The organism is Paenibacillus sp. LPE1-1-1.1 (assembly GCF_040676435.1).
Classification (GTDB): Bacteria; Bacillota; Bacilli; order Paenibacillales; family Paenibacillaceae; genus Pristimantibacillus.
Genome location: NZ_JBEGHY010000047.1, coordinates 115,343 through 173,013 on the forward strand (window position 1 = coordinate 115,343; position 57,671 = coordinate 173,013).

General features: G+C 51.3%; 47 protein-coding genes (2 of these 47 running past the window's edge). 38 read left to right on the forward strand and 9 right to left on the reverse strand.

The window, feature by feature from the left end:
* The 4 genes from MRBLPE1_RS32460 to MRBLPE1_RS32475 all read left to right on the forward strand — a co-directional run.
* Positions 1–4,707, forward strand: partial view of a glycoside hydrolase family 66 protein gene (locus tag MRBLPE1_RS32460; RefSeq protein ID WP_364154501.1) — the 3' portion only. The gene continues 1,806 nt to the left of window position 1, outside the view; the window shows 4,707 of its 6,513 coding nt (coding positions 1,807–6,513); its start codon lies beyond the left edge, outside the window; the stop codon is at positions 4,705–4,707.
* Between the two features lie 131 nt (positions 4,708–4,838).
* Positions 4,839–6,608: a cache domain-containing sensor histidine kinase gene (locus MRBLPE1_RS32465; RefSeq protein ID WP_364154504.1), complete on the forward strand. Its 1,770-nt coding sequence runs from the start codon at positions 4,839–4,841 to the stop codon at positions 6,606–6,608.
* 48 nt (positions 6,609–6,656) lie between these two features.
* Positions 6,657–8,204: a response regulator transcription factor gene (locus tag MRBLPE1_RS32470; protein WP_364154507.1), complete on the forward strand. Its 1,548-nt coding sequence runs from the start codon at positions 6,657–6,659 to the stop codon at positions 8,202–8,204.
* 21 nt (positions 8,205–8,225) lie between these two features.
* Positions 8,226–9,479: an extracellular solute-binding protein gene (locus MRBLPE1_RS32475; RefSeq protein ID WP_364154509.1), complete on the forward strand. Its 1,254-nt coding sequence runs from the start codon at positions 8,226–8,228 to the stop codon at positions 9,477–9,479.
* 69 nt (positions 9,480–9,548) lie between these two features.
* Here MRBLPE1_RS32475 and MRBLPE1_RS32480 read toward each other — a convergent pair whose 3' ends face one another.
* Complete coding sequence (locus MRBLPE1_RS32480) at positions 9,549–10,562, reverse strand: zinc-dependent alcohol dehydrogenase family protein (protein ID WP_364154512.1); 1,014 nt, start codon at positions 10,560–10,562, stop codon at positions 9,549–9,551.
* 113 nt (positions 10,563–10,675) lie between these two features.
* Here MRBLPE1_RS32480 and MRBLPE1_RS32485 point away from each other — a divergent pair, with 113 nt between their 5' ends.
* A complete protein-coding gene (locus MRBLPE1_RS32485; RefSeq protein ID WP_364154514.1) occupies positions 10,676–11,068 on the forward strand; it encodes a winged helix-turn-helix transcriptional regulator in 393 nt (130 codons plus the stop codon).
* 75 nt (positions 11,069–11,143) lie between these two features.
* Here the strand turns inward: MRBLPE1_RS32485 and MRBLPE1_RS32490 are convergent, their stop codons facing one another.
* Positions 11,144–14,488, reverse strand: a complete 3,345-nt coding sequence (locus MRBLPE1_RS32490; RefSeq protein ID WP_364154517.1) for a DEAD/DEAH box helicase — start codon at positions 14,486–14,488, stop codon at positions 11,144–11,146.
* A 471-nt stretch (positions 14,489–14,959) separates the two neighbouring features.
* Here MRBLPE1_RS32490 and MRBLPE1_RS32495 point away from each other — a divergent pair, with 471 nt between their 5' ends.
* The 8 genes from MRBLPE1_RS32495 to MRBLPE1_RS32530 all read left to right on the forward strand — a co-directional run bounded on the left by MRBLPE1_RS32495 (position 14,960) and on the right by MRBLPE1_RS32530 (position 23,412).
* On the forward strand, positions 14,960–16,927 hold the full coding sequence (locus MRBLPE1_RS32495) for a PrsW family glutamic-type intramembrane protease (protein WP_364154519.1): 1,968 nt from the start codon (positions 14,960–14,962) through the stop codon (positions 16,925–16,927).
* A gap of 1 nt (position 16,928) precedes the next feature.
* Positions 16,929–17,258, forward strand: coding sequence for a hypothetical protein (locus MRBLPE1_RS32500; protein ID WP_364154522.1), 330 nt, complete (start codon positions 16,929–16,931; stop codon positions 17,256–17,258).
* 120 nt (positions 17,259–17,378) lie between these two features.
* The gene (locus tag MRBLPE1_RS32505) at positions 17,379–18,356 is read left to right on the forward strand and encodes an aldo/keto reductase (RefSeq protein ID WP_364154524.1); all 978 of its coding nucleotides are present in this window, start codon (positions 17,379–17,381) and stop codon (positions 18,354–18,356) included.
* Between the two features lie 58 nt (positions 18,357–18,414).
* Entirely contained in the window at positions 18,415–19,158 is a 744-nt protein-coding gene (gene map, locus MRBLPE1_RS32510) for a type I methionyl aminopeptidase (RefSeq protein WP_364154526.1), read from the forward strand.
* Between the two features lie 124 nt (positions 19,159–19,282).
* On the forward strand, positions 19,283–20,869 hold the full coding sequence (locus tag MRBLPE1_RS32515; RefSeq protein WP_364154528.1) for a spore germination protein: 1,587 nt from the start codon (positions 19,283–19,285) through the stop codon (positions 20,867–20,869).
* Positions 20,870–20,875: 6 nt separating this feature from the next.
* A complete protein-coding gene (locus MRBLPE1_RS32520) occupies positions 20,876–22,033 on the forward strand; it encodes a Ger(x)C family spore germination protein (RefSeq protein ID WP_364154531.1) in 1,158 nt (385 codons plus the stop codon).
* A gap of 20 nt (positions 22,034–22,053) precedes the next feature.
* Positions 22,054–22,296 carry a hypothetical protein gene (locus MRBLPE1_RS32525; protein WP_364154533.1) on the forward strand — a complete coding sequence of 81 codons (243 nt, stop codon included), beginning with the start codon at positions 22,054–22,056 and terminating at the stop codon, positions 22,294–22,296.
* 24 nt (positions 22,297–22,320) lie between these two features.
* Positions 22,321–23,412, forward strand: a complete 1,092-nt coding sequence (locus MRBLPE1_RS32530) for a GerAB/ArcD/ProY family transporter (protein ID WP_364154623.1) — start codon at positions 22,321–22,323, stop codon at positions 23,410–23,412.
* 24 nt (positions 23,413–23,436) lie between these two features.
* On the opposite strand, the gene thpR is transcribed toward MRBLPE1_RS32530, so the two are convergent.
* Together thpR and MRBLPE1_RS32540 are read right to left on the reverse strand one after the other, a co-directional pair.
* Complete coding sequence (thpR, locus tag MRBLPE1_RS32535; RefSeq protein WP_364154536.1) at positions 23,437–24,006, reverse strand: RNA 2',3'-cyclic phosphodiesterase; 570 nt, start codon at positions 24,004–24,006, stop codon at positions 23,437–23,439.
* Between the two features lie 87 nt (positions 24,007–24,093).
* Entirely contained in the window at positions 24,094–25,878 is a 1,785-nt protein-coding gene (locus MRBLPE1_RS32540) for an ABC transporter substrate-binding protein (protein WP_364154538.1), read from the reverse strand.
* A 124-nt stretch (positions 25,879–26,002) separates the two neighbouring features.
* Between MRBLPE1_RS32540 and MRBLPE1_RS32545 the strand changes: the two genes are divergently transcribed.
* Both MRBLPE1_RS32545 and MRBLPE1_RS32550 read left to right on the forward strand, forming a co-directional pair.
* Entirely contained in the window at positions 26,003–27,550 is a 1,548-nt protein-coding gene (locus tag MRBLPE1_RS32545) for a DUF4153 domain-containing protein (protein WP_364154540.1), read from the forward strand.
* Positions 27,551–27,662: 112 nt separating this feature from the next.
* Positions 27,663–28,520 (forward strand): metallophosphoesterase, encoded by an 858-nt coding sequence (locus MRBLPE1_RS32550; protein ID WP_364154543.1) that lies wholly within the window; start codon positions 27,663–27,665, stop codon positions 28,518–28,520.
* 12 nt (positions 28,521–28,532) lie between these two features.
* On the opposite strand, the gene MRBLPE1_RS32555 is transcribed toward MRBLPE1_RS32550, so the two are convergent.
* Positions 28,533–29,273, reverse strand: a complete 741-nt coding sequence (locus MRBLPE1_RS32555; RefSeq protein ID WP_364154546.1) for an SDR family NAD(P)-dependent oxidoreductase — start codon at positions 29,271–29,273, stop codon at positions 28,533–28,535.
* A 121-nt stretch (positions 29,274–29,394) separates the two neighbouring features.
* On the opposite strand from MRBLPE1_RS32555, the gene MRBLPE1_RS32560 reads away from it, so the two are divergent.
* From MRBLPE1_RS32560 to MRBLPE1_RS32590, 7 genes are all read left to right on the forward strand, one after another.
* Positions 29,395–30,306, forward strand: a complete 912-nt coding sequence (locus MRBLPE1_RS32560) for a LysR family transcriptional regulator (protein WP_364154548.1) — start codon at positions 29,395–29,397, stop codon at positions 30,304–30,306.
* 64 nt (positions 30,307–30,370) lie between these two features.
* Positions 30,371–30,727, forward strand: coding sequence for a GIY-YIG nuclease family protein (locus MRBLPE1_RS32565; protein ID WP_364154626.1), 357 nt, complete (start codon positions 30,371–30,373; stop codon positions 30,725–30,727).
* Between the two features lie 169 nt (positions 30,728–30,896).
* The gene (locus MRBLPE1_RS32570) at positions 30,897–31,310 is read left to right on the forward strand and encodes a GNAT family N-acetyltransferase (RefSeq protein WP_414698953.1); all 414 of its coding nucleotides are present in this window, start codon (positions 30,897–30,899) and stop codon (positions 31,308–31,310) included.
* A 261-nt stretch (positions 31,311–31,571) separates the two neighbouring features.
* Positions 31,572–35,246, forward strand: a complete 3,675-nt coding sequence (locus MRBLPE1_RS32575) for a response regulator (RefSeq protein WP_364154551.1) — start codon at positions 31,572–31,574, stop codon at positions 35,244–35,246.
* A 1-nt stretch (position 35,247) separates the two neighbouring features.
* A complete protein-coding gene (locus MRBLPE1_RS32580) occupies positions 35,248–36,081 on the forward strand; it encodes a CheR family methyltransferase (protein WP_364154553.1) in 834 nt (277 codons plus the stop codon).
* A 21-nt stretch (positions 36,082–36,102) separates the two neighbouring features.
* Entirely contained in the window at positions 36,103–38,190 is a 2,088-nt protein-coding gene (locus MRBLPE1_RS32585) for a response regulator (RefSeq protein WP_364154556.1), read from the forward strand.
* Between the two features lie 192 nt (positions 38,191–38,382).
* Positions 38,383–39,561 (forward strand): metallophosphoesterase family protein, encoded by a 1,179-nt coding sequence (locus MRBLPE1_RS32590; RefSeq protein ID WP_364154559.1) that lies wholly within the window; start codon positions 38,383–38,385, stop codon positions 39,559–39,561.
* 148 nt (positions 39,562–39,709) lie between these two features.
* Here the strand turns inward: MRBLPE1_RS32590 and MRBLPE1_RS32595 are convergent, their stop codons facing one another.
* Entirely contained in the window at positions 39,710–40,174 is a 465-nt protein-coding gene (locus tag MRBLPE1_RS32595) for a GyrI-like domain-containing protein (RefSeq protein WP_364154561.1), read from the reverse strand.
* Between the two features lie 221 nt (positions 40,175–40,395).
* On the opposite strand from MRBLPE1_RS32595, the gene MRBLPE1_RS32600 reads away from it, so the two are divergent.
* The 9 genes from MRBLPE1_RS32600 (at position 40,396) to MRBLPE1_RS32640 (ending at position 49,887) form a co-directional block, all read left to right on the forward strand.
* A complete protein-coding gene (locus tag MRBLPE1_RS32600; protein ID WP_364154563.1) occupies positions 40,396–41,568 on the forward strand; it encodes an epoxide hydrolase family protein in 1,173 nt (390 codons plus the stop codon).
* Positions 41,569–41,659: 91 nt separating this feature from the next.
* Positions 41,660–42,583, forward strand: a complete 924-nt coding sequence (locus MRBLPE1_RS32605; RefSeq protein ID WP_364154565.1) for a helix-turn-helix transcriptional regulator — start codon at positions 41,660–41,662, stop codon at positions 42,581–42,583.
* Positions 42,584–42,836: 253 nt separating this feature from the next.
* Positions 42,837–43,991 (forward strand): type III polyketide synthase, encoded by a 1,155-nt coding sequence (locus tag MRBLPE1_RS32610; RefSeq protein ID WP_364154568.1) that lies wholly within the window; start codon positions 42,837–42,839, stop codon positions 43,989–43,991.
* Entirely contained in the window at positions 43,984–44,691 is a 708-nt protein-coding gene (locus tag MRBLPE1_RS32615) for a methyltransferase domain-containing protein (protein ID WP_364154571.1), read from the forward strand. The genes MRBLPE1_RS32610 and MRBLPE1_RS32615 overlap by 8 nt, the downstream gene beginning before the upstream one ends.
* A 28-nt stretch (positions 44,692–44,719) precedes the next feature.
* Positions 44,720–45,865, forward strand: coding sequence for an NAD(P)/FAD-dependent oxidoreductase (locus tag MRBLPE1_RS32620; RefSeq protein ID WP_364154573.1), 1,146 nt, complete (start codon positions 44,720–44,722; stop codon positions 45,863–45,865).
* A gap of 34 nt (positions 45,866–45,899) precedes the next feature.
* Positions 45,900–48,047: an MMPL family transporter gene (locus MRBLPE1_RS32625; RefSeq protein ID WP_364154576.1), complete on the forward strand. Its 2,148-nt coding sequence runs from the start codon at positions 45,900–45,902 to the stop codon at positions 48,045–48,047.
* Between the two features lie 81 nt (positions 48,048–48,128).
* A complete protein-coding gene (locus MRBLPE1_RS32630) occupies positions 48,129–48,605 on the forward strand; it encodes a DUF4362 domain-containing protein (protein WP_364154578.1) in 477 nt (158 codons plus the stop codon).
* Between the two features lie 49 nt (positions 48,606–48,654).
* On the forward strand, positions 48,655–49,353 hold the full coding sequence (locus MRBLPE1_RS32635) for an HAD family hydrolase (protein ID WP_364154581.1): 699 nt from the start codon (positions 48,655–48,657) through the stop codon (positions 49,351–49,353).
* A gap of 12 nt (positions 49,354–49,365) precedes the next feature.
* Positions 49,366–49,887, forward strand: a complete 522-nt coding sequence (locus MRBLPE1_RS32640) for a GNAT family N-acetyltransferase (RefSeq protein ID WP_364154583.1) — start codon at positions 49,366–49,368, stop codon at positions 49,885–49,887.
* Positions 49,888–50,065: 178 nt separating this feature from the next.
* Here the strand turns inward: MRBLPE1_RS32640 and MRBLPE1_RS32645 are convergent, their stop codons facing one another.
* Positions 50,066–51,115 (reverse strand): ParB/RepB/Spo0J family partition protein, encoded by a 1,050-nt coding sequence (locus MRBLPE1_RS32645; RefSeq protein WP_364154586.1) that lies wholly within the window; start codon positions 51,113–51,115, stop codon positions 50,066–50,068.
* A gap of 189 nt (positions 51,116–51,304) precedes the next feature.
* Between MRBLPE1_RS32645 and MRBLPE1_RS32650 the strand changes: the two genes are divergently transcribed.
* From MRBLPE1_RS32650 to MRBLPE1_RS32660, 3 genes are all read left to right on the forward strand, one after another.
* Positions 51,305–51,985 carry a hypothetical protein gene (locus MRBLPE1_RS32650; protein ID WP_364154589.1) on the forward strand — a complete coding sequence of 227 codons (681 nt, stop codon included), beginning with the start codon at positions 51,305–51,307 and terminating at the stop codon, positions 51,983–51,985.
* A 621-nt stretch (positions 51,986–52,606) separates the two neighbouring features.
* Positions 52,607–53,431: an aminoglycoside N(3)-acetyltransferase gene (locus MRBLPE1_RS32655; RefSeq protein ID WP_364154591.1), complete on the forward strand. Its 825-nt coding sequence runs from the start codon at positions 52,607–52,609 to the stop codon at positions 53,429–53,431.
* Positions 53,424–53,924: a GNAT family N-acetyltransferase gene (locus MRBLPE1_RS32660; protein WP_364154594.1), complete on the forward strand. Its 501-nt coding sequence runs from the start codon at positions 53,424–53,426 to the stop codon at positions 53,922–53,924. Before MRBLPE1_RS32655 ends, MRBLPE1_RS32660 begins: the two co-directional genes overlap by 8 nt.
* A 67-nt stretch (positions 53,925–53,991) precedes the next feature.
* On the opposite strand, the gene MRBLPE1_RS32665 is transcribed toward MRBLPE1_RS32660, so the two are convergent.
* Complete coding sequence (locus MRBLPE1_RS32665; protein WP_364154596.1) at positions 53,992–54,660, reverse strand: AlkZ-related protein; 669 nt, start codon at positions 54,658–54,660, stop codon at positions 53,992–53,994.
* Positions 54,661–54,830: 170 nt separating this feature from the next.
* Here MRBLPE1_RS32665 and MRBLPE1_RS32670 point away from each other — a divergent pair, with 170 nt between their 5' ends.
* The 4 genes from MRBLPE1_RS32670 to MRBLPE1_RS32685 all read left to right on the forward strand — a co-directional run bounded on the left by MRBLPE1_RS32670 (position 54,831) and on the right by MRBLPE1_RS32685 (position 57,452).
* On the forward strand, positions 54,831–55,160 hold the full coding sequence (locus MRBLPE1_RS32670) for a hypothetical protein (RefSeq protein ID WP_364154599.1): 330 nt from the start codon (positions 54,831–54,833) through the stop codon (positions 55,158–55,160).
* Positions 55,161–55,278: 118 nt separating this feature from the next.
* The gene (locus tag MRBLPE1_RS32675) at positions 55,279–56,184 is read left to right on the forward strand and encodes a copper amine oxidase N-terminal domain-containing protein (protein ID WP_364154601.1); all 906 of its coding nucleotides are present in this window, start codon (positions 55,279–55,281) and stop codon (positions 56,182–56,184) included.
* Between the two features lie 26 nt (positions 56,185–56,210).
* Positions 56,211–56,666, forward strand: coding sequence for a GNAT family N-acetyltransferase (locus MRBLPE1_RS32680; protein ID WP_364154604.1), 456 nt, complete (start codon positions 56,211–56,213; stop codon positions 56,664–56,666).
* Positions 56,667–56,702: 36 nt separating this feature from the next.
* Complete coding sequence (locus MRBLPE1_RS32685; protein WP_364154607.1) at positions 56,703–57,452, forward strand: spermidine synthase; 750 nt, start codon at positions 56,703–56,705, stop codon at positions 57,450–57,452.
* A 25-nt stretch (positions 57,453–57,477) separates the two neighbouring features.
* Here the strand turns inward: MRBLPE1_RS32685 and MRBLPE1_RS32690 are convergent, their stop codons facing one another.
* Positions 57,478–57,671: the 3' portion of an AraC family transcriptional regulator gene (locus tag MRBLPE1_RS32690; RefSeq protein WP_364154609.1), read on the reverse strand. 697 nt of this gene lie beyond the right edge of the window; only the last 194 of its 891 coding nucleotides appear in the window; the start codon falls outside the window, past its right edge; it ends in the stop codon at positions 57,478–57,480.

The window sequence follows — 57,671 nt, forward strand, 5'->3', positions numbered from 1 at the left end:
TACGGCCATGTCTATTTCTTTGAAACCGAAGGGGATTATGTCACGTTCCATGTGAAGGCCGAAGAAAGCGGAACCTATCCGGTACAATTCGGCTACAGCGCCGGTACAGCCGATATCACAAGGGACTTAATCGTTAACGGAGCTCTTGTTCGTGAAGACGCTGCTTTTGCAAAAACAGGAAATTGGGATTCATTCAAGAGCAGCGGCGCCTTTGAGGTTCCTCTTCAAGCAGGAGACAATACGGTCACGCTCAAGCTAAATGGCGAGACGGATACGGGAATGAAGCTTGATTATTTGCAGGCAGGTGGCAGACGCTATGAAGCCGAGAAGGCGGAATTTGGCTGGAAGCCGGCAAAAGCCCCACAGATAGAAAGGCATGAGGGCAAGACTGCCAGCGCTTATGCAACCCATATTAAAAATGCGCAGGATGCGGTGGAGTTCGAGGTGAATGCGGCTGAAACGGGCACCCAAACGATTGCGTTCCAATATGCGAGCGACAATTCACCTGAAGCAGAGCTTTACGTTAATGATGTGCTGCAGCCTGACCTAGCGTTCCCGGACACGAATGGCTGGGGAGGCGACGGCAAATGGGCATGGCGCACCGTCTCCATTCCGGTGAATGCAGGAACGAATACCGTTCGGCTTGCGCTTGCCTCTAGCGGGCAATTTATGAATTTGGACGGGATCCTGACGGGCAGCGAAATGGTTCTGATGGATGATGCAGCGAAGGTTGAGCTCTCCGGCGGGATCACCGCAGGCGGCGCAGGCAATACCGTCAAAACAGATAACCATAACGGCGCAGCGGACAAATCCGTGAAAGTAACGGTGAACGCGCCGGCTGCAGGCGATTATATGCTGGGCTTATGGTACCGTTCCGGCACGGACCATACGAGCGCGAACATTACAGTCGGACAGACGGCATACCCGCTGGCGCTTTCGAATAACAGCTGGTTTAACAATGACTGGTGGGGCCTAGCCGAGACTGGGGTCCATTTGGATGCGGGAGAGAATACGGTCACCGTTAAGCTCGATAACGAATCCACGTATATCAATTTGCACGCGGTATCTTACGGCATGAAGCTGGAAGCGGAGGGCGCCGAAACAAGAACGAACGGCGTCGCCAAGGGGGCGCAGTGGCTCGATGATTTCGGCCAAGCCGGAGACAGCCTCTCTTGGAGCAGCAGCCAAACGGGCGGCCAAGAGGTACCGGTCACCTTTACGTACCGTGCGGATGAGGAGTTATTCTACGCGCTCAAGGTAAACGGCGTTGCGCATCCCGTCGTATTCGAAGCCACATCGGGAGAGTGGCAGCCGTATACGCTGACCGTACCGGTTTCGGCCGGCGAGAACGAGTTCAAGCTGCTCCCGCTTAGCAATCAAGACCATTCGATTCAGTTGGACCGCGTGAAAGTAGGAGCAGACGAGCGGGAAGCAGAGCACGGCTCGGTTCAGAAAGCAGGCTTAGCTAGCGTGGTTACCGATAACGAGGAAGTCGGCTACTTGGGCAGCTTTAAACAAAAAGGCGATTTTTTAAAGCTGACGCTCGGCGCGGTCGGAACAAGCAAGTCCTACGATCTGAAGGTGTACTATCGCAATCCGGGTGAGGCGACAGCCCGAAGCCTTTATGTAAACGGGAAGAAAGCAGGCGCCTTTACGTTTAGTAACACGGGCGAGGAATGGTCGTTTATTACGGTACCTGCCTATTTATTGAGCAGTCAGTCCGCAAACACGCTGCTCTTGAAAATGGAGCAGGAGACGGAGCCGGCAGGCATTGCAATCGACCGGGTCGAGCTGGACGGCGTGGCCTATGAAGCGGAGGCGGCGGAGCTGGGCTGGGAGCCCGTCGTAGCGAAGACAGGCGGAGTAACCTATTCATTAGGCAAAACCGATGACCACGGCAAGGCCGGGCAAACCGTTATTTTCGACGTAAACCTGGAGCAAGCGGCCGAGGAGCTGATTTTCAAGTATAGATCAGGCAATAATCCGGCCTTCGATATCCTTGTCGACGGTGAAGAGGTCGCGAGTGATGTTATATTTGGCGCTACGCCCGGGGGCTGGGACGGCGGCATGGCTGATAAGGTAATCGCGGCTCCGCTGTCGGCTGGCGAGCATACCGTAGCGCTCGTCGTTGCTTCGGAGGGCCAATATATTAATTTGGACAGTCTCGTCGCCGGAGGCGCGGAGTATGAGGCAGAGGCCGCCGAGTTTGCTCCGGCAGCCCATGGCATAAAGACAACGACCGGAACGGTATCCGGCTTTGGCGATGAGAATGACTTCCTGACCTTTGATTTAAACTTGAAGGAAGCAAAGGAGCTGGCGCTTGAAATCAGCTATAAGAATGCAGCCGCTTCAAAGCAGTCTGCAATCAGGGCTTTGTATATCAATGATGTGAAGCAAACGGAACTTAGCTTCGGTTATACCGGCGATACATGGACAACGCTTGCGGTACCCGCGGTTAGCTTGGCGGAAGGCATGAACAAAATCAAGCTGGTGCTGGAGGGCAAAGACGACGAGGGGATCGAGCTGGATTACCTGCTTGCCGGCGGCAGAAGGCTGGATGCGGAGAAAGCGGATTCGACGCCTGCTCTCGTTATTTATAAGGATTTGCTGCTGAACTTCGGCCACACGGGCGACGAAGCGGCATTCCCGATCGAGGTGGAGCAAGCCGGCGAGACCTCACTGATTTTTACGTATTCGAATGAGGGCCCCACGGCGACTAAGACGTTATATATTGACGATGCGCCCGTTCTTGACGAGAAGGGCAGGCCGGTTCAAATTCATTTTACGCCGACGTCCAACCGGGATACGTTCAACGAGGATGTGTACTATATCGTTCCGTATCTGAGCGAGGGCAAGCATACCGTCACGCTTAAGCATGAAACGGCGGATAAAGGCACGATCATCATGCGCAGCCTGACTTTAGGTTTTTTCAATGAACCGTCGGTTCGGTTGATGGACGCGGCGCTTGCCGCGATGGGCGCGACGCATATTGAGCTTGGTACGGCGGAATCCCTAGAGGAAGGCCCGAACATGCTGGCGCATGAATATTACCCGAATCGCAGCAAGAAGATGAAGGCTTCGCTGAAAGAGTCGATGAAGGAATATTACAAATTTATCACGGCCTACGAAAATCTATTGTTCGACAGCAAAGAGGATGTCGGCAAAGAGGTAGCCGTCACGGCAGCAAACGGCTCGGAAATCAAGACGAGCAAGGATGGGACGGCGAACACGCTTATGGCCATCGCCCGCGATAACAGCGGGAACAAGGGCTTTGAGGCGTATGATACGATTCAATTGGTTAACCTGCTTAACAATGACGAGAACTGGCGAAATGCGGCTGCCGAGCCGGAACAGCTCAAGGAGCTCAAGGTTACCTACGGACTGGGGTTAAAGCAATCGGATGTTCCGAATCTTAAGGTGTATTCGGCATCGCCCGACCAGAGCGGCGGGATGTTCGAGGAATTAAGTTATGAATGGAGGGGTACGGATCTTATCATTTCACTGCCGTCCATCACCTATTGGAGTATGATTATTATCGATCAGGAGGGTAACGGCTCAAAGGAGGAGCTTCCGTCCTCCGGCGGCGGCTCGCAGCCTGGCGGTACGAACGAGAGAATTCTAACGGAGGCGGAGCTGACAGCCGAGGGCAAACAGGCGGCGATTACGCTTCAAGCTTTGGAGGATACGCTTCTGCTGCCGGCCGATGCGATTGCGGGAATGGGTAAGCGAACGCTGGAAATTACGAAAGGGACCGCAAAGCTGACTTTCCCGGCAGGTCTGCTGGCGCAAGCGAAGGAGAAGGCTCCGGGAGGCAAAGCGGAATATGTCGTTATTACCTTCAAGGAAGCGGATGATTCGGCGAAGCAGAAAATGACAGATGCGCTCGAGAAGGTGAAGGGGCTCGGGGTTAAAACAGCGGGCAGCGTCTTTGACTTCGGGCTCGGAGCGGTTCATTCGGAGGGAACGGCTTATTTGAAGGAAGATTTTAAGCAGCCTGTTATGCTGGATATCGAGCTCCAGCCAGGCATGGATGCAGAACTCGCAGGCATGTATTACTTTAATGAAGATGCCTCGGAATGGGCCTATATCGGAGGGACCGTTGCTGACGGCGGCCGTTCGATGCATGCCGTATTAACCCATTTCAGCAGCTATGCGCCGCTCGTTTGGAAGCAAGCCTATGAGGATGTGAAAGCCGCGCATTGGGCAAATCAGGCGATCACTGCGCTTACGGCAAAGCATATCGTTGGCGGAAAAGGCAATGGCAGATTCGAACCCTCCGCGGCGATTACCAGAGCGGAATTCGCAGCCTTGTTAACTCGCGCTTATGGCTTGAAGGTCTCCGCCGATGCTGGCTATAAAGATGTGAAAGCCTCGGAATGGCATGCGGAAGCGGTTAGCGCCGTATATGAGAAGGGCTGGATGACCGGCAAAGGAACGGGCATGTTCGCGCCGCAAGCCGCGATCACGCGAGAAGAGCTGGCGGTGATCCTAAACCGCATTTACTCGGAAGAAGACGCAGCGCAGCCCAAAAACGGCGGCAAACCGTTCAAGGATACCGCGCAGACGGCTCCTTGGGCCAAGCAAGCCGTGGAGCATGCCATTGAAAAAGGGTGGATGAACGGCATAGGCGATGGCCGTTTTGCGCCGAAACGGACAGCAAGCCGCGCAGAAACCGTACAGCTGCTCTACCGGCTTTTGAAAGAATAGCGTATATCGGAAGTGATGCAGCGCAGCCGGCCCGGCTGCGCTGCTCCGCTTTCGAATTTATCAGGCATTCTATTTAAACCGGGTTAATTTAGGTAAACTATAAGTATCTCTGTTAGTAAGGTGGACAGCATATGGCGCGTTTCGAGAAATTCACCAACCGTTTTGCCTCAAAAATGATATCGGCCTTTCTATTAATCATCTTAATTCCGACTACTTTATCGGGGTTCTCCTTCTATTTGGAATCTTCTGCGCTCGTGAAAAGGAATGTTAGAGCATCTGCCGTCCAGGTTACGAAACAAACCGCCGATGCGCTGTCCTCCATTTTTAATGCTGGAAGCGACACCTCGGATTTAATATACAGCGACTTGAAGGTACAGAAAGCGGCGATGCAGTACAGCACGAGTCCGCTAAATACGCAATTAGAGATGTCGCAATCGCTCAGCACCCTGCTTAACAACATCGTGTATTCCAGCTCGTTTGTCCGAATTGTTTATATCATTAAGAGCGGGGGCATCGGTTGGGGGAGCGGCACGTTCTCTACGCCAAAGCTTCGCAAGATCGATTTGAACCAGCAAAAATGGGTGGCGGATTCCAAAAAACAAGATGGAGGCCTCGTCTGGCAAGCTCTGCGCAAAGATCCTTTCAGCGGCGGCGGCGAAAATACCGATCTCGTGCTTCCGATCAGCCGGACGCTGAAAGATTTTGAGTCGCTTCAGCAGATTGGCCTGCTCGTCGTTAACTTGAACGGTAAGGCCATTATTAATACCATTAACCAAGTTAAGCTTGGCGAGACCGGCCGCTATATGGTCGTCAATCCGGAAGGGCAAATTATGATCGACGCGGATCTTTCGCAAATCGGACGGGTTGTCGAAGATGCGAAGCTGCATGAGCTCATTGTGCATAACGATGCGGTTGAATTCGAATATTCCAATAAAGGCGTTCATTATTACGGCGTGAAGCAGCTGCTGAGCAATGGATGGGTGCTGGTCGGCACGGTGCCTACGGTTGAAATAACGGGCGTGCTGGACAAGCTTCATACGCGGATCTTGATTACATCGGCCTGCTTTGCTTTAGTAGCGGTGCTCATTGGCCTTCTCATCGCGAATCGGGTCACGAAACCGATCAAGCAATTAACGCTGGAAATGAGGCGGGTGCAGCAGGGGGACTTATCCGTACGCACGGCGTTGACCTCTTCGGATGAAATCGGGCTGATGAGCAGGCATTTCAATAAAATGCTGGATGAAATCGAACAGCTCATGGGACGGGTGGAGCAGGAGCAGAACGAGAAGCTGGAGGCCGAGGTGCGCGCGGTTACGTACCGGATTCATCCGCATTTTCTTTATAATACGCTCAGCACGCTTAGGTGGCTTATTCGCGCAGGCGAAATGGAGCGGGCAGATCAAGGCCTAGGGGCGCTGACACGGCTGCTCCAAGCCAACATGGGCAAGAACGGCCAGATGATCACGCTCGAGGAAGAGCTGGAAATTATCCAGAAATATATCGTGATCTTAGAAATGCGGTACGAGCAAAAATATGTCCTGACGATCGAGGCGCAGCCGGGCACGGACAAGGTAAAAGTTCCGAGAATGCTGCTTCAGCCGCTTGTGGAAAATGCGGTTTTTCATGGCTTTGTGCCGCTTAACCGCGGTGGCGAGATTACGGTAAAAGTGTCGGAACGCCGGAACGAGCTCCATATTTTGCTGCAGGATAACGGGCTGGGAATGACGGACGAGAAGCTGGCGCAATTAAATGCCAAGGACGGGAAGACGGGGAGCGGCATAGGACTCCAGCATGTCCATGATTCCTTGAGGCTTTATTTCGGAGCGGGCTCGGGCATGTCAGTGACAAGCGACAGCGGGGGCGGAACGCAGATTCATATCGTCATTCGGCTTCAAAGCTGAATCCTGTCCAATCAGAAATTGCTGCCTGCATCTTGAGGAGGGAATTACGTGAACGACCATGTATTGATCGTAGACGACGAGCCGATCATCAGAAATGGACTTAAAAACTTTATCGATTGGGAGAAGGTAGGACTCACCTTGGCGGGAGGCTGCGCGAACGGCGCAGAAGCCTTGGAGCTGCTGCGCTCCCGTCCGATTGACATCCTGATCACGGATATTAAAATGCCGGTGATGGACGGTTTGGAGCTTACGCGCCATGCCCTTCAGATTAACCCGCAAATGAAGATCGTACTGATTAGCAGCTACAATGAGTTCGAGTACGTGCGCGAGGGCATGAAGAACGGGGCGGTCGATTATTTGCTCAAACCGTCTCTGGAAGCAGACGAGCTCCTAGCCGTTTTGGCAAGGTGCCAAGAAATGCTGGCGAACAGCCGAAGGCAAGCGCTGCAGAGAAAACAGTATGATCAGCAGTTAACCCTGCTGGAACGCAGGCGCTCCGAGCAGGAGATCATTAGGCTGCTCGCAGCCAGCCGGCCGGAGTTTACCTTCAGCGATATTTTCGGCGGGCAAAATGAAAGGTATCTCTGTGCGTTTATCGTATCGGACGGATTAAACGAGTGGCAGGAGCAGTACGGCGATTTGCACATCAGTATCATGTACGAGGATATGCAGGCGATGTTTTACGAGGAGTTTCAAGAAGGCAGCGCACCGGTCCTATCGCGAGACGGCCTTTTGCTTATCTATCCCTACGTGGAGGGCGGCGAAGCCAAGCTCCAACGCTTCAAGGTTAGAATTGCCGCCGAGCTGTCCATTTCCGTTTCCATAGGCTACTGTATAGAACGGGCGGCGGAGCGGGTTGAAATCGCGCTGAAGCGAAGCCAATCAGCCGGGCAGAGGCGTTTTTTTGATGGCACGGACAAGCTGTTTCCATGGGAGCCGCGTTCAAACGGAGAGGATAGTGAACAGGAATACGAGGGCCAGAATATGCATGCCATGGTCGAATGGATACGCACCGAGGGCAGCGCCAAGAAAGTCATCGATGGCTTCGCCGCGAAATGGTCGAAGGGAAGCATGGCTCCTGAGCAAGTAAAGAGAGAGGCGTACGAGCTGCTCTCAGCGCATGCTTATTTGAACGGAGATTCCAAGACGCTGTCGGATTACCGGGATAACATTTGGCGGTGCGATACCGTCGATCAGCTTGAGAAGGCACTTCGCCATTTCTTGGAGGAGATGGAACATCCGGGCCGACTTCGCTTGCAGGACAAAGGTCACGGCGGACAATTAATTACGAAAGCTATTTCGTACATTAAGCTTCATTTCCGCGAGGATCTGACGCTGCAGGAAGTAGCGGATACGATTCATGTCAGCAAAAGCTACTTATCGAATTTATTCAAAAAACAGTCGGGCCAAAATTTTATCGATTATCTGATCGATTTGAGGCTGCAGGAGGCCAAACGGATGCTGGTCCAAAAGGAATATAAAATATACGAGATTGCGGAAAAATCGGGATTTAACGACGTGAAATATTTTAGCAAGCTGTTTAAGAAAATGACGCAAATGACTCCGGTCGAATACCGGGAGAAGCATCAGCAATAGCGGACGGAAGGAGTGCTGCTTGTGAAAAAGCTGCTGATGATCATCGGGGTGCTTCTCATCGCCTCGGGCTGCGGACAGCAGTCCATTCTAACGAAAGAAAGCAAAGTGGAGAAGATGAGCAATCCTGATGAATACGAGATTGAATTCTGGCATACGTACAGCGACGAGGAGACGCGGATATTGGAAGACAGCCTCATTCCGGCCTTTGAGGAAGCCTATCCCCATATTCATGTTGTCCCTGTCCGGCAAAGCAATAATGCGGAGCTGAAATATACGCTTATTTCCAAGGCCTCGGCGAACAAAGCGCCCGATGTGGTCCGGATGGACATCGTTTGGGTACCGGAGTTTTCCCAGAGCGGGCTCTTGCTTCCGCTAAGCGACTACGATGATTTCGATAAGATCACGCAGACGCTGCAGAGCAATACGGGCTCGGCAGGTTATTATGCGGGTGCGTATTACTCGCTGCCCGTCAATATGAATACGAAGGTCGCTATCTTTAATCGCGCGCTGCTGAAGCGGGCCGGTTTGTCGGAGCCGCCCGGAACCTTTCAAGAGGTCATCGCGCTTGCTAGGAAGAACCGCTTTAAGATTGGAATGGGCGGGCTGGAATCTTGGAAAAGCCTGCCTTATATCTACGCGCTTGGCGGACGCATGACGGATGCGGCGTATACGAGGGCGTCAGGATACCTTGACGGCGAAGGGACCGTCAAAGCGGTAGAGCAGCTGTTGATGCTTTATAAGGAGCATCTGATCGATGGGACCTTGATTAACGGCGGCGCTGATAACTGGGAAGGCGTGAAATCCGGCAATATTTTGGTCACGGATGAGGGGCCTTGGTTTTACAGCGTCTTTCAAGGCAAGGAGCTGGAGAGAGCCATCAGCACAACATGGGCCGTTCCTTTTTCGACGGCCTATGGGCCAGCCTCGATTATGGGCGGAGAACATCTTGTCAGCATGAAGGGCTCCAAGCATCCGCTTCAGGCATGGATCTTCATGAAGTGGATGACCAACAAGGAGTCGCAAGTGGCCATGTCGCAGACGGGCATCATTCCGACGAATTTGGAAGCGAAGGATATCAAGGTTCAGGGCGAATCGTTTATTCATCCTTTTGCGGATGCGCTCGACCATACCTTCCTGCGCCCCCCGGTGAAAAACTACAGCCGAATCGATGCGATCTATGTTTCGTATATGACAAAAATTTTTCAAGAGGAGCTGTCCGTCCAGGAGGGCTTAACGGCAGCAGCCGCGCAGATTGATCACCTGTTGATGCCTTAATTGGGAAAGAAAAACAAGCTGGCTGCAGCAGCCAGCTTGTTTCCTTTTTACTTCCAGGAGCCTGACGCATTAAAGCGAAATACACACCTTTCCGAAATGCGTCCCCTTGGATAAGTAACGCAGCGCATCAACGGATTGTTCAAACGGGAAAACGCGGTCAATGACCGGATGCAGCGCATTTTGCGCAATGGCGCTGTTCATGGACTCGAACATGTCCCGGCTGCCCACATTAATGGCTTGCAGCCGCGCCTTTCGGAGAATGGCAGCTATAATATCGAAGTTCTCAACGCTGGCTCCCGACAAGATGCCAATGATGCTAATTTGTCCGCCTACCCGAAGGGCCTGGAGCGATCGGTTCAGCGTAGCCGCTCCGCCAAGGTCGACAACCAGATCGGCGCCTCGGCCATCGGTAAGCTCAAGCACCGCTTTATCCCATTCCGGCGTCTTTTTGTAATTGATGACCTGATCGGCTCCCAGCGCTTTCGCGCGCTCCAGCTTATCGTCGCTGCTCGATGTTAAAATGACGTTAGCCCCGTGAAGCTTCGCGAATTGGAGGGCGAATAGGGAGACGCCGCCCGTACCTTGCACGAGCACCGTGTCGCCGGATTTGACTTTGCCTTCCTCTACGACGGCATGCCATGCCGTAACTCCGGCACAAGCAAGCGTGGCAGCTTCCTCATCGCTCAAGTGATCAGGCACGTGAACCAGTCCCTGTTCGGGTAAGACGACATATTCAGCGAGAAGCCCATCCAGCGGATTGCCCAGCGTGCTTACCCAACCTTCTTGCGTCGGTTCGCCGGAAATCCAGCTCTGCGTAAAGATGCCGCTCACCCGCTGGCCCAGCTTGAAACGGGTCACGTTTTCCCCTAAACCGACCACTTCGCCAACCCCGTCGGATACGGGGATGAAAGGCAGCTTCAGATGGGGATTATAAAAGCCGTCGATAACTCCCAGGTCACGGGAGTTGAGCGAAACGGCACGCATTTTGATCAGAAGCTCGCCTGTGCCGGGAACCGGGATTTGTTTCTCCAATGGTCTTACATGATCCAATCCGAAGCCGTCTTGTATTGCATATACTTTCATGGTTATCTCTCCTTTTAGTTGGTGTAGACATACATTAATGCATATACTAATATTTAGTAAGTAGGCACTTTATCGTTCGTTATGAACCTTTAGGTGCGTAAGGAGGGAAGAGTATGGCTGAAGGCGTTGAAACGAAGCAAGCCGACATATCGATAACCGAGTGCAGCTACCGGCGTGTGCTTGAGATTATTTCGAGCAAATGGTCTGCGTTAGTCATCTATGCCTTAGAGGACGGCAGCCTGCGGTACGGGGAAGCAAGAAGACGAATCGAAGGCATATCGCAAAAAATGCTGACCCAAACGCTGCGGCAGCTGGAGAGGGACGGCTTGGTCCGGCGCGAAGTTACGCCGTCCGTACCGCCGATCGTGGATTACTCTCTGACTCCGCTTGGCGAATCGCTCACCCGTACGATGAGCCATCTAAAGCTGTGGACAGCCGAATATTTTCCGCTAGTCGAGAAGGCGAGACAGGAATACGACCAAAAGAGCGGCGAGGACGCCATATAGCGCGCAAATAAACAAAGCGGGAATCGCATCGATCCCCGCTTTGTTTATTTTGCTTGCTTTGTACCTTACACCTATTTATTGAATCATAAGAATCTCGCGAATTTCTTGCTCGCTGAGAGAAGACAGCGCCTCCTGGCCGGGCTGAATGACCTCATCGATGAGGTTTTTCTTTTTTTGCTGGAGCTCGTACATTTTATCCTCGACCGTTCCTTGGGTAACGAGCCGGATGACCTGAACGACGTTTTTCTGGCCAATCCGGTGCGCGCGGTCCGCGGCTTGTTGTTCAACGGCGGGGTTCCACCATAAGTCATATAGAATAACCGTATCGGCGCCCGTCAAGTTTAGCCCCGTACCGCCGGCCTTTAAGGAAAGCAGGAAAAGATCGCGTTCGCCTTCATTGAATCGGTTGCAGAGCTCGACGCGCTCGGAGGTCTTCGTTTGTCCGTCCAAGTAGAAATAGCTGATGCCCCGGTAACCGAGCTCGCGGCCGATCAAACCGAGCATTTCGGTAAATTGGGAAAAAATAAGCAGACGTTTGCCTGCGCTTTGGCATTCCTCGATAATCTCGAGGAGCTGCTCGAATTTGGCGGAGCTGCCCTTGTAGTCCTCGACAAAGAGCACGGGATGGCAGCAGAGCTGGCGCAGCCGCGTGATGCCTGCCAAAATTCTTATCCGGTTTTTTTGGAAGCCTTCCTCGTTCAAATGCTTCACCGTTTCCTGCTGCAGCTTCGCCAGGAAGCCGACATACAGCTGCTTCTGCTCCGGCAGCAGCTCGGATGCTTGTACCGACTCGATTTTCTCCGGCAGCTCTTGCAATACGTCGCTTTTCAGCCTGCGCAGCAGGAAGGGGCGGACACGCCTCGCGACAGTCTCACGCGTAAGCTCGTTAAAGGCTTGCCTGCTTGGGAATAACTCGGGAAATACGGCGCCAAAAATCGACCAGAGCTCTTCCAGCGCATTTTCGACGGGCGTACCCGTCAAGGCGAAGCGATAGCCGGCCGCGATAGTCTTGACTGCCTGCGCGGTCTGTGTCGTATGGTTTTTGAAATACTGCGCCTCATCCATAATCAGCGTGTGGAAGTTTTGCTTGGCGTACTGCTTGATATCCCTTCGCAGCAAGGGATAGGAGGTGATGATGACATCTGCCTCCATGCCGCCCGCCAGTACGCCGCTGCGCTCGGCTTTGGTTCCGTCCGCAATCACCGCACGGATCTCGGGTGCGAATTTTTTGAGCTCGTTCAGCCAGTTGTAGACGAGAGACGCGGGAGAAACGATCAAAGCCGGCTGCTCACGGTCCCGGATCTCGGGTAGAACGGAGACGATAAACGCGATCGCCTGCACCGTTTTGCCAAGTCCCATATCGTCAGCGAGAATCCCGCCAAAATGATAATGGGCGAGCGTCTTCATCCATTGATAGCCGTATTTCTGATAGTCGCGAAGCACGGGGGCGAGGCTGTCCGGAACAGCGAAATCCAGATTGTCCGGGTTTCGCATGTTTTCGAGCAGCCGCCGGAATGCTTTGCCGAGCTTGACCGCTTTGCCGTTCTCGTTCGAATCGATGAGATGCAGGCCGCGTACGGCAGGCAGGCGAAATTCCGCGCCTTGAAGATCGCCTTGGCGAAGCCCGACATCATTCAGGAAACGAATAATTTCCTGAAATTCGGCGCCTTCAAGCGGCAATAACGAGCCGTCCGGCAGCCGGTGATATTTGCGCTTGATCTCAAGGGATTTTAAGAGATTGCGGATTTCGGAGTCCGGAATGCCGTCCATGGCGAATTTGAATTCCAGCCAATCGGTGCGCTCATCCACGTTAACCGTCACGGTAGGAGGAGCATGCTTAGTCACAATCCGCACCTTCACGGCGGTGGTAGCGTATACGGTCAGCAGCTTTTCGAGCTGCGGTATAACGTTGTGAAGAAATTCAAATTCGGCATCCTCGTCGTCCGAGAAATAACCAGCCTCTGTCTTCGCGAACGGCACCAGCTCCATCAGCTCCAAGATGAGCCGTTCCTGTTCCCCGTCGCGCATCAGGATCCGGTCGGTGCCGCGGCTCTTGCCGGTGCCCTCAAGCGGGTTAATCACGATATCGCCGTATTGAAATTCCAGCCCCGCAACCAACCGGTCTCGGACCCGATCCAAATAGAGCTTCGCTTTAAGCTGCGTTTGCAAGACGCGGTCGGAGATGGTTTCCGCGATCCGAACGCTGCCCAGCTTCATTAAGCCGGGTATGACCCTCTCCATAAAAGGCTCCATTTGTTCAGGCGCAATATGGATTTTGGGCTTGCGGGCGGTGTCGATCAGCTGCTTGAGCTCCGCAAGGCGCGTGCTGGTTTCCGGCTGCAGCCGAAGCAGGCGGCCTTCCGTGATGACAAGCTCATACTCCTCCATTAAGGTTATCTGCTCGAAGCCCTGTATATTTAATTGATACCCCTCGCCCGCCGCTTGATCGAACGCGAAATGAAGAGGAATCGTCTCGTCGCTTACTGTGATCCCATGGAATGTATGATTGCCGATATGGAGCTGGACCGATGGAGCCGCCATCAGCAAGGGGAGCAGCGAGCCCCAAGAAAACGGAGGAACAAGCAGCATGCGTTCGCCGCTGGCCGGCGTTTCCGCTTGGTAGAACCGGTTTGCGGATTGGCGAACCAGCATTTCATGATGATAGATTTGATAAAGCTGCCGGATCACGGCATCGTCCTCGGGCTTGAAGCTGTGAATGCTAGGATCATACGTAAAATGCTTCGAAAAAACGAACGGCTTCCGCTGCTCCGCCTTCTCCAGAAACTCCCGGATTCGCTGTACGATATACAGCCGTTTAGGACCGATCTTCAGTTCAATGCCAAACATGAATTTCCGATAGCCGAAAGGATGCAGCTTACATGAGATCTCCACTTCAAGAGCCGTGCGCGTGTCGATGAGCGAACGGCTGCCGCTCGAGCGGATCGGCCGGCTTCCGAATAGCCCCAGCATGCTGGCGGCAAGCCGGGTATCGGCTGTCTCAAGCCCTGCCGGTTTAGCAAAGCGCGGTTGCAGATGCGAGGAGCCGGATTCCTCCGCATCCTCGTCATCCTCGCCGGGCCGATCCTCCGGATGCAAGAGGGAGGGATAGACGCGAGCGGGTTTATCGTCTTCCTGCCGATCGTCATGGACTTGGAGAAGCGCAGCAGCCACATGCATGCAATATTTATCGTAGGTGCTGAAAGCAAGACAGGTGCATACCGCCTCGACGTCTCCGTTCCGATCGATTTCAATCGTCACCTCATAGCGTTTATTTCCGTGCACGGCGGCCGAATAGCTGCCCGCCTGCGGATCGGAGCTTGTTATCGTTACCTTTCTATCTCTATGGTAAGCGTCCCCTCGCTCATAGAAGGTGTCGCCGCAAAGCAATTTTATGATTCGCCGGGATAAGTGAGCACTCATATTGCGCAATTCCTTTCCGCAAACGGAAACGTTTGTTCCGATTCATAAGTTAGTCCTATCATATCAGAATTTATGTGCGAGGTCATAATCGAAAGCACATAAGCTGTATGTAACGGCCGGTTTCTCCTGGTTAGGGTCCCGATGACTTTTGGGGCAGTCCCTTTGACATTCATGGTTCGAACCAGATAGGGATAAAGTCCAATTTTTGTTCAATCTATCCATTTTTAAGTGTCTATGACTGCATTTTCGGGTATGATTTGGGAAGTCGGAAAGCTGGTTTAAGGAGGGAACAATACGAATAAGATATGGCAGATTCGAAGCGGGGTCAGGGAATACGCTGAAGCAGCGTACCACTTCCTAAGGGAGATACCCAAGCGTTATCCGTGGCTTAAAACCATTTACGCGATATGGTGCTGGCTCTCGCTGCTGCTGTTCATTGTTGGCCTGTTCCTGTACCGGGATTCGAGAACGATGCTGGTGCAGTATTTGTGGTCGTTTTATGTGATGCTGCAGTTCTGGCTGTTATGCCGGAGTAAGACATTTACCTGGAAGCAGACCGCGATATTCATGCTGCTCGGGATCGTCCTCGTGATCCCGATTACGGCAGGGACGCTTATGGCGGTACACGGCTTGTTTGGCGGACGTACATCGGATACTTGGTCGGTCGCGGTACTCACTCCGATCGCGGAGGAGGTGTGGAAGCTGCTTCCACTTGGGCTGTATCTCCTCTTCTCGCGCCGGGCATCGGCGATGAGCCTGGGCGACTATACGCTGGCGGGAGCGGCCGCAGGAGTCGGCTTCCAGCTCATGGAGGAGCTGGCTCGCAGGTGGCTGAACTCCGGTGTGATCGGGCGGACTTTCGGTTACAGCACGACGATGCTGGGAGGAGAGACGATCCACTGGGATTTTTGGACTTTATTTCCCGGGCGGTTCGAAGAGAGCTTTTTTCCTACCCTCATGACGGTCAGCCATCCCGTGCACACGGCGTTGGTCGCTTTGGGACTGGGGATGGCCGTGCGCGGCCGCAGGAGGCTGACGAACGCTATCTTCGCCCTGCCTGCCCTGCTGCTGTCCTGGTCAATCCTGGACCATGCCGCTTATAACGGACAGAACTCTCTGCCGGACTGGATCATGAAGTTCCACGAATGGACCGGGAGCGGCTATCAGACGAAGAGTATCTTTCTGTGGATGTTAGCCGCAGGGCTCATCTGGGATTATATCGCACTTAACCGGGTAAGGAGCCAGCTCCCGATGATGGGGGGGGAGCGGTTTATCGACCCGCTCACGGAACTGAGGCATATGATGGCAGCTTTTCTGCAGAGGAGGGGGAGGTTCGCAAGCGTAATGGCCTGGTCGAGGGAGCGCCGGGAGATGGGTTTCTCTTTGCTGTACGGCAATGCCGAGGCGGCTTCTGTGCAGGATGATCTGAACGGCCGGATGAATTTGCATTACCGGATGGCAGCTGGACTGATTGCGCTGCTGTTTGGGGCAGGCCTGCTTGCGGGATGCGCGGCTTATTGGCAGTCTTCCGTCCATCCTGCAGACACCGCCTGCTTCTCCTGCATGTTCGACTCGCTCCAAAATTGGTGGGACCGTCTCAGTTTTGGGGAAAAGGGAGCAATCGTGCTTGGGGCGTTCGCACTCTCCCTGTTGTTCGTCGGCTTCTGGCCGGCGCTTGGAATCGCATTGACTGCGGCGAGCATTCCGGGCAGCGGACACGAGATCGCACAGAACATCCGGGATCCCAAGCGGCTGCTCACGCCTGAGAATGCCATCGCGGCGTTACTGGCTCTTGCGCTCAGCCGCGTACCGTTTGGACGTTTAGCCAAGAAAGGCGGAGACCGGCTCAAGGAATGGCTGGAGAAGCTGTTCAAGCGCCGAACCAAGCCTGAACCTGACGTACCCCAAAAACCGGATCCAGTCGGCCCCCGCAAGCCGGATGGGGAGGAGCCCGGCAAGAAACCCGATCCCGAAGAACAGGACCTGCCGAAAAAATCAGACGATTATGTACATTGGAGCCATGCGAAGTATAAAGGCGTAGAGCTTTACGACAGCCGCAATGGCGCACTTGGCGAGTTCGACGGTATCGATATCGAGAACGGTATTTTCTATGAAGCCAAGTCAGCCCAAGGATTGGATCGCATTCATCCCAAAACCGGCAAGCCGCAGCAGACGCCGCAGCAGTTTACGGATAAGCAGCTCTATCAGAAAACAAGGACGCGGATCAACAATCTGATGGAAAAGGCGGTGGGAACGCGGACGACGCCGGATGGCACAGCGGAAATTCCGACTCTGGACGAGATCAAGGGGATCCGCGATTTCGAGTTCCAGTTGGATGGAGACTCGCCGGAGCTGCGTGCCGCGGCAGAGAACAGCCTGAACCGCCTGCGTCAGGAATTCCCGGATTATACATTTAAAATTCGATTTGGAGTGAAGTAAGATGTCGATTAGTGCCATTATCATTGATCCCGAAGATGAATTCGAACGCTCGTTCATGCTGCCGATCGCTACTGAGGATTTCTATATAAAGTATTGGGAACCGGCGGTTGAGGAGCTGGGTCTCCAGTGGGCCGCTTTATTCCAAGGCGGCACGGATGTGGAGAGAGAGGATGTGCCCGAAATTCTGGAAGAGATTTCTAAATTAAAGGACTGGGTGCGCGCCAACATGAGCGGTGACAATCAGGAGCATATGCTGCGCAGGCTGGAGCTGCTGGAGAGCGAGCTGCCGGGCGCATATCGGCGCGGTGGCGCGGTCGTTTATATCGGTTAACGCGGTACAAAGCGGCAGTCTAGGACTTTTTTCTCGTCCAAGGCTGCCGCTTTTATTAAATTCTACTGCTATAATAAGGCTAATAAATATGATCATGATAGAAATAAGGAGCTGAACGCTATGCAATTTCGCAGACTCGGCAATAGCGGTCTCAAAGTGTCCGCACTCGGTTTAGGCACCAATGCTTTCGGTAAACGGGCGGATGATGAGGCTTCGAAGCGGATCATTGACTTCGCGCTGGACAATGGGATTAATTTTATGGATACGGCTAATATTTATGCAGGGACGGAATCGGAAAAAATCATTGGGCAGGCCCTGCAGGGAAAGCGCCAAAACGTCGTATTAGCGACTAAAGCGGGCTTAGTCCGGGGAGCAGGCGCGAACGAGCGGGGCTCATCCCGGTTTCATTTGCAGACGGAGCTTGAAAATAGCCTGAAACGATTAAAAACCGACTATGTCGATCTTTATCAGATCCATACGTTTGATCCGGAAACGCCGCTGGAGGAAACGCTGCGGACGCTGGAGGACATGGTGCGCTCAGGCAAGGTACGTTACATCGGCGCATCGAATTATTATGCATGGGAGCTCATGAAATCGCTTGGCATCAGCGATCGGCTGGGGCTGAACCGGTTCGTATCGACCCAGGTAAGCTACTCTTTGGCGGATCGGACGCCGGAGCAGGAGCTTATCCCGATGTGCCTCGATCAAGGCGTGGGCATCATTCCGTATTTTCCGCTGGCAGGCGGCATTTTGTCGGGGAAATACAGCGCGGCGGATTTAGCGCCGCAGGGCTCGCGAGCGCAGACCGACCCCAATTTTACGAGATTTATCAACAGCCAAACCATTGCGTTAGGTGAGAAAGTAACTAAGCTCGCCAGCCAATTCGATACAACGCCAAGCGTACTGTCGCTTTCCTGGCTGTTCCAGCAGCCGGTCGTATCCTCGGTGATCGTTGGCGCGACAAAGGTGGAGCAGCTCGCAGAAAATCTAAAAAGCGTAACCTTGCAGCTCACCGCCGATACAAAAAAGGAGTTGGACTCGATCAGCAGCCCCTATCGGTATGGAGAACCTTTTGCTTTATACCGGCTGCCCGTTTAAGCACCAATATTTCTATAAGTTTATAAGCTAAATGAAGATACATAGAGGAGACAGGCAAATGACAGTAGGTTCACAGATGGACATAGACGGTCTGAAAGAGATCGGACGAATCGTCGCCTTGACGATGAACGAAATGAAGAGACAAACAAAAGCGGGCATGACGACGAAGGAGCTTGATGAGCTTGGGGGACGTATTCTAGCAAGCCATGGAGCATTTTCCGCACCGCATAAAGCCTTTCAATTCCCCGGGCATACCTGCATCAGCGTTAATGACGAGGTGGCCCACGGCATTCCCGGCAGCCGGGTATTAAAGCCAGGGGATTTAATCAATATCGATGTGTGCGCAGAAAAAGACGGATTCGTGGCCGATACGGGCCATTCCTTTCAAATTGCTCCTTACAGCGTGCCGGTAACCCGGCTGTGCCGTTATACGCACTATACGATGATGAAGGTTATTTCTTCTTTGAAGCACGGCGTGAAAATCAACGAGATCGGTAGGATCATTCAGAGCGAAGCGGAGCGGGGCGGATATAAGGTCATTAATGATTTATGCAGCCATGGCGTAGGCAGATCCGTTCATGAATGGCCGCAAATACCGCCAACGTATAATAAGCATGATAAACGTACGCTGAAGGAGGGCCTGGTTATTACGATTGAGCCGTTTCTCTCCATGGGCGCGGATTACGTTGTCGAGCAGCGTGATGGCTGGACGCTGCGTACGCCGGACAGAAGCTTCGCGGCTCAGCATGAGCATACGATTATAATAACGAAGGATAAGCCGATTATTTTGACGGTGGCTTAGGCACTCGCTTATAAGATGGGCCGAGAGGCAGCAGGAAAGACAAACCTGCTGATTCTTGGCTCTTTTTGTATAGTGCGACGCTAGTGGGGAATAATGGAACCAACTGAAACAAGGTGGTTTCTTCATGACGAACAGTACTTCAGGAGTAACGCAATCCGGTACATCCGGTTCAAGCGGAACAATGGCTTTAAACGGCAATCAGTCCTCTAATACGCCGGAAAAAATCATTTCCGAAAAACTGCAGGATAATCTTGATGATTTACAAAAAATTTTTTCTAATAGCACGGATATTGTGTTCAGGCATTGGAACTACGGTCCTGAGCTGAAATATGCCGCATGTTCGGTATATTATGAATCGCTCGTTCAGGAAGATACCGTTAATTACATGAAAATTTCGCTGCAGGACTTAGCCACGCATGAGATTGGTCCAGGCATGGATGTGACGCCGCAGGATATCCGTTCATTTTTTGAGCATGAAGGCGTATCGTCAAAAAAAGCAGTCGTTATTAACGATTTGCAGCTGGTCGTTGATGAGATCTCGAATGGCCGTCTCCTCATTTTGTTTGATCAATGGGATAAAGCTCTAAGCTTTAAAGCGGAATCCGTAGAGACAAGACAAGTTAATGAGTCCGTGAATGAATCCGTCGTACAGGGTCCAAGGGAAAGTACGGTAGAAAATCTACAGAAGAATCTAGGCTTGCTGCGTCTGCGCTTAAAAACGCCAAAATTCAAATTGGAACGAATTACTTCGGGCGGAGAGACCAAAACGACAGTCGTCTACGGCTATATCGATGATGCCGTCGATGCAGAAGTACTGGCGGAGTTCAAGAAGAGGATAGAGCAAATCAAAGAGCTTGAAATTTTGGAAACCTCCTATATCGAGCAGTTAATCGAGGACTCCACTTATTCGCCTTTTCCGCAGTACCGCTATACGGAGCGGACCGATATGGCCGTTGCCGGACTGCTCGCCGGGAAAATTGTTGTGCTCAGCCAGGGCACGGGAGGCATTTTGTTATGTCCGGGCCTATTTACCGAATTTTTTCAATCCAGCGAGGATTATTACCAGCGTACGCTTATCGCAACCTTGGTGCGCTGGCTTCGCATCGTGGCCTTTCTTATTGCCTTAACCTTGCCGAGCATCTACATTGCGCTTTCGACCTTTCACCCGGAGCTAATTCCTACGGTTTTGCTTTTGGCGGTTCTTAACGCCCGTGAGGGCATACCGCTGCCTGCTTTTTTCGAGGCGCTGCTCATGGAGTTTTTTTTCGAGCTGATGCGGGAAGCTGGCGTGAGGCTGCCTAGGCCGGTAGGCTCCGCCGTTAGCATCGTAGGAGCGCTTGTCATTGGAGATGCAGCGATTAGCGCAGGAATCGCTTCTCCGATTATGGTTATCGTTGTGGCCTTAACAGGCATTGCCTCTTTTTCGATTCCGCAATATAACATTGCGATCGCATTGCGAATATTGAGGTTTCCGCTCATGATCAGCGCGGCTCTTATGGGCGGGTTCGGCATGATGATTTGTTTATTGTTCCTTTTGCTCCATGTTAGCAAGCTGCGCTCGCTTGGGATGCCTTACATGACTCCGCTGGCGCCGTTTCGGTTAAAGGAGATGAGAGATGTTTTTATGAGAGCACCGCTCAAGACGCTGCTGCGTAATCCTCGAAATCATCATAAGCACAAACCGGTGTATAACGGAAAGAATGAGGAATGAGGAATCATGAAAAGAGGAATTTTTTGTCTAGCTATGCTGCTTGGCCTATTCATTATCTCCGGTTGTTGGAGCAAGTTCGAGCTGACAGAACGAGGATTCGTAATGGGTGTCGCTCTAGACCAAGGCGAGGATGGGAAGATTGAATTAACTACGCAAATTTACCGCCCAACCTCGACGCAGACGACGGTAACTTCCGTCTCGACCAGCGCCTCCAGCATTAATATTAAGACCAGGGATGATTCGGTGATGGAAGCGATTCGAGACATTCCCATCCACTTGGGGAGGAAAGCGCAATGGAGCCATCTGCGTGTCATTATTGTGGGAGAGAAGCTGGCCCGGTCCAATAATCTAGGCCATCTTCTGGATCTATTCTATCGGGACCATGAGCCAAGAAGCAGTGTATCCCTCATGATCTCGAAGGGAGCTGCAGGCAGGCTGTTTGAGAAAAAACCGTTAATCGAGCAGACTACCGCGCAGCAGTTTTTAAGAGCGAAAGAATCCTCCTACATCACCTCGGCCAAAACGGTAGATTATAATCTGCTTGATTTGGTGATTCAACTGCGAAGCGCTAACGGAAATGCCATTGTTCCCTTTGTGTATGAGGACAAAAAATTAAAGGACATCTTTTCAGCGGCAGGGCTTGCCCTCTTAAAAGGCGGGAAAATGAAGGTCGTCCTGCCTTCTACCAAGGTGGAAGGGCTGCTTATGCTTCGCAATGCTTACCAATCCGGTGTCATTGAGATCAAATGTCCCGGAAAGAACAGAGAATATGAAACGGCGGAGGTTATCTCGCTTAACGTAAAAACGAAGCCTCGGATGCAAGGGGATCAAATATCAATCAATATCTCGTTGGTTGGAGATGTCGCGATCGGAGAGCTTAAATGCAGCGACATAAACAGCGCCAAAGCTGAAATGGCATTCATCAAGAAAGTGGAGGATCAACTGTCGGAGCAGATTAATAGCACGATGAAATTCCTTCAATCGAATAAGCTGGAAGTAATCGGAATTGCGGATATGATCTATCGCAAGGATCCTCGGAAATGGGAGCAATTGAAAAAGAATTGGGATACGCAATTCGCCGAGCTTCCGTTTACTATTCAGGTGAGATTGAGACTTGTCACAAGCGGAACGATATCCAGTAAACCGGCGGGGGCAGGCGGTTAGGCGGAGAAGGGTGAGTAAGCATGATGGAGCGAATCCTAGTCATATTTGTAGCTTTTGGCGGTATGCTGCTGTATGACTTGCTGACCTTGAAAAAAATCAGCAAAGGAGAGAAAGGCATATATGCCATTGCCTGCTTCCTTTGCTTATATATGGGCATGGACTTCGTTGTAAATAAGGATTGGCCCGATTTTTTCGATTTGATGGTACCTATTTTTGATAATATATCCAAAGCGATAGACGAATACTTAAATGTGAATGCATAACAGCGGATAAGGGAGGAGAAAAGCATCGACAAGCACACGGTAAGCGCATATCAGATGGGCGTGCTGTTTTTCGTTTTTATGACCGGTTCCTCCATTATTAATATACCGGGTCCGCTGATTAGCAAGGCATATAACGGAGCTTGGCTCTCTCTGCTCCTATCCGGGGCTTTAGGTTTTATTATTTTAGCCTGTATCTTATTCTTGCATCGGCGATATCCAACGATGACCTTTGTGGAATATAGCCGCCATTTAATGGGAACACCGCTTACGATCCTCTTTTCCGTTTTTACACTATCCTTTCTATTTCAAATGCAATCGGCCATCGTAACCGACGTTGGCCTGTTTATGGTCAGCTCCATGTTAAGAGAAACGCCAATGTATGCTTTTACTTTCCTCATCTTCGCCATATCGGCTTTAACGGTGCGCGCGGGACTTGAGGTTATAGCGAGAATGTTTACTTTGACGATGATTTTGACAGCCCTAAGTATCCTTGCGGTACTGATCATTGCGATCCCGGATTATAATCCTTCTTTTTTGCTCCCGATCATGCCGAAAGGGATTATGCCCGTGCTGCATGGAGCCTTTTTCTCCTTCGGCTTTCCCTATGTGGAGGTATTCTTGTTCGCCATGCTGCTGCCGTTTGTCAACGAAGGGCCGACCGGAAAGCTGTCGAAGACCATGCTGTTTGTGCTGGGTATTAATATTTTTGTGCTTTGTTTGTCTACCATTTGCGCAATCATGATTTTTGGCAGCTTCGCCGGCGAGAAGCCCTATGTGCTTTTTTCGCTCGCTCGGATCGTCGAATTCCAGGAGATCATACAACGGATAGAGTCGATTATCGGGATGTCTCTGATTTTGGGCTCATTCATGAAAACGACCATTACGCTATATGTGCTTAATTTATATTTGAGTCAGTTGTTTCGGTTTCAAAATAATCAGGCCTTAGTTATGCCGTTAGCGTTAATCGGTTTCTTAATGGGACTGGTGAGCATTGATGGGGCAACGGAGTGGGGACGCATCGTTACGACGATCCATCCCGTGTGGACATTTGCGGCGTTTGTGGTGCCCCTGCTGCTGCTCACGGTTATCGCTTTATTCAAAAAGAAAAGCAGCTAGCAGCAGGGGGAGCGGAGGCCGCCATTAAGGCCTGGCCAGAGGAAAGCTGCCGATGGTCTCGTACATGGGCGATGCATGCATGTGAGTGCGCATAAGCACGAAATGGTCTGCCTCCCATTCGCGCAAGGCGGGAGCGGAAGGCAGACCATCCATATCGCTTCCGCCGGTGAAACCTCTGGCAAGGGTGATATGGGGCTTGTAAGGACGGTCCTCCGGTTCAAAGCCCGCTTTGCGGGTTTCCGCAATAATGCGGCCGTAAAGCGCGGATAAGCCATCGAGCTCTCCGGTTACTGCGCCCCAAAGCACGCGGGGAGCTTTGGGCTGGCCGAAGATGCCTATGCCATTCGAAGCAAGCGACAGCGGCATCGATCGCACTTCCTTTAAAGATGACTGCAGCTCCTCGTGCTGGGCAGCAGTCGTATCGCCAAGAAATTGCAGCGTGATGTGATAATCATGGGGATGCGTCCATTTTCGGAAGGGAAGCCGGTCTTTATGGGCGAGCGTCCAGTCCTCCAGCTCCGCGGCCACTGGCCGCGGAACGGGTATGGCGACGAATAAGCGCATCGTATTTGCTTTTTTTGCAGGGTCCTTCATGGGCAGAGCCTCCGTTCTTTTCTCACAGATTCACAGACAATATAGCTTTAGCACAAAGCAGAATCTTATGCGATCCGCTGCCAATACTTAAGTGAACCATAGGTCACGGAACCGAACCCAGCCCAGCGATTCCAGGGAAATTCCCCGAACGGAAGGGTGGAAAGCGGTTTTTAGATGCTTGCGGTAAAGGAAGATCAAGCTGTTCTTCTCTTTGAGCCGCTCTTCAATATCTTTGAATATGGCTGCCCGAAGCGTGCGGTCGGGCTCGCTCAAAATCGATTGGATGCCGCGCTCCAGCATGTCATCAATCTCTGGCTGCGCATGCTGCTGCATGCTTTTGTACAGGTCGATAAGCCGAAGCTCGCGGTGCTCATCCAGCATAATGGCGAAGAGCAGCAGATCGGCGGACATGCGTGCGGCCCCTTTGAATTGCTCGGCAGGGATGAGGCTGATTTGCAGCGGAATGCCGGACTTCCCGCATACCTGCCGGATCATTTCGGCGTCGGCTGCATACTGCGGAATCGTAGCCAGCACAAGGGTTTCGCCTTGATAACCGGAGCTAGCAAGGCCGTGCTTGATTGCGGTCCAATCCGGCTCGGCTGCTTCCTGCGGCCAATTGTCCAAATCTGGCCAAAAGCTGTTTACGCCTTCAATCACATCCCCTGACAGCAGCTTCAGAAGCTCGGTCCGTTCGATGGCGAAATCAATCGCCGACCGTATGGATGGATTCCCCAGCAGTCCCTCCTTTAGCTCATTTACCGTTATGAACTTGCAGGTCATGCCCGATTGCCGGACCTGCTGCCACCGTTCGGCTGCCATATCGGAGAGTCTCGCATTATGCATAACCTGGAAGGATTGCTGCTCTGCTTGATTCTCTTGCGATGCCTCCTCCGCAAGCGTCCATACCTCGACCCGGTCCAGGAAGGCCCTCCCCTGAAAATAAGCGGTAAAAGCCTCCAGAATCCAAACGCCCTGCTCATTGCCGACAAATCGAAACGGACCGGTGCCTATCGGCTTCGCGCCAAAATATTCGCCTGCCGCAGCGCATGCATCTTGCGGGACGATGGAGGCGCGATTCGTCGTCAAAAAGGCAAGGAACGCTTCGTTAGGCTCGGATAATTGTAGGCGAATCGTGGTGTCATCGGGGGTATCCATCGAAATGATATCGCAGTACACCCAGCTGTAGAGCCCTTGCGGCGCGAGCCGCTTGAGCCGCTCCAGCGAATATTTGACGTCGGAGGAATCCAGCTCCCGCCCGTGATGGAAGAGAACGCCTTTGCGCAAATAAAATGTCCAGCGCGTGCGTGATTCATCGACCTCCCACGCATGCGCAAGCTGCGGCAAAATTTGCTCGCCCTTCGGATCAATGCGGACGAGCCCGTCGAATATCTGATTGACGAGATGGGACTCTCCCGTATAATGGATCGCTGCCGGATCAAGCGAGTAGATCGTCTGCGGGAGCGGAAACCGTAATATATCGGTGCGCCGCTTTCCCTGCACCTCGGAATGAAAGCCGAATTGACCCGAGAGCCAGTCCTGGAATTGATCGCGGAGCTGCGTTGATTCTTCGACCTGCTGAATCAGCTCGAGCGCCGAATGCAGATCCTGCTTTTGCATCATTTCCTGCGCTTCCTGCAGCGCGATCTGCTCCTTGCTTACGAGGAAGGAGAGCGCCGAGCGATTGCCGCGTCCTCGCTTTGGCTCCCAGACCAGCCATTCCTCCTGCTGCATTCGCTTTAGCAGCAGCACCATATTCCGATGTGTGCAATCCAGCAAATTTGCGAGCTCCTGCGTGGTCACTTCAAAGGGGGTATTCTCATGAATAGTCGGGTAAGAGCGCCTAAGCGCCAAGTAATGCCGACGTATTTTCATACAAAAGACTCCTTTTTAAAAATATGAAATTTTCCAATTATAACTTACACTTTTTGTTCTTGTTTTCTAGGTTACAATAAAAGGAGGAAATTAACAAATTAAGTTTGAAAATGGAGTGTGTATCATGAGAGATCCGGCGCCATGGCAAAAAAGGTATGAAAAAATGCTCATCCTTGCCCTTTTGTTCGGTCTGGTCAGCCAGTATTTGTTCGTTGGCGCGTCGGCTGGCATTTCGGTTATGGTGTTTGTCCTTGGGTTTTACGGCTTGTTCTTCTATTCCATAAAAGGGAGAATGGGAGGCTTTGAGAAATGGCAGGGGCAGGCGAGCTCGGGCTGGCTGCTGTTCATTCCTATTTTTCTGCTTACGCTGACCTATGCGATTTATAATAACCAGCTGTTTCGGCAGCTTAATCTATTCGCGTTGTTTGCTCTAATCGTTTCCCAAACGGTGCTCATGACGAGCAGCAGCGTAAAGCCCTGGTACAGGGGTGTTTTCTACACGGAGCTGTTATTTTTAGCCTTGATCAAGCCTTTTGCGTTTATAGGCGTGCCTTTCAGTCTGCTAAACGAGCGCTGGAAAGGAAAAGAGGTCGGAGAACGCGGGACGAGAAGCAAGCTTGGCAGAATATCGCTGGGACTGGCGCTATCGGCGCCAATCCTCATTGTCGTCGTCGCTTTGCTGGCGTCTGCGGATGAGATTTTTCTATCGTGGCTGCTTGAAATCCCAAATGTGATGGGGCGGTTCTCCTTAGGAAACGGGCTTTGGCGGATCATCGTGGCACTGTTTTTCGCTTTTTATGCTTTTTGCTACATATGGGGCCTGCTGTTCAATAAAGCTGTCCCTGCGGCCAATAAGGCTGCCGAGGTTTCGACGCCAGGAACGGTTCAGTCTTACGGACGAATCGAGTTTGATCCAATTACGGCAGGGACGCTGCTGATAAGCATTAATTTGGTTTACGTCCTGTTCGTCGCCATTCAATTCTCGTATTTATTCGGAGCGGCGAAGGGGCTGCTCCCAGACGGCGCTGCATACGCCGAATATGCGCGCAGAGGTTTTGCGGAATTGATTATGGTTGCGCTCATCAACGTGGTATTGCTCATGTGCGGGCTCCATCTGATTCGGCGAACCAGCGCAATGGCGGAGCGGATTCGCAAGCTGTCGCTTACGGTGCTGATTGGCTGTACGATCATCATGCTTGTATCGGCTTACAGCAGGCTATCGTTATATGAAGAAGCCTACGGATACACGCAAACGAGGCTGCTGGTGCACGGATTCATGCTGTATCTAGGCGTTTTGCTCGTTATTGCGATGATTCGGATATGGAAAGAGCGTTTCTCGATGGGCAAGGCTTATATCTGCGTTTCCATCATTGCTTTCGTCCTTATCAACTACGTCAACCTGGATGCCCGGATTGCCGCAAACAACGGCGAACGGTACGAGCGAACGCGGAAGATCGATGTCGCTTATCTCGGCACGTTATCAACGGACGCGATGCCGGCGCTGCGCAAGCTGCAGGCGGACCATCCGAAGCTCGCGGGACTGCAGGAAGTAATAGATCAGCTGCAGGAGAAGGCGCACCGGCATACGAAATGGCAGTCCTGGAATTTATCGAAGCAGAGAGCACTTGGCTCATTTGACCCGCCGCACGAATCGGATTATAGTCGAGGATAGCTGGCATTCCATCCATATTCATAAGCCGGAGGCAGTCGTTGCTGCCGTTCATCGTTTATTATAAGAAGCAGAACGGGCTGCTAAATGATCAACAGTAAGGAGCAATGATTTCATGCGTATGTCCAAAAAACGTTGGCTTATCCTTTTGCCGATTCTTATTTTAGCCGTCATTGCCTTTCTCTACTATGAGAACAACGCTATCGGCATTACGAGATATAAGTTAAGCTCGGCTAAGCTTCCGGAAGGATTTGATTCCTACCGCATCGTTCAATTGACGGATCTGCACAGCAAAGCCTTCGGCAAGGAGCAGGGCAGCATTACGCGCAAGGTCAAAAAGCTGAAGCCCGATCTGATCGTCATGACCGGCGATTTGGTTGACAGCAGAAAATACAATGCCGAGACCAGCCTCATGCTCATGCGCAAAATGACCGAGCTTGCTCCTGTGTATTACGTGACAGGAAATCATGAATGGGGCTCCAGGTTCCCGGCATTAGCGAAGGGGCTGAGGGAGCTTGGCGTCCATGTGATGCGCAACGCTACCGAGATCGTTAAGGTGGGAGACGGGGAAATCCGCATCGTAGGCGTAGATGATCCGACCTTTAACCATGAAGCGGACGGCGATGTGGAAAGAATCAATGAACATATTGCGGCTGCTCTTGACGGGGTTGACCGCTCCCAGGAGCTTTATACGGTTTTATTGTCCCATCGCCCAGAGCTGTTTGCGGAATACGTGAAAAATAATTTCGATTTGACCTTCTCCGGCCATGCCCATGGCGGACAGGTTCGCCTGCCGTTCCTCGGGGGATTGGTAGCGCCGGGCCAAGGCTTCCTGCCGAAGTATGACGGAGGCAAATATACAGAGGGCGATTCAACGATGATTGTTAGCCGCGGACTCGGCAACAGTATCATTCCGCAGCGGTTATTTAACCGGCCGGAGGTCGTCCTTGTCGAGCTTACGGCTGCAGAGTAGAACTAAGGCATCCTACAAGGTTTGACCGCTGTCCACCGTAATCATTTGGCCGGTCATCGCTTCTTGCTCCAATGCGGCACAGATCAAGCTGGCAATATCTTCTGGCGTTGAAATACGCTGAAGAAGCATTTGAGGGGCGAGCTTTTTCATTTTTTCTTCCCTGCCGGCCCACCACCTGGTCGCTACGGCGCCGGGGACAACGCAGTTGACTCTGATTTCCGGCGCTAAAGCGCGTGCCAGCGATTTCGTTAAACCGTGAACGGCCGCTTTGGATACGGCGTAGGGCAGCGAGGAGCCGAGTCCCGTTTGCCCGGCGATGCTGCCTAGATTGACAATTGCGCCTTGTTGATTCTTTCTCATATAAGGAGCAACCGCGCGCGCGCAGAAAAACATTCCCTTAACGTTCACTTGATAAAGCTCATCCCACACCTCCTCGGTTGCACCCTCTAAATCGTCAAAAGGGATATGCCGGGTGATGCCGGCATTATTGACAAGTAAATCTACAGCTCCGAAATGGCGCACGACTTGCTCCGCCATGTCTCTCACTTCCTCATCCTTTGCGACATCCGCTTGCATGGCGATGGCGCGTCCGCCGCCGTTAGCAATGAGTCGCACGGTTTCTTCCGCATCGTCTCCGGAGCGCGAATAGTTCACGGCGACGCTGACCCCGCGCGCGGCGAGAGCCAGGCTGGCAGCACGTCCGATTCCCGTGCCTCCGCCTGTTACGAGCGCGGTTTTGTTTTTTAGATCCATGCCGTTCATCTCCTTATGTTTGACCTCATAGCCTTCATTGTAATTGGCAGTTGCTCATTTGTATAATTGAATAAAATGAATGATTAATTCAAAAAAAATGAACGGTCAAAAGGAGTGCAGCATGGATTTTAAAGCCTTAAAAACGTTTCAGATGATCGTAAAGCACGGCAGCTTCATACGCGCGGCAGAGGAAATGAACTATGTGCAATCCACCGTTACGATGCAAATTCAAAAGCTGGAATCAGGGCTGGGGGTACAGCTGCTTGAGCGCGGCAAAAAGGCGGAATTGACGGAAGCAGGCAGGCTGTTTTACGAGCAGAGCCTGCAAATTGTCAGAAATATGGAGCAGCTGCAAACGAACTTGTCTGATTTCCAATTGGGCGAGGTTGGCCATGTTCGCCTAGGGGTGACCGAGCCCACGGCCAGCTTCCGGTTACCGAATATCTTAGCGCGATTTTTAGCTCAATTTCCGAAGATTAAAGTTTCGGTGGAATTGGCAGGCACGCCGGCATTAAGCGAACGGCTGCTCTCAGGGGAATTGGACATCGCGCTTTGCGCCTTGCCGGACCGCGGTCCCGAGCTTTATTTTGAACCGTTGTTCAAAGAAACGTTTGCGGTCTTTATGCCGGAGAGCCACCCGCTTGCCCGTAAAACAGTCTTAACGCCGGATGATTTTGCAGGCCATCGGCTGCTCATAACGTCCGAAACCTGTCCTTACCGGCGTAAACTGGAGATGGTTCTGCGTGAATCGGGGAACTTCTCGCTGGATACGATGGAAATTGGAAGCATGACCGCGTTAAAATATTTTGTTGAAGCCGGTCTCGGAATTGCTCTGCTGCCGCGAATCGTTCTGGAGCCCGTTCCCGCCGGAATGACTTTTCGGGACATAAGCGGCAGCCTGATAGATATGACGTTCGGCATCCTCTCCAAGCCGTCTGAATACCCGCTCAAACGGGCGAGCTCCAAGCTGTATCCGTTTTTGAAGCAGGAGCTGCTGGTGGATGCGGAAAGCACGGCTTTTATTAAGCAATAGATTGGTTTTAACTTGTCCGATGTGTTAAGATTTAGTCCTATATCGAAAGAGGACGTGAGTGACCGTGATCAATATTACAATTCCGGAACCGGATGTAACCATTACTAAGCAGCGCAACCCTCAGCTAAGCCATATTTATGGTTTTACTGATTTTATTCTGATTTCCAGAGATAAGGGCGGTTTCTTTATGTTTTACAATGACAAGGACGAATTGCTCTTTGTCGGCAAAGCGAGAAAGCTGAGACCGAGAATCAAGAAGCATTTTGAGGACAGCGTTTCGGTCATGAAGAACCACCGGGACGAGGTTGCCAAAATTGAGATTTACCTCAATGAGGATCCAGTCGAACGGGAGATTTATGAAACCTATATCCTGAATAAATTCAAAGCGAAGTACAATGTGGAAAAGGTTTTATACAAATAGCACACAGCGGCATGACAGAAACATTCGTTCACCGGTGAGAGGGCCCAAGGTCAAATTACCGATGAACGAATGTTTTTTGTTTTTTTGCAGGTGTCTTCCCAAGCTCAAGCAGTTGCAGGCGCAATGGTTAAAGATAAAATCGTGGATATGAGAAAATGCGAAATAGGATGTGATTAAAATCGAACATGTCTATGGAGATTATTTCATTAGCGACAATAAAGAGCTTTTAAAGCTGGATACGATATGCGCTTTTCTTTCCCGCAGCTATTGGGCCAATCAAAGATCCGTGGAGACTATAGTTAAGTCCATTAATCATTCGAATACTTATGGCGTTTATCATGGGGAAAAGCAGATTGGCTATGCCCGTGTCGTTACGGATTGGGCAACGGTATATTACTTATGCGATGTGTTTATAGATGAGGAATATAGAGGCACAGGCGTCGGGAAGAAGTTAATCCAATTAATAACCGAAGAATATGAAGGGATTTTTGGCTTGCTCGACACGCTGGATGCTCACGGCTTCTATGAACAATACGGTTTTAAGCATAATGCGGAACGATTTATGGTGAGAAGGCCGAGTTAAAATATGCGATTTTTTTAAAAAAAGCAGCTGCCTTGTTTCAAATGGTTAAAAACGTGGTAATAGACTGTAAGTCTATTAGATCGAAAATGCAGATGGCGCAAATAGGATGCCCTGGACAAGTTTTCTTCGGAAACTTGTCCTCTGTTTGCGTCGGCGCAGTGAAGGCTTTCCCAAGCTTTTGTTGTGCTAATCGCAAGAGGTCTAGGTTATGATTAAAGCGGTAACAGAAATAATATGCTACTAACGGATGAGGGGCCAGCAATGAAAATCAGAACAAAGTTTATGATCGGCTATACCATCTTGATGTCGGTAATGCTCCTACTTGCCTCGGCAGGCATAAAAAATTTATCCTCGCAATCGGAACAGCTTGAGAGTCTTCAGCATGAAAGATATGAGAAAATGTTGAAGTCCTATGAGGTGAGAGGCAAAATCAATGAAATGGCCGAAGGCATTTCAAGCGTGCTGATCCTGCCAACACGGGAAAATCTGGACCGCAACATGCCGATGATGAAGGAAGCGGGACAAACGGCAGCGGCGGCCTTTGAAGAATTGAAGGCGAAGTCCCAATCGGAAGTCGAAGACCAGGTGCTGAACCGGGTGACGACGACGGGCGAAAAGTACGTGGCTTACGCGGCCAAAGCCATTGAGCTGATCCAGCAAGGCAAGTCAGAGGAAGCAAGGGCTCTTCGGCAAGAGGAAGGGCTCGCCTATCAGAAGGAGATGCTGACCAGCGCCAACCAAATGGCGGATTTCCACCGGAAAGCCATGGACCGTACGCTTAATCAATCCGTGGCCGATAATCGCGCTACAATGATGATTATGAACATCGTTACGGCAATAGGACTGTTGATCGGAATCGGGGCCATGGTGTGGAATATGAGAAGCCTGGGGGATGGCTTGCAAAGCATCTCGGTGATGATAAAGGGGTTTGCGCAAGGGACCGTAGATGCTTCTACGCGCATTCAGAATATCCGGAATGACGAGTTCGGCGACGTGGCGAAGGTTTTTAACGGATTGGCGGAAGGAATAGAGGAAAAGGCCGAGCGTGAGCTTATTTATAATACACGGATGTCGGAGGATAGCTGGGTTAAGTCTAACCTTGCCGAGACGATGAAGGAAATTCAGAGCGTCAGCAATCTTCCAGACTTAAGCCGCAACTTTATCCAAGGCATAACGCCGCTAGTCTGCGCCCAGTTTGGCGCTCTTTATGTCCGGGAGGGGCTTGGGGAAAAAAATCTCTTGAAGCTGCAAGGCGCTTTTGCATTCGGGGAAGAATCAGATTTTGACAAGCTTTTTGTGTTTGGCCAAGGTCTGGTAGGCGAATGCGCGCAGAGCGGAGAGGCCCTCGTATTGAACGATATACCGGAAAACTATATTAAGATGCAGTCCGGTCTCGGCGATATCGTACCGAATCAGCTGCTGCTCATGCCCGTTAAGTATCAAAATCAGCTGCTTGCCGTAATTGAACTGGCTTCCATACGGCCTTTCACCGAGCTCGAGCGCAGATTGTTGGATGCGACGGCGGACAGCCTCGGCATTGTGTTAAACAATCTGATAGGCCGGATGAAGGTGGAAGAGCTGCTTAGGGAATCCCAAGCTCTTGGAGAAGAGCTGCAGGTGCAGTCCGAGGAGCTGCTTTCGCAGCAAAAAGAGCTGAGGCAGTACAATGTGAAGCTGGAGGAACAAACACGGCAGCTGAAAAAATCCGAGGAGCTGCTGCAAAGCCAGCAGGAGGAGCTGGAGCAGAGTAACGAAGAGCTTCTGCACAATTCCCACATGCTTGAGTTGCAGATCAAGCAGACCGAGCTGAAGAACGAGCAGATCGAGCGGACAAAAGCTGCGCTTGAGAAACAGGCCGTGCAGCTCGCGCTTTCCTCCAAATACAAATCGGAATTTTTAACCAACATGTCGCATGAGCTGCGTACGCCGCTCAACAGCTTGTTGATTCTATCCCAAATGCTGCATGACAACAAGGAAGGCAATTTAACCAGCAAGCAGATTGAATTTGCGGGCACCATCTATACGTCAGGCAGCGATCTTCTGAAGCTGATCGATGAGATTCTTGATTTGTCCAAAATAAGCGCAGGCAAAATGAATGTTGTGACCGAGAATGTTTCGCTTGAGGAATTGGAGCTGTACTGCCGCCGCAGCTTCGTCCCGGTCAGCATGCAGAAAGACGTGGTTTTCGAGACGAGCCTCGAGGAGGGGCTGCCGGAAGAAATCTTTACCGACAGCCATCGTTTGAAGCAAATACTCAAAAATTTATTGTCCAATGCCTTCAAATTCACCCGGCAGGGTTCGGTAACGCTATCGATTCGCCATGCGGATTTGGATGAATTCGAATGGCCGGATAGGATCGGAAAATATATTGCTTTCGAAGTTAAGGACACCGGGATTGGCATACCGGCGGACAAGCAGCAGCTTGTATTCGAAGCTTTTCAGCAGGTGGACGGCACAACCAGCCGCGTTTACGGCGGCACCGGCTTAGGGCTTGCCATTAGCCGCGAGCTGGCTGCGCTTCTAGGCGGGGCCATTAAGTTAGCCAGCACGGAAGGCAGCGGAAGCAGCTTTACGCTCTATCTTCCGGAGTTCCATGTGAACGGCGAGCAGTCCTCGCATGAGCTGCATGACAGTATTTTAAGCAGGGCTTTTCAGGAGGCAGCCATCTCTGAGGAGATGCTGGTTAAGACGGAGGAAAACCGGGCGGCCAACGAAAAGCTGCTTTCCGTCATAGAAGACGATTCGCAAAGCATTGGGCCTGAGGACCGGGTCGTACTGATTATCGAAGACGATGTCAGTTTCGCAAAGGTGCTGCTGGATATCGCAAGGTCGCGAGGGTTCAAAGGCATCGTGGCGCTGCAAGGCGATAAAGGCCTATCTTATGCCCGCACTTACCATCCCGATGCGATTCTGTTAGATATTCAATTGCCGGTTATTGACGGGTGGTCCGTTCTGAACCAACTGAAGGAACATTCGGAGACCCGGCATATTCCGGTTCATGTCATTTCCGTAGTTGACGATATTCTGCACGGCTTATCCATGGGTGCCGTGACCTACTTGAAGAAGCCGATGGATAAGGATGGGCTGGACAAGGTATTTACGCATATTGAATCATTTCTGGAGCATAATCTGAAGCGTTTGCTGATCGTTGAGAATGATGCGCTGCAGCGTGACAGCATCATTGAGCTGATTGGCCATGACGATATTTTAATAACGGCGGTGTCTACCGGACACGAGGCATTAGAGCAGCTTCAGGAGCATCATTTCGACTGCATGGTGCTGGACTTGGGACTGCCGGATATGTCCGGCTTCGCTTTGCTGGACGAGATCCGCAAAAATGAGAATAACCGGGAATTGCCTATCATTATTTATTCCGGCAATGAACTGGATGCGAAGGAACAGCAGCGCCTGAGCAAATACGCAGGCACGAATATCATTAAGGACGTGAAGTCGCCGGAGCGCTTATTGGATGAGACGACGCTGTTCCTGCATCGCGTCGAAGCTAATTTGCCGGAAGAGAAACGCGATATGCTGCGTAAGCTGCACAGCGTTGAGGCGATTTTCGAAGGCAAAAACATCCTGATCGTCGACGACGATATCCGCAACGTGTTCGCCCTCTCCAGCTTGCTCGAGAGCTTCAAGATGAACATTGCTTTTGCCGAGAACGGGAAGGAAGCGCTGGAGCAGCTCGAGAAAAATCCGCAGACGGATTTAATCTTAATGGATATCATGATGCCTGAAATGGACGGCTACGAAACGATGCGTGAGATTCGCTTGCAGCCCGAATACGACAAGCTGCCGATCATAGCGGTGACCGCCAAAGCGATGAAGGATGACCGGGACAAATGTGTCGAAGCCGGTGCCTCGGACTATATCGCAAAGCCTGTCAATACCGAGCAGTTACTATCTTTAATGAGAGTGTGGTTGTATAAATAGGATGGAAAACAATCAAGAGAATGAACGGGAACGGATCGAGATCGAGCTGCTGCTTGAGGCGGTGTTCCGTTTTTATGGCTATGATTTTCGCAATTATTCCTATTCGTCGATACGCCGGCGCATTTGGCACCGTATTCACTCGGAGAGGCTGACCACCGTCTCGGGATTGATGGAGTGCATCCTGCATAACCGAGAGTACATGGACCGGCTGCTTGCGGATATGACTATCCACGTGACGGAGATGTTTAGGGATCCGGAGGTGTTTAAGTCCTTTCGCGAGAATGTAGTGCCTATTCTCCGGACTTTACCCTTAATCCGTATCTGGCATGCAGGATGCTCTACAGGGGAAGAGGTATATTCGATGGCCATTCTCCTGCAAGAGGAAGGCTTGTATGAGAAAACGCGGATCTATGCGACAGATACCAGTGCCGAGGTGTTGAAGATTGCCAAAGAGGGCGTATACCCCATCGGCAAAATGAAGCAGTACACCCGAAATTACCTGGAGTCGGGCGGCCAGGCCTCCTTTTCGCAGTATTACACGGCCAAATACGATTCCGTTATCTTTCAAACCGAGTTAAAGCGGAACATTGTTTTTGCGCAGCACAATCTGGTTACGGACAGCTCTTTCAACGAGTTTAACGTGATTCTATGCCGGAATGTCATGATCTACTTCAACAAACAGCTACAGCATCATGTACATGGCCTGCTGTACGACAGCTTGAGTAGGTTTGGCGTGCTTGCGCTCGGCACCAAAGAGTCGATTAATTTTACCCGGCATGCCGACGCATACGAGGAGCTGGACAATCCGAACCGGCTGTACCGCAAGGTGAGATAAAGGGAAAGACAGGTGATGTAGATGGAGGTCCAGGTCAACATCTTGTTAGTTGATGATAATCCGGACAATTTATTGGCTCTGGAAGCGGTACTAGATAACGAAAGTTATCGGTTAGTCAAATGTTTGTCCGGTGAGGAAGCGCTGCGGAGCCTGCTTAAGAACGAGTATGCGGTCATTGTCTTAGATGTTCAAATGCCGGGAATGGACGGCTTCGAAACCGCGCGTTTGATTAAGTCCCGCGAGAAGACCAAAGAGATTCCCATTATTTTTATATCCGCGACCCGAAGCGAATCCGAGCATTTTTATGCGGGCTATTCCGCTGGCGCGATTGATTATATGATTAAACCGTTTATTCCGCAAATTCTCCGAACCAAAATCGAAGGCTTCGTCAGCATGTATTTAAGCAACAGGAAGCTGCAGCTGCAGACGGAGCTGCTTCATCAGAAAACCAGGGAATTGGAGAAGATGAACAAGGAGCTTTTACGCACTGCCTATAAGCTGAACAAGACGGAAGCGCAGGCCAGAATCGTAAGGGAGACCTCGATGGATACGATGGTCACTTTTGACCAGAACGGGATGATTCTTATGGCAAATCCTGCGCTTGAGAAGATGTTCGGATACTTGGAGGAAGAGGTTGCCGGAGAGCATATGTCCAAGCTGCTTCCTTCGTTTCCGGAAATCGACTACACCCGCGAAGCAAGCGATCCGGACACGGGAATGCTCGGAAAGCTGATCGAACTCCAGCCCAGGCGCAAGGATGGATACTGCTTCGATGCCGAAATTCAAATCGGCACCGCTATGGTTGAAGAGGAGCCTATTTATGCCTGTACGATTAGCGATATTACGCAGCGCAAGCGATATGAGAAGGAGATCGTTGCGGCTAAGGAAGCCGCGGAGATCGCGTCCCGTGCCAAGTCGGAGTTTCTAGCCGTGGTTAGTCATGAAATCCGTACTCCGTTGACCGGAGTGATGGGTATGACCTCGCTGCTGATGGACACGGAGCTGACAGAGGAGCAGATGGGCTACGCCGACATTATTATGAAAAGCGGCGACACCTTATTGTCGGTCATCAACGACATCCTTGATTATTCCAAAATCGAATCCGGCAAGATGGAGCTTGAGGAAGTGCCTTTTCAAATAGCGGCTTGCATTGACGAGACATTCGACTTGTTCACGGCAAAATCGAAACAAATGAATCTGCAGATGAATTATTATGTGGACCCTCTGCTGCCGGAGTACATAGAAGGTGACATTACGAAGCTGCGTCAGGTGCTAATCAATTTGGTAGGCAATGCGGTGAAGTTCACCAAGGAGGGAAGCATTGATGTCGATGTAACGCTGGCAGCCGACTTAGGCTCCTCGCTTATGCTGGGCATTTCCGTAAAAGACACGGGGGTTGGGATCTCAAGGGAAAACCTTCCTTTGCTCTTCCTTCCATTCTCGCAATTGGATTCCTCGATGACTCGCAGATACGGAGGTACAGGCCTGGGCCTCGCCATTTGCAAAAACCTGGTCCAGATGATGGGAGGTTCCATTAGCGTGGACACGGATGAGGACAAAGGGGCTACCTTTATGTTCACGGTTCGCGTAAAACCCCATTACTTAATCACCGAGCAAGAGGCTCCCGCCCTTGAGGGCGGACTGCATTCGGACGCCATCCATTATACCTTTAAGGGAGCGCTGGAAGAAGCGGTAAACGCAAGCGTAAATCCGATGCGTATTCTGATCGCGGAGGATAATGAAATCAATCAAACGCTGTCGCTGCGGATGCTGGAGAAGCTGGGATACCGGGCTGATATGGCCCCGGACGGCAGTCAAGCGCTGCATATGGCTAAGGAGAACCGTTATGATTTGATCCTAATGGATATTCAGATGCCGGTAATGGACGGATTGGAAGCAACACGCAGGATATTGGGCGAGCTGCCTGCCGGTGAGAAGCCGATTGTCGTTGCAATGACGGCAAATGTGCTGTCGGGGGAGCGGGAGAGATGCTTGGAGGCCGGCATGAAGGATCTCATAAGCAAGCCGATTAGTTTTCAAATACTAAAAGAAATGATCGAACGGTACAGTGCCGGATCAACCGGTCCTCATAAACAGCAGGTCCATTAACAGAAATAAAGCCGCAGCCTGATTCCTAAGTGGAAGGCTGCGGCTTTATTTGGCTCTCTCTTGCGCCTCGGGACCTGCGGCTTACGGCTCATTTTTGGCGATTTACACGAAATTATTGCGCCGAAAACATTTTCATAGATTTCAGATACTAATATGGAATTGTGGTGAACAACTTTTTCGGGAGGTATTCATTTGAGCAGCGGCAATGAACAGAAGGGCATGAATCGGAAGGAATTTTTGAAAATTGGCGGTTTGAGCGCGCTGGCACTAACGGCTGGGGCGGCAGGCGTTCCCGGAAATCTATTTTCCGGAACGGCTTTCGCGAAAGAGAATGACAAACCGGATGCCAAGACGAATGGGGAAGCCAAGCTTCATTTCAATTCGGACGGCACGTTCAAAATCGTCCAGTTCAACGATACGCAGGACGACGAGGATATCGACCCGCGCACGGTGCAGCTTATGGAACGGGTGCTGGATGAGGAGAAACCGGGATTTGTCGTTTTAAACGGGGATAACATAACCGGCGGAACCGACACGCCGGCCGAAGTGAAGAAGGCGATTAATAATATAGCGATGCCAATGGAAGAACGCGGAATCCCTTGGGCGATTACCTTCGGCAACCATGATGAGGATTCCACGCCAAACAGCGGCATCAATGAAGAAGCAATGCTGCAAATTTATCGCTCTTATAAATACAACAAAAATGAGAACGGCGAGAAAGGTATCACGGGTACGGGGAATATGAATCTGTTGATCGGCGGACACGACAGTAAGAAACCCGTATTTAACATGTGGCTGCTGGATAGCGGCAGGTACGCGCCGAAGGAAATCGCGGGTCAAGATTTTGAAGGCTATCCGACATGGGACTGGCTGAAAAATAATCAAGTCAATTGGTATTACGAAACGTCCGAGGCACTCGAGAAGCAGAACGGCCGAAAGATTCCGTCACTCATGTTCATCCATATCCCGCTCTGGGAATACCGGTTTATGTGGTTCGCCAGCGTGGATGGCAGAACGGAAGCCGATCATGCCAGAGCCGTAGTGAAGCATGGCATCGTTGGCGAGCGGAACGAGGAAGAATGTCCGGGCCCGATTAACAGCGGCATGTTCTCCGCAATTCTCGAGCGCGGCGACGTCAAAGGCGTATTTTGCGGTCATGACCATGTAAATACGTATTGCGGCAATTATTACGGCGTCATGCTCGGTTACTGCGGAAGTACGGGGTTCGGCGCCTATGGGCTGGAAGGTGCAGAGCGGAACAGACTGCGCGGCGCCCGGGTGTATAATTTGCAAGCCTCGGGTAACGATGTCAAAGTCGACACTCATTTAGTATTCGCGAAAGATTACGGCATTGATTTAACGGCAAACTAATACGCCCGCCAAAATCAGCGGATGGAATGGCTCGATCGAGACGTTGACGAAGCAGCTTGTGATCATAAAGAAAAGGCCCGCCGGAGCTCGGCGGGCCTTTTCTCTTAGGCTGCGCCGTAAGCCATGAAGGCAAAAAAGAATGATTTTGTTAAGCGGGAATATAAATATCGATTTGGCTGTCTTCGCTGTCCAGGGTATGAATATCGCTCCAATATTCTATATCGATCGGCCGTTCGCCATAGGTATGATTTATAAAATCGTAAGTTGCACCAATTTGTGATTCATCGCCTTTATGTATAATTTTGATGAAGCGGCCGGATGGTACCGTATGAGCGATCATGCCATAAGGAATTTTATCAATCGAGGTTACTTCGAAGGCGATCACATGTTGAAAGGGCACATCGGGAGTCCAGTGGCCGTCTTGCGGATAAATTTGAATTAAATAGATTCCGGTTCCTTTCGGATTTTCAATTTCGTCCATTCGCTGCTGCAAGCCTTCGCGCAGCGCTCCTACAATCTTCGATTCTAACACATGGTTCAAACTTTCCGTTATTGAGAAACCAACCAGCTTGAGCTCTTCTCTTTCCATCGCATCGACTTGATGAGCAGCCATCCTTATCGTCCTCCTCATTATATGGAAAATATACCCACACATATAATAGCGAATATATGTTCGCTTGTAAAGATAGGATTTTGCGCGGCACGCATCTTGCCTTTATCAAATTTTTTTGAATGTCCCCGGAACCCTGACATAATGCTGTCAGGGTGGATGCTTTAACATAAGAAGTGTAAAGAAGAACAAAGAAACAACCCAATTCGAGGAGGCTGCATCAAATGACAACGATTAAATCCAACGTAACCACAAACACGGTAAATACGGAGATTCGCCCATTTCACATCGACATTCCCGACATGGAGCTAGAAGACCTGCAGTATCGCTTAACACATACCCGCTGGCCCAATGCGATGCAGGCCGCCGGCTGGAAATATGGAGTATCGTTGTCTTATGTGAAAGAGCTGACGAACTATTGGATAAACGAATATGACTGGCGCAAGCATGAAGCGCGCTTAAATGAATTCCCGCAGTTCACAACCGCAATTGACGGTGCCAATATCCATTTCATGCATGTCCGTTCGCCTGAGCCCGATGCATTTCCGCTCATATTAACGCACGGCTGGCCGAGCTCGATCGTAGAATTTTGGGACCTCATTGGCCCGCTTACCGATCCTCGCGCCCATGGAGGCGATCCCGCAAATGCCTTTCATCTCGTCATTCCTTCTGTGCCGGGCTTTGGGTTTTCAGGTTCGGCGCTTGAGCCGGGCTGGGATATTAACCGCATCGCTAAAGCTTGGGCAGAGCTTATGAACCGACTAGGCTATGACAAATATGGCGCCCACGGCAGCGATTGCGGTGCCCTGGTATCCCGTGAGATGGGCATTCAAAAGCCTGAGGGGCTTCTCGCCATTCAAGTGCTGCAATTGTTCTCCTTCCCATCCGGCGATCCGGCAGAAATGGCAGATCTGTCTGAAGATGATCAAAGCCGTCTACAATTTCTAGCTAATTTCCATGAGCGCGCAGGCTTCAACGCCATACAGCAAACGCGCCCGCAGACGCTCTCTTACGGTCTTGCTGATTCTCCGACAGGCCAGCTCGCTTGGATTGCCGAGCTGTTTAATGGTTTCGGCGACCATATCGATCATATCGACCGTGATGCGCTGCTCACGAATGTGATGATTTACTGGCTGACCAATACGGCAGAATCCTCCGCCCGCCTCTATTATGAGAATGTCCATAATCAGGAGCAAGCTTCGCAAGACGCGAATGGGACGGCGACGGGAGTAGCAGTGTTTGGCCATGATTTTAAATCCATGAAGCGTTTTGCCAATCGCGATAATACGAATATCGTGCAGTGGTCGGAGTTTGAACGCGGTACGCATTTTGCAGCACTGGATGCGCCGGATCTACTCGCTCCCGAGCTGCAGGCTTTCTTCCGCCGCTTCCGATAAAAGCAGCAAAGAAGGTTTTAGTCCGCTGTACGCAGAAAGTAATGGGAATCAGAAAATAAACGCGTGATATTTCACATGGGAGGAACCTCAAATGAAGCTGGACCGTCTGCTCTCCATTACCATGACGTTACTGAACCAACCCCGCGTCAGTGCGACCGAGCTGGCGGAGCGCTTCGAGGTTTCTTTGCGCACGATTTACCGGGACATGGATTCGATTAATCAGGCCGGCATTCCGATTGTGTCCTTTCCCGGATCAGACGGAGGGTATGAGATTATGCCGGGCTACCGCATAGACAAACAAATCTTGTCCCTTGATGACTTTTCATCCATTATTTCAGCGCTGCGTGGAGCACAATCGGCTACGGACAGCTCGGATATCCATGGGCTGCTAGAGAGAATAGGCGCTTTATTGCCTGCTTCATCCAGTTCGGATAACGCGGCTAACGTAGATTTTGATTTCTCCCCGGTCCCCAATGACAAAGAAAAAATCGAACCGCTGCACAAAGCGATAAAGGAGCTTAGGCTGGTTCGCTTTGACTACCTGGACAACAAAGGACAGCAATCCGAACGGACAGTGGAGCCGATGGGGCTTTTTCTAAAAGGCTATGTATGGTATCTATACGGCTATTGCCTTTCTCGGTCCGACATTCGCGTATTTAGGCTCTCGCGTATGCTCAATCTGGTCAGCTTGCCTCACACGTTCGTAAGACGCCCCTATACCCTGCAGGATATCGAGCAGCAATTCATGGGGCAGGCTAATTTCACCAAGGTGAGGGCGGTGCTGCGATTTCACTCGGAAGCGAAGACGAGGGTAAGAGATGAATTCGGTTATGACAAAGTAATCGATAATCCGGACGGCACCATGTCGGTCATCACCCATTATTCCTCTACGGAGCGGGCTATTCGGAATATTTTAAGCTACAGCAGCTTAGTTACGGTTATAGAGCCTCCCGATTTAATTGAAGAACTGACCCGGCATATTAAGAAGCTGGCGATGCTTTACAGCATAAATTAACCGTCCCATTGGACAAAAAGAGACCCACAGCATTCGGTGCTGTGGGTCTTCATATATATATTACAAAAGGGGGTTGTTTTTATTATAGGCGGTTTTCATTAAAACGAGATGAAAATTAGATTTCATGTTTATTACAAATGATTGGAAATGCCTGTAAAATTCACAATCATATCATGAAGAGATGCGGAATACACTTGTTAAAAGCAGAAAACTTGTCCGAACACGGCTATCAGAGAGGATGAAGGATGACGATATGAAAAACGCACAATCGGGGATTGCGATTTTAGGGATGGGCACGGCGGTACCGCCTTATTTGGTAGACCAAGCCGATACGGCGCGCAGGCTGGTCGATGCGCTGAGCGACAAGCCGGATTCCGCAAGGTGGGGCAGAAGGATATTTAAGCAATGCGGCGTGCAAAGCCGCTATACCTGCGAGCCGAACCTGCTGGCGGAAGCCGCCGAATGCCGCTATCTGCCAAGCGCTTCTCCGGAGGCGGCCCCTTCGACGGCTGAGCGGATGGGCGTCTATAAGCGGGAATCCGTTCCGCTCGGCCTGCATGCGGCAAGACAAGCTCTATCTGATGGCGATGTTGCGGCTGCTGACGTGACGCATCTCATAACGGTCAGCTGTACGGGGCAGTTTTTGCCCGGAATGGATGCGGCGTTGGTCCGCGAATTGGGCTTGTCGACTGAGGTAACGCGCATACCGCTTAATTTCCTTGGCTGCGCCGCCGGTCTTAAAGCCATCGGCTTATCCCGCCAAATCGTGGCAGCCGACAGCGCTGCCCACGTATTAGTCGTTTGCGTCGAGCTGTGCACGCTGCATATCCAGCCTTCAGGCGACAGAGAGTCGCTGTTTGCCGCCTCCTTCTTTGGAGACGGGGCATCTGCCTGTGTCGTTGGGGCGGCCAAGCCCTTTCACAAGCCTATTTTTACCCTCGGCCAGGAGCGGTCTGTCCTGCTTCCCGACTGCGCCGAAGAGATGGTATGGGAGGTAGGCAACCATGGCTTTGACCTCTATCTTTCCCCGAATATTCCGAAGCTGATCGGTGATTTCATTCCTGCCGAGGTAGAGCGTCTGTGCAGCGAGGAGGATTTAGAGCTATGGGCGATCCATCCGGGCGGGAAGGGGATTATTGATATTTTGCAAAATAAATTCGGGCTTACGGATGAGCAGACGGCGCACAGCCTTGGGGTGCTGCGTGATTACGGCAACGTATCCTCGGCTACGATTCTGTTTGTTCTGAATGCGATGAGGCTTCATCTTGAGGAAAGCGGCTCGGGACCGGCGAGCGGCATCGCGTTAGCCTTCGGTCCAGGACTGACGGCGGAAATGATCAAGATCGCTTATGTTCCTGCCGTGCTTGAGAAAGAACGTGAGCCGGCAGCGGATGGGGCGTATGTCTAGAGGGCTGCGCAATAGGGCATCGGCTGCGGAATTAATGGATGATTTTTCGGCGGGGGGCTCAGAGCTTCGGGAAGCACTGCGTCACCTTCGCCGGTTAAACCGGATTTTTGCGGCTTCTGCGCCGACGGTGCATGGCGTCAAGATATTATGGGCACAAGCGGGTAAGCCGAGAGTCTTATCGATCTTGGATATCGGCGCCGGCTCCGGCGACGTGAACAAGCGGCTGCTGAAGTGGGCGGATGAAGAGCGGATTACGCTGGCAATCCGGCTTGTGGATGTTACCGAGGAGGCTTGCGAGGAAGCGAGGCTTATTTTTCGGGATGAGCCTAGGGTGCAGGTTAAGCGGGGAGACCTGTTTGCCATGCCTGCTGAGAATGCGGATATCGTGACGGGAACGCAATTTCTTCATCATTTTGATGATAGGGAGCTGCCGAATGCCGTCCGCAGCATGCTGAATGCTTCAAGGCTGGGCGTGGTCATTAATGACATTCATCGCCACTGGCTTGCGTGGGCGGCCGTGTGGCTGACGACGCGGCTGATTTCTTCCAATCGCTATATCCTAAACGACGGTCCGCTATCGGTGGCCAAAGGCTTTCGCGCGAAGGATTGGCAGAAACTCGGCTATACGCTTGGAATTCCTGGCCTTTCCTATAGATGGAGACCTTTGTTTCGTTATGCAGTCGTCATTAGCAAGGAATAGGCAAACAGAGCTGACGGAGTTGAGCGGAATGACAACGATTCATGATGCAGCCGTACTTGGCGCGGGCTTGGCGGGGAGCAGCATAGCGAAGTCGCTCGCGGATAAGGGCTGGGACACGCTGCTGCTTGACCGTCAGCATTTTCCCCGGCATAAGGTATGCGGGGAGTTTCTGTCTCCGGAGTCGCAAAGCACGCTGCAAGCGCTGGGCATAAGCGACGCAATTACGGCATTGGAGCCGAGCAGCATAGAGCGGATACGGTTGATTTTTGAAAATGGCGCCGAGGTGGAAATACCGCTGCCCGGGAAAGCGTCGGGGCTAAGCCGCTTCGCCCTGGACTCCGCCATTCACCTTGCTGCCCAGCACGCGGGCGCGAGGCTGGAGACGGGGACAACGGTTACGGCGGTTCGTCCCGCGAAGCACGGCTTTAGCATTGATATCAAGCAGAACGGACAGGCCGGCACGGTAGAAGCAAGGACCGTCATTGCTGCTTGGGGAGCGAGCCAGCGGGCGGGGCTGCCTGGCTTTCGGCAAGCAAATTCGGCCAAACCTTCGTATATAGGCTTGAAAACCCATTATCACGGCTTGGTTATGGAGCCTGTCATCGAGCTGTATTTTTTCCGGGGCGGTTATTTAGGGTTATGTCCGATCGAAGGAGGCCTTGTAAACGCGTCGGCATTGCTGCAGCGGGATGCTTTTGTGAATGCGGGCAAAACGATCCTAACGATTATTCAAGCCGCTGCGAGGCGGAACCCGAAGCTGCAGCGGAAGCTGGCGCATGCGCAGCCTGTATCAGGGTCACAGGCAGCTGTCTCGCCGATCTACTTGAACCGCAAGCCGCTGGCATGGGATCAGCTTCCGCTGCTTGGCGATGCGGCTGCGATGATCCCGCCGCTTTGCGGCGACGGGATGTCGATGGCGCTGCGGTCGGCCGTCCTATGTGCGCCGCTTGCAGACAGCTGCTTGCGCGGGGATCTGTCGGTATCCGGGTGGCAGCAGGCTTACACGAAGCTGATCCATCGGGAGTTTAAGGGCGCGCTGCGTTGGGGCAGCCTCCTGCAATGGCTGTTCAGTATGCCGAATGCCGAGAGCTGGATGCCGCAAGCAGCAAGGCTTGCTCCCGGAATAGCGGAGGCGCTAGTGAACGCAACCAGATTAAAGCCATACCGACCCTAATGAACGCAATCGATACCGGAAGGAGCGGAGGGATGTGATCAATGGTTTAGCTCAGCTTTCCTTCCGGTTTCCGAGGGTGTTCATTTTCATGTGGGCGGCCGTCCTATTGTTTATGGGCGTTAATGCTTTGAAGCTGGATGCCGTCGTTCAGGATCACGGCTTGTACCCGCAGGATGGCTCCTATGCGCAGGTGCAGCGGGTGCTGGCATCTGACTTTAATATCGCCGAAGCCCCAGTCTTGCTGCTCTTCGAGAAGGGAAACGGTGTTACCCAGGCTCGTTTTCTTCGTTTTATCGCACAAGCGCTGCTGCGGGTTGAGGGGATTGACGGCTTAGAGGAGCTGGTGTCCCCGCTTGTGCGGCGAGGGATGCTGGAAGAAAACCATGCATACGCGCTCCTTGCTTTCTCGCATCCCCCCTATCGGATGAATAACGTATTGAAGCAGCTAAAGGGGCTGCTGCCGCCCTCCAACGGAATATCGGTCAAGATTACCGGAAAATCGGCCATCCAGGCGGATGTTAATGAAGCTAGCCATAAAGATTTGGCAAAAGCCGAGCTTATCGGCATACCGCTGGCATTTCTGGTCATGTGGCTTGTTTTTCGGAGAGTCGCGACTGCGCTGCTCCCTATTGCGATTGGAGTGACGGGCGCGCCGATTGCGATGGGACTCCTATACGGGTTGGGCACGAAGCTGGCGTTATCCAATTTTGTTTTGAATGTCATTCCGATGGTAGGGCTCGCTTTAAGCATTGATTTTGCGCTGATGCTCGTCAGCCGGTTCCGCTTAGAACTCCAAGGGAAACCAGACCCTGCCGAGGCTTTGACAGAAACGATGAAGACTGCCGGAAGGGCAGTTTTTGCGTCGGCTGCCAGCGTCTTCTTGGGATTGCTTAGCTTCATCTGGATTCCTCTGCCGATGTTCTCCTCCATTGCACTCAGCGCGATGACTGTGGTTGCCGTATCGTTGCTGCTGGCATTTTCGCTGCTGCCGGCTCTTTTTGCCGTGTGCCTGCCTGTTTTGTATAAGGCAAACAAGAGCAAGAAAAAAGCCGTCCAAACCGGATTTTGGGAGGGTCTTGCACGCTTGGTCATGAAGAGACCTTCTGTCACGGGCTTGTTAGCCGCAGGCTTGCTTTTGCTGTGCATACTGCCATTGAGAAACATGCAGGCATCTATTCCTGATGAGACCTCATTGCCGCAAAGCTACGATTCACGGCTGGCCGCGGAAGTTTATGCCGCTGTATTCGAGCAGCCATCCGAATCGAAGGTTTGGGTTGTTATCGAAGGTAAAGCTATGTTTCTCCGGCAATCGGATTGGACGGAAGCCTTTGCGCTGACGGAACGGTTGAAGCATGATCCGGACGTGAAAGAGGTCAACTCGATATTTTCTGAGCTTAAGCTTTCGCCGGAGCAGCTGTCGGTCCTTGTCCAGAGGCCGCTGCAAAAGAAGAAATACGAAAAAGCGCTCCAGCCGTTTCTGAGCGGGAACCGGCTTCTGCTGCAGTTGACCCTAGCGGACGAGCCGTCCTCGGATGCAGCCATGAAGTGGGTGAGGGAATGGGAGCAAAAAGCGCTGTCATCGCCGCTGGATTTCACGCTGGGCGGCGAAGCGAAATACCAGCAGGAGGTTCATGATCTTATATTCGGCAGCTTGGGCCGCGTGCTTCTCTTTTTGCTGCTATCCAATTTTATGGTCCTTTTTATCGCCTTTCGGTCCGTGCTCCTCGCGGTTAAGACGATCCTGCTGAATCTGCTGAGCATAGGCGCTTCCTTCGGCATATTGACGTGGATTTTCACGGAAGGTCGATGGGGGATGGAGCCGAGCAGTATCGCGATTATGATTCCGGTCTTTATTTTCGGTCTCGTCTTTGGCATTAGCATGGATTACGGCGTATTTCTTGTCTCGCGGATGAAAGAAGAATATGACAGAACAGGCAGCAACGAACAAGCTGTTCGAAAGGGACTGTCATCCGTAAGCAGCATTATTACCGCAGCCGCTGCCATCATGATTGCCGTTACCGCTCCTTTCGCCTTCGGCGAGGTAGTCGGGGTGAAGCAGCTTGGCATCGGCATCGCAGCCGCTATCTTTCTGGATGCCACGATCGTCAGAATGGTGCTGGTGCCTTCCTTAATGATGCTGCTCGGAAAATGGAACTGGTGGGCGCCGAGTGGGTTGAAGTAGCGCCGGGTGAAACATAATGGAAGAACTTCCGTCTAATAGGTTATCTAACCTTAAAGCGGTAGGAAGAAGGAGGGCCCGATGGTGATTAGGACGAGGGTAAACGGAGTGATTATTGGACTAGCGATTGTCTTGGTGCTGTCGTGCGCCTACATTTATGCATCGAAAAACGAAAAAAGCCTTGAAACCTCCAAAGAAGGCGATGTCACTACCGAGGGACCGGGTTTGACCCTTTCGAATGTCAGTCAATTAGATCGCTTTATCGATGACATAAATGCGAATAAAGAGAGTGAAGTAAGAATCGTTTCCCAAACGGACGAAGGGGATCTTCTTATTACGGAGCTAATCTATGACGGCCGTAAAATCCTGCATCGCTACGATAACTCGCGAGACGACTTAGCGGGCGCTTTTAGGGGCGTCAGGGATACCGTTTGTACAGGTGCCGGCAAAGAGGAAACAGATACGAATATTCGCTACTATATCAAAGGCTGTAAATGGAAGGATGCAGGATCGGTGAGCACGGGAGAGAACTATTATTTATTAGCCGTGCCGAAGGGCTGAGGAAATTCTCTATCGAATACAAGAGTCATGATGGAAAGGGCTGAGCAGTATGGCGATTAAAGCGGTACTCTTTGATTTAGACGGTACGTTGTTAGACCGGGATGCGTCACTTGCTTTATTCGTCAGCAATCAATATGATCGGCTCCCTTCTCTGCAATCCGTAGAAAAAGATATTTTCGTTCAGCGTTTTATCGAGCTCGATAATCATGGCTATGTTTGGAAGGACAAGGTTTACCGGCAGCTTATCGAAGAGTTTTCGATCGCGGGGCTGGATTGGCAGACGCTGTTAAGTGATTATCTGAATGGCTTCAAAAGGTTTTGCATCGGTTTTCCGCATCTATTGCCTATGCTTACAGAGCTCAAGAGCCGCGGGCTGAAGATTGCGCTGGTCTCAAACGGTTATGGGCAATTTCAATTCGATAATTTCGAAGCGCTGGGCATCAGCCCTTTATTTGACGAGGTGCTGATATCGGAATGGGAGGAGCTGCGCAAGCCCGACCCGGCCATTTTTATGCGAGCCTTGACCAAGCTCGGAGTAAAAGCCGAAGAAGCTGTATTTGTAGGCGATCATCTAATTAACGATATTAAAGCCAGCCGTGCCGCAGGAATGAAAGCCGTATGGAAACGGAACCCGCCACTTGCTCCTTTCGGGGATGCGAATGGGGATGCCGATGGAGTAATCGATGATTTAGGAGAGCTTGTCCAGATCGCGTTAAGCCTCCCGTCCGTGCCGGCAAATAACCGATAAAGGGGAACGGAAATGAACGATCTCTTGCAAATCCGTCCGATGATACAACCGGATGTTGAAGTGGTTTTTCAAGCTCTTGGGGCACATGGAATTGGCAAACCGCTGGATTACATTAAGCGCTGCGCGGAACAAAATATAACCGGCGAGCGAATGACGCTAATCGCATTATACGATAGCCAATTTGCCGGCTGGCTGCATCTTTTATCCCGATCCAGCTATCCTTATTTTGCAGAACGGGACATTCCCGAGATCAATAATTTTGATGTCATCCCTTCGCTCCGCCGGCGAGGTATCGGCAGCGCGCTGATGGATGCCGTGGAACAAATCGCATTTGATAAGTATGGCATTGTCGGGATCGGAGTTGGTTTATTTTACGATTACGGCAACGCGCAGCGGCTCTATGCGAAAAGAGGCTACATTCCTGACGGAAGAGGAGTCATGTACGAGGATATGCAGGTCGAGCCTGGCAGCTGCGTAAAGGTTGGCCATGATTTAGCTTTGTATTTGGTTAAAGAGCGGGCGGATAGAGACTAAGAGCCCAGCCGGTATTAGTTAAATAAGAACCGTCCGTTGGTTTGCCGATAGCGCCAAAGAACCGGGCATTGGACATGCCGGATTCCTATAATCAGGCATTTGCCTATGCTCGTTAAAAAGACCAGCCAACGCGTTATGCTCGCGATAGACTGGTCAATTTTTTTAACAGGCTGTTCGTTTATTCGGACGAAGCGACCGTTTGCAGGCGGCTGCTTGCAAATTCGCGCACGCTGCGCCACTCGGCCAAATGGCTCTCCAACTGCTGAATTAATGCATCTACGCCTTGGATAAAAGGAACCTGACCGCCCGCATGGATCATGGCGACGGATTGAAGCGTTTCCGCGGTTAGGGCGCTGTGAGCGGGAAGTGCGGCAGCGAGCCGGTAAAGAGCATCTTCGACGGGAGTAGCGGAAGCGGCAGATGGACCTTGCTTCGGCGTCTCGGAAACCTCCGGCTTAGCCGGTTTCTCCGCCTTGGGGGCTGCCGGTTTGGGTTCAGCGGGCGGTTTGGCGCGCTCCGCTTTGTTCTGCTCATGGGTTGACCAGGTTTCGATGAGTCCGCTTCCGGTTTTGAAGAGCAGCTTGTCCTTGGTGCTGTCAGAAATGGTTTTGTCCTTAAACAGCTTCGCTATTTTCTTCACATCGCTTACGGGCAGCTCATCGCGGGCTGCAATCAGCGCAAGCGGATCGCGATGCTCCATCGGCAGATCCTTCAGCGGAAGCAATTGATCCTCGGTCAGCTTGTCTTTCTTGATCTCGGTGCCGCTGACAATCAGCTTCTTTACCGCATTGCTGAATTTCAGCAGCTCGCATTTGTTCTTGATATAGGATTCGGGCTTGCCCAATTTCCCGGATAAAAATTTGGTTGAGCTCCGGAATTTCGAATCATTCAGCAGTTTATGGAAGGCTTCGGCTTCCTCGATCGGCGAGAAGCCTTCACGCGTCAAATTTTCCGCAATCTGCTCCAAATAGATCTCCATCTCGTCCGTTACGGTAGAAACGATACAAGGAATGGTCGGCTTCCCAAGCATTTTGCTGGCTTTGTAGCGGCGGTTGCCGTAAATGATCTTATACCGTCCGTTGCTCGTCGTTCTTACTTTAATGGGGGAGAGCAGGCCGATTTCGTCTATGCTTTTCATTAATTCCTGCAAGGCTTCCTCGTCAAACTGATACCTGGGCTGATCGGTATCCTCGTCTATTAAATCCGTTACAATTTCAATGATATCCATATGATTTCTCCTTAAGGTTTTGCTGCGTTTTCAATGTTCGGAGCTTGTTGATGACTTCCTCTATTATATAGCAAGGGCGGAAATGAGGAAACGATTGGCGCAGCATTCAAAATGTTTTGCATTTTTGGAAGAGATTGAAACAAATGATAGGCGCTGAACGTTTTAAAATAGTAAAAGGAGAGATGGATAATGATGCGAATGAGGATAGCGGCGCTCATCCTTTTGCTGACTGCAGGAATGCTCCTGGCCGCCTGCAGCAATAAACCGTACGGTCATTATCGTGATGATCAAATGATCGGCTTCATCGACACTCTGAACAATCAGGAGCAGACAGTCGGCTTCAATATATCGGAATGGGCGAAACGCGATGAGCCGGGTCCGGCTATAGCTGATTGGGGCGCGAGCTACGAGGCTCGCGTGCTTCCCGGCACGAAAATTACCAATGAAGCAGGCGAGAAGCTGGGATGGGAGGATTTGAGGCATGGACAGAAGGTTCAGATCAATCCGCCGACCACCGAGAAAATAACGGAAACGCCGGATGAGCTCATTATTTTGTCCATGTCGAACGAAGAACTGCTTGCGAGAGCGGGATTGCTAGCCGGCCAGAAAGGCAAATACAAAACGACGGTTGTACACGATAAAGACATGCCCCAGCCCTATCCCGTAGAGGAGATCGAGATGGACGCTAGGAATGTTCTTAACGGCGGATACGGATGGATGGCGTATAACCCGAGCTATGTGATGGATGTAAAAAAAGCATTTCGTCTCGAAGCCCTCCCTATATTCCTCGTATTTGACACCGAGAAGCTTGTGCTGAAGACGGAGCGTTTGGAAGAAGTAACGGCGTTCATCAGCTCGATGGAAAAATAGTTCCGTTATAGTTGTCTATTGGTCAAACGGCGGTGTAGAGTGTAGAGAAGAAGCTCCGGTTACAGGAGCGCCGATACCAGCACAATGTGTGTTTTTCAATGCTGCCGCTCATGGTTGTTAGGTCCCTTAACTACCTCGTGTTCCGTGATGCCGCTCCGGTTGTTAAGTCCCTTAACTACCTCGTGTTCTGTGCTGCCGCTCCAGGTAGTTAAGTCCCTTAACTCTCTCGTGTTCCGTGATGCCGCTCCGGTTGTTAAGTCCCTTAACTACCTCGTGTTCCGTGCTGCCGCTCCAGTTGTTAAGTCCCTTAACTGCCATTCCGTGTTCCGAGCCTACGCTGCAGATTATACAACGGAAACCTGACATGAGAGCTCCAATGGTGGGCTAGATTGCAGTTTATACAATGGGATAGCCCCATAAGCGCCGTCGGAGCCCGCTGGCTGCTGATTCTATTGCACAAACTGCAGCGTAGCGGGGTACTTTTCGCTCAATATGCCGTTCTACTGCACAAACTGCAGTGTAGGGTGAGGACAGCGGTTTTTATAATAAAATGATTTGTTAAACGAACGGTTAAACGAACGGTCAAATGAATGGTTAGACAAATATGAAGGTGTGATACATATGGAAGAAATTCAAGGAGAGCTTTGGACGCCCGAATCATTGAAGGCAGATTTCAAAAAGCTGGGCATCAAGCCGGACATGACGGTCATCATGCACAGCTCGATGAAGTCGCTTGGCGGCTATGTTGCCGGAGGGCCGGTTGCCGTCATTTTGGCGATAGAAGAGTGCGTGGGCGAGAGCGGAACGCTCGTTATGCCGACCCATACGGGAGATTTGTCCGACCCGGAGCACTGGCGCTATCCTCCCGTCCGGGAGTCATGGTGGCAGCCTCTAAGAGATTCGATGCCGGCCTTTTCCGCCGACCTTACTCCGTGCAGAGGCATGGGGATAATAAACGAAAGCTTTAGAAAACAAAACGGGGTTGTGCGCAGCGGCCATCCCCAAGTATCCTTTGCTGCTTGGGGCGCCAAAAAAGAGAGCATTACAGCCAATCATAGCCTGGCATACAGCCTGAGTGAACATTCTCCTATCGCAAGACTATATGAGGAGGAAGGCTGGGTGCTTTTGCTGGGCGTGGGCCATAACCGCAATACCTCGCTTCATTTGGCGGAATATCGCGCACAGTATGTGGGCAAGTCCGAAATGACCAACCATGCGCCTATTCTTGAAGAAGGCGTGCGAAAATGGGCCGGTTTTCAAGACATTGACTTTAACTCGGATGATTTTGAACAGCTGGGCGAAGCATTTGAACGGGATACGGGAGAAGTGCGGAGAGGTACGGTTGGCCATGCTGCCGCGCTGCTCATGCCGGTAAAGGAATTAGTCGATTACGCGGTAGGCTGGATGGAGCGGAATAGAGGGCACAAAGGAGAGCATGATGATTGATACGATCGTTTTCGAAGAAATTCAGGAGCAGCATTTGCCCGCGATCATGCGTACTTACAATTATTACGTTGAACATACAACGATTTCTTTTCATACGGAGCCGCTAACCCTGGAAGAGATTCGGAACAATGTGATACATCAAAGTCCCAAATACAAATCCTTCGTTATTTTAGACGAGGGCATGTTCAAGGGTTATGTTCTCATCACCCAGCACAAAAATAAGCAAGCCTACGATGTTACCGCCGAGGTAACGATCTACTTGGATCCTGAACAGCTGGGGCACGGCCTTGGGAGCCGGGCGATCGCTTTTCTCGAAAAGCAAGGAAGAGCAAGCGGCTTTCGCGTATTGATTGCAACCGTCTGCACCGAAAACGAAAGAAGCATCCGTTTGTTCGAGAAACACGGCTATCTCCAATGCGCGCATTTCAAAGAGATCGGCTTTAAATTCGGAAGAAGACTGGATATTGCCAGCTATCAGAAAATAATCGAATAAAACATAAAGGGGAGATGCCCGTTAGCCTGCGCTAACCTGGTGCATCTCCCTTTATAATTGCGTTCGGCTAAAGCGAAAACCGCAGCTTCTTATCCAAATATTTCAGCGCTTTTTCCGTGCAGACCGCGCTTAGCTCCGCTTTGGCGACCGCTTTGGCTTCGGCTAAATGGCGAGGCGCTTCCGGTGTTCCGCTGAGCGTTTCATAAAGCCAGTGGTCGGAGCTCTCGAAGCACATGCTGCTCCAGCCGCCCTCGAAGTCACTCTCCTGCGCGCCGGTAATGACGATATCGGCGAAGTTTTGCAGGTCAACGAGCGCACGCTCGTAATCCTTTTTTTGTTCCTTGGCCGTTAGATTGGATTCTTTGCGCAAGTTCCGCGAATCGATATTGCCGGCTTCCTTAATGATCCGGTAAATATTCCGAGCGTCCTGAGACAGCAGGCCGCTGCTGTACCGTTCTTCTACGCTTTTGCCCTGCGAGAGCAGCATCGGAATCATCGGAAACAAGTCTACATGAATGAAGGAAGCTTTGGTTCCAAAAAACTTCCCGTATGCTGCGTGCTCATCCTTTACGATCTTGACGCGCCACAGCCAAGGGTCCCGATCGGTATCGGTATGCCAGCTGTCGCTCGGCACGACGGAGGTAAGCGAAGGATGCTCGGGAATCAGATCGGAGAATGGAAAAATCTTATATTGACCGACTAGCTGTACGAACTCCGGATACGTTGTAATACTCATGTTTTCACTCCTAAAGTAGGTTGCTCTATTATTCTAGTAATTCCCATGATTATCCTGCTTTACACAGGATGCGAAATAAACCGGACCGTAACCTTTTTGGGCGGGATGACGTCTTATACGTGAGGAATGCCATAAGATATGGTTCCGTTAGGAGAGGGCTGGTGTGAAATGTGAAGAGTATACTCGTATGGGCGGCATCGGCAGTATTTCTTCTCGCTGGCTGCACTGCCGATACGACGAGGACCAATGGTGCGAGCGGTCAGGAGCCGATCGTTGTTCAAGCTAGCCAAACAGAGTCGTTTAACAAAAAGCATGCCAGTTCATTGCAAATAAATGGAGCGCAAGAAATTTCCCTATCCAACATTTCGGGAGAACGAAACGATGCCGTCGTATTTTCGGAAAATGAAAAGCTGGACATCATAGAACGCGCCATTCAAACGGCAGAAGGCAGCTTTACGGCGTTTACGAATCCAAAGAAGGAATATATGAGCTTGGGGTAGTTTGCTGCGCACGGAACTCCGCTCACCACGATCGTTTACAAATGGGAAAACGGTGTTTTTTTTCATGGGAAAAAGCGAGAATTCAAAATAACATTCGATGTTTAAGGAGGCATTTATCATGAAAAAATGGATGAAAACGGCGGCGGCTGCACTAACCGTAGCAGGTGTACTAAGTGCGGGCGCTGCGGTTATGGCTGCGCCTGTCGCTGCCGCACCTGTCAAAATGTTTATTAACGGTTTATACCAGGACGATGTTTTAAATGTGAATGGCAGAACGATGGTCCAATTGAAAGCTTTTCATGATCCTGATAAAATTAGCTATTCCTACGAGTCGGCTACGAAGACCATTATCATCAAAAATCCGCTTAACAAAATTACGGTGCGTCTGAAGAACGGCTTGAAAACGGCCGACATCAATGGCAAGAAAATCGCATTAGATGCGCCGGTTACGGTGAAACGGGGGCGGACCTACGTGCCTGTCCGCTTTGTAACGGAGACGCTGGGAGGTACGGTCGCCTATAATAACGCTGCAAAGCAGGTCATCGTCCGAACACCTACGGGTGAAGAGCAGTTCAAAACGCTCATGAGCGGTGAACTCGATAAAGCGCGCGCAGCTGTACTCGATCTTCCGGAGTTAAACTACGGAAAAGTAATTCAACCCTATGGGGAAGGCTTTACGACGATTTACACGTTCCCGAATGGGGAAGCACTCCGTTATTTGATGGAATATAGAGGTTTAGTGACTTATGTCGAAGTCAACGAAAATGGCATAGCCGAGATCAAATGGCAAAAGGATACGATAGGGAAAAACGGCGAAACGGGCCAAGAACCGAAAGCATTTGGCGAATCCGTTTATTTTATGGATGTTCTAATGGCGGATAGGCTGTCGTACGGAACGGTAGACAGTACCGGTAAAAGTACGGAGATAGCCTCGGTTGACCGCTATAATAATCCACAGTTTGCGCATGTTCTTATCATGCCGATTGAGGGCGAAGTGAGGACGGATGCAAAATTGACTGAATAAGCGCAGAAGGAAGCGTGCATGCCATCATGATTGAAAAAATCGATATAACCGATCCGCTCATCGCGAAGGAAGTGCTTGGCATTCAAATACCATCTTACAAGGTAGAGGCCGAGCTGATTCGTTTTGAGGAGCTGCCCCCTCTAAAAGATACCGTAGAAACGCTGCGCGATTGCGAAGAAACCTTCTACGGCTATTACTTAGGCGGTGAGTTATGCGGGGCGATAGCGATAAAAAGGGAAGCGGACATCATCGATATTCATCGCTTGATGGTTCATCCTAAGCATTTCCGAAAAGGAATAGCCAAGGAGCTGCTCCGGTATATAGAAGGCCTTGCTGGCCGCGGCGGTGCAATTGTGGTTGCAACGGGAACGCAAAACGCCCCGGCCGTAAGCTTTTACAAGCAAAGCGGTTTTGCGGAAACGGGAGTTTTTCTGGTGGAAGAACGCTTGTCGATCACTTCTTTCAAAAAAAGGATACGATAAGCTTTATATTTTTTTGAGCATAAGGAGAACGATTCATTGCAGCTATTAACAAAGGCAAGCAGCGGCTCTCAAGACGTCTCCGTGTACGAAGCCAATCAGTTATATGGGGAAATCGGGAAATATCGGTTTTTGCAATTTTCTGATCATGCGATACAGGGCGCGATTGACCTAAAGAACCCGAAACGAATCGTGCTGGAATATCCCAGGGCGATTATGCATTTGATGGAGCGGAACGACCCCGTATTCGAAAATGTTTTTATGATCGGTCACGGAATCGGGACCATCCCCGCGAATTACCCGGATAAACGGTTTATCGTAGCGGAAATCGACGAGACGGTGGTCGGGCTAAGCAGAGCGTACTTCCATTATCAGTTGGATAACGTTCGGATCGGAGACGGCCGCCGGCTGCTGTGCGAGCAGGAGCGGGGCGAGTTCGATTATATTATTTTGGATGCCTTCACGGAGGCAGGCACGCCCTATCATTTAACGACCTTGGGCTTTTTTGAAATGGCCAAAGAAAAGCTCGATGCCCAAGGCTCGATGATTTTGAATCTGATGGGTAAAGTGAAAAACGACAAAATAATGAATGCCATTTATGCCACGCTCGGAGAAGCCTTCGCTTATGTCAAAGCATTTTCGCTGCCCGCCGAGCATAACGCGGATATCAGAAATATCATTATAGCGGCAAGCTGCAGGCCTATCCGGTTTGAGTCTAAGGCTATGGCAGGCTTCAATGAAATCCAGCTGGAAGAAGGCCATATTCTGATGGATAAACGAGAAGGGTGAGCGGGACTGGGACGAATCTTCTAGGCTATTGTTTCTGTTCTTGTACCAACCGGCGATATTCGCGAGGCGTCATGCCGGCAATCCGTTTGAAATGGGTGAGAAAGGCATCGATATTTTTGTAGCCTGCCTCTTCCGCAATCGCGCTGATTTTCTGCTGCGGGCTTCTTAGAAGCTCGCAGCTTTTTTTGATGCGCAGATGCTGAAGATATTGGAGAAAAG

Bases quoted from the DNA above. Each gene is read 5' to 3' on its own strand.
- MRBLPE1_RS32650 (WP_364154589.1), top strand. From the start codon at position 51,305: ATGATGCGAATGAGGATAGCGGCGCTCATCCTTTTGCTGACTGCAGGA.
- MRBLPE1_RS32600 (WP_364154563.1), top strand. From the start codon at position 40,396: ATGACAACGATTAAATCCAACGTAACCACAAACACGGTAAATACGGAG.
- MRBLPE1_RS32550 (WP_364154543.1), top strand. From the start codon at position 27,663: ATGCGTATGTCCAAAAAACGTTGGCTTATCCTTTTGCCGATTCTTATT.
- MRBLPE1_RS32500 (WP_364154522.1), top strand. From the start codon at position 16,929: ATGTCGATTAGTGCCATTATCATTGATCCCGAAGATGAATTCGAACGC.
- MRBLPE1_RS32495 (WP_364154519.1), top strand. From the start codon at position 14,960: ATGCTGGTGCAGTATTTGTGGTCGTTTTATGTGATGCTGCAGTTCTGG.
- MRBLPE1_RS32540 (WP_364154538.1), bottom strand. From the start codon at position 25,878: ATGAAAATACGTCGGCATTACTTGGCGCTTAGGCGCTCTTACCCGACT.
- thpR (WP_364154536.1), bottom strand. From the start codon at position 24,006: ATGAAGGACCCTGCAAAAAAAGCAAATACGATGCGCTTATTCGTCGCC.
- MRBLPE1_RS32610 (WP_364154568.1), top strand. From the start codon at position 42,837: ATGAAAAACGCACAATCGGGGATTGCGATTTTAGGGATGGGCACGGCG.
- MRBLPE1_RS32585 (WP_364154556.1), top strand. From the start codon at position 36,103: ATGGAGGTCCAGGTCAACATCTTGTTAGTTGATGATAATCCGGACAAT.
- MRBLPE1_RS32575 (WP_364154551.1), top strand. From the start codon at position 31,572: ATGAAAATCAGAACAAAGTTTATGATCGGCTATACCATCTTGATGTCG.
- MRBLPE1_RS32490 (WP_364154517.1), bottom strand. From the start codon at position 14,488: ATGAGTGCTCACTTATCCCGGCGAATCATAAAATTGCTTTGCGGCGAC.
- MRBLPE1_RS32580 (WP_364154553.1), top strand. From the start codon at position 35,248: ATGGAAAACAATCAAGAGAATGAACGGGAACGGATCGAGATCGAGCTG.
- MRBLPE1_RS32665 (WP_364154596.1), bottom strand. From the start codon at position 54,660: ATGAGTATTACAACGTATCCGGAGTTCGTACAGCTAGTCGGTCAATAT.
- MRBLPE1_RS32525 (WP_364154533.1), top strand. From the start codon at position 22,054: ATGATGGAGCGAATCCTAGTCATATTTGTAGCTTTTGGCGGTATGCTG.
- MRBLPE1_RS32655 (WP_364154591.1), top strand. From the start codon at position 52,607: ATGGAAGAAATTCAAGGAGAGCTTTGGACGCCCGAATCATTGAAGGCA.
- MRBLPE1_RS32620 (WP_364154573.1), top strand. From the start codon at position 44,720: ATGACAACGATTCATGATGCAGCCGTACTTGGCGCGGGCTTGGCGGGG.
- MRBLPE1_RS32505 (WP_364154524.1), top strand. From the start codon at position 17,379: ATGCAATTTCGCAGACTCGGCAATAGCGGTCTCAAAGTGTCCGCACTC.
- MRBLPE1_RS32635 (WP_364154581.1), top strand. From the start codon at position 48,655: ATGGCGATTAAAGCGGTACTCTTTGATTTAGACGGTACGTTGTTAGAC.
- MRBLPE1_RS32595 (WP_364154561.1), bottom strand. From the start codon at position 40,174: ATGGCTGCTCATCAAGTCGATGCGATGGAAAGAGAAGAGCTCAAGCTG.
- MRBLPE1_RS32555 (WP_364154546.1), bottom strand. From the start codon at position 29,273: ATGGATCTAAAAAACAAAACCGCGCTCGTAACAGGCGGAGGCACGGGA.
- MRBLPE1_RS32520 (WP_364154531.1), top strand. From the start codon at position 20,876: ATGAAAAGAGGAATTTTTTGTCTAGCTATGCTGCTTGGCCTATTCATT.
- MRBLPE1_RS32680 (WP_364154604.1), top strand. From the start codon at position 56,211: ATGATTGAAAAAATCGATATAACCGATCCGCTCATCGCGAAGGAAGTG.
- MRBLPE1_RS32640 (WP_364154583.1), top strand. From the start codon at position 49,366: ATGAACGATCTCTTGCAAATCCGTCCGATGATACAACCGGATGTTGAA.
- MRBLPE1_RS32485 (WP_364154514.1), top strand. From the start codon at position 10,676: ATGGCTGAAGGCGTTGAAACGAAGCAAGCCGACATATCGATAACCGAG.
- MRBLPE1_RS32660 (WP_364154594.1), top strand. From the start codon at position 53,424: ATGATTGATACGATCGTTTTCGAAGAAATTCAGGAGCAGCATTTGCCC.
- MRBLPE1_RS32645 (WP_364154586.1), bottom strand. From the start codon at position 51,115: ATGGATATCATTGAAATTGTAACGGATTTAATAGACGAGGATACCGAT.
- MRBLPE1_RS32605 (WP_364154565.1), top strand. From the start codon at position 41,660: ATGAAGCTGGACCGTCTGCTCTCCATTACCATGACGTTACTGAACCAA.
- MRBLPE1_RS32560 (WP_364154548.1), top strand. From the start codon at position 29,395: ATGGATTTTAAAGCCTTAAAAACGTTTCAGATGATCGTAAAGCACGGC.
- MRBLPE1_RS32675 (WP_364154601.1), top strand. From the start codon at position 55,279: ATGAAAAAATGGATGAAAACGGCGGCGGCTGCACTAACCGTAGCAGGT.
- MRBLPE1_RS32465 (WP_364154504.1), top strand. From the start codon at position 4,839: ATGGCGCGTTTCGAGAAATTCACCAACCGTTTTGCCTCAAAAATGATA.
- MRBLPE1_RS32615 (WP_364154571.1), top strand. From the start codon at position 43,984: ATGTCTAGAGGGCTGCGCAATAGGGCATCGGCTGCGGAATTAATGGAT.
- MRBLPE1_RS32545 (WP_364154540.1), top strand. From the start codon at position 26,003: ATGAGAGATCCGGCGCCATGGCAAAAAAGGTATGAAAAAATGCTCATC.
- MRBLPE1_RS32480 (WP_364154512.1), bottom strand. From the start codon at position 10,562: ATGAAAGTATATGCAATACAAGACGGCTTCGGATTGGATCATGTAAGA.
- MRBLPE1_RS32515 (WP_364154528.1), top strand. From the start codon at position 19,283: ATGACGAACAGTACTTCAGGAGTAACGCAATCCGGTACATCCGGTTCA.
- map (WP_364154526.1), top strand. From the start codon at position 18,415: ATGACAGTAGGTTCACAGATGGACATAGACGGTCTGAAAGAGATCGGA.